The organism is Variovorax sp. 10L421, from assembly GCF_056395365.1.
Window position 1 is genome coordinate 1 of sequence record NZ_JBFTJJ010000027.1, and the last position, 57,671, is coordinate 57,671.

At 67.8% G+C, this 57,671-nt stretch carries 46 protein-coding genes (1 of these 46 running past the window's edge); 7 read left to right on the forward strand and 39 right to left on the reverse strand.

All coding sequences use genetic code 11. The features are described 5' to 3' along the window. On the reverse strand, positions 1-272 hold a 272-nt coding region (locus tag AC1DFC_RS25055; RefSeq protein WP_478180202.1), incomplete at its 3' end, for a TorF family putative porin. Positions 273-486: 214 nt separating this feature from the next. On the opposite strand from AC1DFC_RS25055, the gene AC1DFC_RS25060 reads away from it, so the two are divergent. Further along, the gene (locus AC1DFC_RS25060) at positions 487-2,031 is read left to right on the forward strand and encodes a YifB family Mg chelatase-like AAA ATPase (RefSeq protein ID WP_413314919.1); all 1,545 of its coding nucleotides are present in this window, start codon (positions 487-489) and stop codon (positions 2,029-2,031) included. Between the two features lie 31 nt (positions 2,032-2,062). On the opposite strand, the gene AC1DFC_RS25065 is transcribed toward AC1DFC_RS25060, so the two are convergent. The 6 genes from AC1DFC_RS25065 to tssJ all read right to left on the reverse strand — a co-directional run bounded on the left by AC1DFC_RS25065 (position 2,063) and on the right by tssJ (position 12,116). After that, positions 2,063-4,051, reverse strand: coding sequence for a serine/threonine protein kinase (locus AC1DFC_RS25065; RefSeq protein WP_478180203.1), 1,989 nt, complete (start codon positions 4,049-4,051; stop codon positions 2,063-2,065). A 46-nt stretch (positions 4,052-4,097) separates the two neighbouring features. Further along, positions 4,098-4,811, reverse strand: a complete 714-nt coding sequence (gene tagF, locus AC1DFC_RS25070; RefSeq protein ID WP_478180222.1) for a type VI secretion system-associated protein TagF — start codon at positions 4,809-4,811, stop codon at positions 4,098-4,100. 153 nt (positions 4,812-4,964) lie between these two features. Further along, complete coding sequence (gene tssM, locus AC1DFC_RS25075) at positions 4,965-8,630, reverse strand: type VI secretion system membrane subunit TssM (protein WP_478180204.1); 3,666 nt, start codon at positions 8,628-8,630, stop codon at positions 4,965-4,967. Then, positions 8,630-10,039, reverse strand: a complete 1,410-nt coding sequence (locus tag AC1DFC_RS25080) for a DotU family type VI secretion system protein (RefSeq protein ID WP_413314915.1) — start codon at positions 10,037-10,039, stop codon at positions 8,630-8,632. The genes tssM and AC1DFC_RS25080 overlap by 1 nt, the downstream gene beginning before the upstream one ends. Before the next feature lie 8 nt (positions 10,040-10,047). Then, a complete protein-coding gene (gene tssK, locus AC1DFC_RS25085; RefSeq protein ID WP_237726069.1) occupies positions 10,048-11,343 on the reverse strand; it encodes a type VI secretion system baseplate subunit TssK in 1,296 nt (431 codons plus the stop codon). Between the two features lie 254 nt (positions 11,344-11,597). After that, positions 11,598-12,116, reverse strand: coding sequence for a type VI secretion system lipoprotein TssJ (gene tssJ / locus AC1DFC_RS25090; RefSeq protein WP_042673165.1), 519 nt, complete (start codon positions 12,114-12,116; stop codon positions 11,598-11,600). A gap of 129 nt (positions 12,117-12,245) precedes the next feature. On the opposite strand from tssJ, the gene AC1DFC_RS25095 reads away from it, so the two are divergent. The 3 genes from AC1DFC_RS25095 to AC1DFC_RS25105 all read left to right on the forward strand — a co-directional run bounded on the left by AC1DFC_RS25095 (position 12,246) and on the right by AC1DFC_RS25105 (position 15,454). After that, positions 12,246-12,653, forward strand: coding sequence for a TssQ family T6SS-associated lipoprotein (locus tag AC1DFC_RS25095; protein ID WP_007831825.1), 408 nt, complete (start codon positions 12,246-12,248; stop codon positions 12,651-12,653). Positions 12,654-12,720: 67 nt separating this feature from the next. Next, the gene (tagH, locus tag AC1DFC_RS25100) at positions 12,721-14,658 is read left to right on the forward strand and encodes a type VI secretion system-associated FHA domain protein TagH (protein ID WP_478180205.1); all 1,938 of its coding nucleotides are present in this window, start codon (positions 12,721-12,723) and stop codon (positions 14,656-14,658) included. Then, positions 14,651-15,454 (forward strand): PP2C family protein-serine/threonine phosphatase, encoded by an 804-nt coding sequence (locus AC1DFC_RS25105; RefSeq protein WP_413333077.1) that lies wholly within the window; start codon positions 14,651-14,653, stop codon positions 15,452-15,454. Before tagH ends, AC1DFC_RS25105 begins: the two co-directional genes overlap by 8 nt. A 25-nt stretch (positions 15,455-15,479) precedes the next feature. On the opposite strand, the gene AC1DFC_RS25110 is transcribed toward AC1DFC_RS25105, so the two are convergent. The 28 genes from AC1DFC_RS25110 to AC1DFC_RS25245 form a co-directional block, all read right to left on the reverse strand. Then, the gene (locus tag AC1DFC_RS25110) at positions 15,480-15,860 is read right to left on the reverse strand and encodes a DUF4150 domain-containing protein (protein ID WP_478180206.1); all 381 of its coding nucleotides are present in this window, start codon (positions 15,858-15,860) and stop codon (positions 15,480-15,482) included. 15 nt (positions 15,861-15,875) lie between these two features. Further along, positions 15,876-16,538, reverse strand: a complete 663-nt coding sequence (locus AC1DFC_RS25115; RefSeq protein WP_413314910.1) for a DUF3540 domain-containing protein — start codon at positions 16,536-16,538, stop codon at positions 15,876-15,878. A gap of 46 nt (positions 16,539-16,584) precedes the next feature. Continuing rightward, positions 16,585-17,634, reverse strand: a complete 1,050-nt coding sequence (locus tag AC1DFC_RS25120) for a pentapeptide repeat-containing protein (RefSeq protein ID WP_413314909.1) — start codon at positions 17,632-17,634, stop codon at positions 16,585-16,587. Next, positions 17,631-20,246, reverse strand: a complete 2,616-nt coding sequence (locus AC1DFC_RS25125) for a DUF2169 family type VI secretion system accessory protein (protein ID WP_478180207.1) — start codon at positions 20,244-20,246, stop codon at positions 17,631-17,633. The genes AC1DFC_RS25120 and AC1DFC_RS25125 overlap by 4 nt, the downstream gene beginning before the upstream one ends. A gap of 13 nt (positions 20,247-20,259) precedes the next feature. Beyond that, a complete protein-coding gene (locus tag AC1DFC_RS25130; protein WP_413314907.1) occupies positions 20,260-20,739 on the reverse strand; it encodes a DUF3592 domain-containing protein in 480 nt (159 codons plus the stop codon). Further along, on the reverse strand, positions 20,736-23,114 hold the full coding sequence (locus AC1DFC_RS25135) for a type VI secretion system Vgr family protein (RefSeq protein WP_413333085.1): 2,379 nt from the start codon (positions 23,112-23,114) through the stop codon (positions 20,736-20,738). The genes AC1DFC_RS25130 and AC1DFC_RS25135 overlap by 4 nt, the downstream gene beginning before the upstream one ends. 14 nt (positions 23,115-23,128) lie before the next feature. Continuing rightward, positions 23,129-25,876, reverse strand: a complete 2,748-nt coding sequence (gene tssH / locus AC1DFC_RS25140) for a type VI secretion system ATPase TssH (protein WP_007831836.1) — start codon at positions 25,874-25,876, stop codon at positions 23,129-23,131. Next, a complete protein-coding gene (gene tssG, locus AC1DFC_RS25145) occupies positions 25,873-27,045 on the reverse strand; it encodes a type VI secretion system baseplate subunit TssG (RefSeq protein WP_007831838.1) in 1,173 nt (390 codons plus the stop codon). Before tssG ends, tssH begins: the two co-directional genes overlap by 4 nt. Next, positions 27,042-28,913 (reverse strand): type VI secretion system baseplate subunit TssF, encoded by a 1,872-nt coding sequence (tssF, locus tag AC1DFC_RS25150; RefSeq protein WP_007831843.1) that lies wholly within the window; start codon positions 28,911-28,913, stop codon positions 27,042-27,044. Before tssF ends, tssG begins: the two co-directional genes overlap by 4 nt. Next, on the reverse strand, positions 28,913-29,440 hold the full coding sequence (gene tssE, locus AC1DFC_RS25155; RefSeq protein ID WP_042673168.1) for a type VI secretion system baseplate subunit TssE: 528 nt from the start codon (positions 29,438-29,440) through the stop codon (positions 28,913-28,915). Before tssE ends, tssF begins: the two co-directional genes overlap by 1 nt. Positions 29,441-29,448: 8 nt before the next feature. Continuing rightward, positions 29,449-30,312 (reverse strand): type VI secretion system accessory protein TagJ, encoded by an 864-nt coding sequence (locus AC1DFC_RS25160; RefSeq protein ID WP_007831851.1) that lies wholly within the window; start codon positions 30,310-30,312, stop codon positions 29,449-29,451. A 126-nt stretch (positions 30,313-30,438) separates the two neighbouring features. Further along, on the reverse strand, positions 30,439-30,921 hold the full coding sequence (locus AC1DFC_RS25165; RefSeq protein ID WP_007831853.1) for an Hcp family type VI secretion system effector: 483 nt from the start codon (positions 30,919-30,921) through the stop codon (positions 30,439-30,441). A gap of 47 nt (positions 30,922-30,968) precedes the next feature. After that, complete coding sequence (gene tssC / locus AC1DFC_RS25170) at positions 30,969-32,477, reverse strand: type VI secretion system contractile sheath large subunit (RefSeq protein ID WP_478180208.1); 1,509 nt, start codon at positions 32,475-32,477, stop codon at positions 30,969-30,971. A gap of 24 nt (positions 32,478-32,501) precedes the next feature. Then, positions 32,502-33,071 carry a type VI secretion system contractile sheath small subunit gene (tssB, locus tag AC1DFC_RS25175; protein WP_007831857.1) on the reverse strand — a complete coding sequence of 190 codons (570 nt, stop codon included), beginning with the start codon at positions 33,069-33,071 and terminating at the stop codon, positions 32,502-32,504. A gap of 84 nt (positions 33,072-33,155) precedes the next feature. Then, complete coding sequence (gene tssA, locus AC1DFC_RS25180; RefSeq protein ID WP_413336088.1) at positions 33,156-34,253, reverse strand: type VI secretion system protein TssA; 1,098 nt, start codon at positions 34,251-34,253, stop codon at positions 33,156-33,158. A 140-nt stretch (positions 34,254-34,393) separates the two neighbouring features. After that, positions 34,394-35,587 (reverse strand): fumarylacetoacetate hydrolase family protein, encoded by a 1,194-nt coding sequence (locus tag AC1DFC_RS25185; protein ID WP_478180209.1) that lies wholly within the window; start codon positions 35,585-35,587, stop codon positions 34,394-34,396. An 87-nt stretch (positions 35,588-35,674) separates the two neighbouring features. Next, positions 35,675-39,409, reverse strand: a complete 3,735-nt coding sequence (locus AC1DFC_RS25190; protein WP_478180210.1) for a molybdopterin cofactor-binding domain-containing protein — start codon at positions 39,407-39,409, stop codon at positions 35,675-35,677. 46 nt (positions 39,410-39,455) lie between these two features. Further along, the gene (locus tag AC1DFC_RS25195; protein ID WP_007831865.1) at positions 39,456-39,956 is read right to left on the reverse strand and encodes a (2Fe-2S)-binding protein; all 501 of its coding nucleotides are present in this window, start codon (positions 39,954-39,956) and stop codon (positions 39,456-39,458) included. Beyond that, complete coding sequence (locus AC1DFC_RS25200) at positions 39,934-41,094, reverse strand: ABC transporter substrate-binding protein (protein WP_413314897.1); 1,161 nt, start codon at positions 41,092-41,094, stop codon at positions 39,934-39,936. Before AC1DFC_RS25200 ends, AC1DFC_RS25195 begins: the two co-directional genes overlap by 23 nt. Before the next feature lie 45 nt (positions 41,095-41,139). Beyond that, positions 41,140-41,865: a bifunctional nicotinamidase/pyrazinamidase gene (gene pncA / locus AC1DFC_RS25205; RefSeq protein ID WP_413314896.1), complete on the reverse strand. Its 726-nt coding sequence runs from the start codon at positions 41,863-41,865 to the stop codon at positions 41,140-41,142. A gap of 37 nt (positions 41,866-41,902) precedes the next feature. Beyond that, on the reverse strand, positions 41,903-42,637 hold the full coding sequence (locus AC1DFC_RS25210; RefSeq protein ID WP_007831876.1) for an ABC transporter ATP-binding protein: 735 nt from the start codon (positions 42,635-42,637) through the stop codon (positions 41,903-41,905). Next, positions 42,634-43,440, reverse strand: a complete 807-nt coding sequence (locus tag AC1DFC_RS25215) for an ABC transporter ATP-binding protein (RefSeq protein WP_007831877.1) — start codon at positions 43,438-43,440, stop codon at positions 42,634-42,636. Before AC1DFC_RS25215 ends, AC1DFC_RS25210 begins: the two co-directional genes overlap by 4 nt. Continuing rightward, on the reverse strand, positions 43,437-45,368 hold the full coding sequence (locus tag AC1DFC_RS25220) for an ABC transporter permease (RefSeq protein ID WP_413336094.1): 1,932 nt from the start codon (positions 45,366-45,368) through the stop codon (positions 43,437-43,439). Before AC1DFC_RS25220 ends, AC1DFC_RS25215 begins: the two co-directional genes overlap by 4 nt. A 27-nt stretch (positions 45,369-45,395) precedes the next feature. Next, positions 45,396-46,601 (reverse strand): ABC transporter substrate-binding protein, encoded by a 1,206-nt coding sequence (locus AC1DFC_RS25225; protein ID WP_007831879.1) that lies wholly within the window; start codon positions 46,599-46,601, stop codon positions 45,396-45,398. A 68-nt stretch (positions 46,602-46,669) separates the two neighbouring features. After that, a complete protein-coding gene (locus tag AC1DFC_RS25230; RefSeq protein ID WP_413336096.1) occupies positions 46,670-47,257 on the reverse strand; it encodes an amino acid synthesis family protein in 588 nt (195 codons plus the stop codon). A 155-nt stretch (positions 47,258-47,412) separates the two neighbouring features. Next, the gene (locus AC1DFC_RS25235; protein ID WP_007831883.1) at positions 47,413-48,054 is read right to left on the reverse strand and encodes an amino acid synthesis family protein; all 642 of its coding nucleotides are present in this window, start codon (positions 48,052-48,054) and stop codon (positions 47,413-47,415) included. A 21-nt stretch (positions 48,055-48,075) separates the two neighbouring features. Next, positions 48,076-48,981, reverse strand: coding sequence for a UPF0280 family protein (locus AC1DFC_RS25240; protein ID WP_007831885.1), 906 nt, complete (start codon positions 48,979-48,981; stop codon positions 48,076-48,078). 155 nt (positions 48,982-49,136) lie between these two features. After that, a complete protein-coding gene (locus tag AC1DFC_RS25245) occupies positions 49,137-50,753 on the reverse strand; it encodes a 6-hydroxynicotinate reductase (RefSeq protein ID WP_478180211.1) in 1,617 nt (538 codons plus the stop codon). Between the two features lie 323 nt (positions 50,754-51,076). Between AC1DFC_RS25245 and AC1DFC_RS25250 the strand changes: the two genes are divergently transcribed. The 3 genes from AC1DFC_RS25250 to AC1DFC_RS25260 are packed head-to-tail and all read left to right on the forward strand — an operon-like array spanning position 51,077 to position 53,771. Beyond that, positions 51,077-51,850, forward strand: coding sequence for a ferredoxin--NADP reductase (locus tag AC1DFC_RS25250; RefSeq protein WP_007831891.1), 774 nt, complete (start codon positions 51,077-51,079; stop codon positions 51,848-51,850). 17 nt (positions 51,851-51,867) lie between these two features. After that, on the forward strand, positions 51,868-52,626 hold the full coding sequence (locus AC1DFC_RS25255; protein ID WP_007831892.1) for a TetR/AcrR family transcriptional regulator: 759 nt from the start codon (positions 51,868-51,870) through the stop codon (positions 52,624-52,626). Continuing rightward, positions 52,572-53,771 (forward strand): amidohydrolase family protein, encoded by a 1,200-nt coding sequence (locus tag AC1DFC_RS25260; RefSeq protein WP_007831894.1) that lies wholly within the window; start codon positions 52,572-52,574, stop codon positions 53,769-53,771. Before AC1DFC_RS25255 ends, AC1DFC_RS25260 begins: the two co-directional genes overlap by 55 nt. A gap of 19 nt (positions 53,772-53,790) precedes the next feature. On the opposite strand, the gene AC1DFC_RS25265 is transcribed toward AC1DFC_RS25260, so the two are convergent. The 4 genes in view from AC1DFC_RS25265 to metH are tightly spaced (at most 52 nt apart) and all read right to left on the reverse strand, a layout consistent with a single transcriptional unit that may run on beyond the window. Beyond that, positions 53,791-54,192, reverse strand: coding sequence for a GtrA family protein (locus AC1DFC_RS25265; RefSeq protein WP_007831902.1), 402 nt, complete (start codon positions 54,190-54,192; stop codon positions 53,791-53,793). After that, the gene (locus AC1DFC_RS25270) at positions 54,189-55,184 is read right to left on the reverse strand and encodes a glycosyltransferase family 2 protein (protein ID WP_478180212.1); all 996 of its coding nucleotides are present in this window, start codon (positions 55,182-55,184) and stop codon (positions 54,189-54,191) included. Before AC1DFC_RS25270 ends, AC1DFC_RS25265 begins: the two co-directional genes overlap by 4 nt. Continuing rightward, positions 55,181-56,992 (reverse strand): ArnT family glycosyltransferase, encoded by a 1,812-nt coding sequence (locus AC1DFC_RS25275; protein ID WP_007831904.1) that lies wholly within the window; start codon positions 56,990-56,992, stop codon positions 55,181-55,183. The genes AC1DFC_RS25270 and AC1DFC_RS25275 overlap by 4 nt, the downstream gene beginning before the upstream one ends. Before the next feature lie 52 nt (positions 56,993-57,044). Beyond that, positions 57,045-57,671, reverse strand: the 3' end of a protein-coding gene (metH, locus tag AC1DFC_RS25280; protein ID WP_478180213.1) for a methionine synthase. Its footprint extends 2,088 nt past the window's final position; 627 of the gene's 2,715 nt are visible here — the last part of the coding sequence; its start codon lies off the right edge, out of view; it ends in the stop codon at positions 57,045-57,047.

Below are 57,671 nucleotides of genomic sequence, written 5' to 3' on the forward strand. Positions count from 1 at the left end.
TAGAAGCCGCTGTCGCCGAAGGCGTAGTCCAGGCCGCCCTGGATGGCGGGCTTGAAGCCCTTGGTCTTGGCGTAGTCGTTCTTGCCGATCATGTCCTGGTCCTGGCCACGGAACTTGTAGTTCGTGGTGATGGACACGTTGCCCGTGAGGTTCGGGGCGGGCGCTGCCGCAGGTGCCGCGGCGTCCGTGGTGGCCTGCGCAAGGGCTGCGCCCGACGCGGTCAATGCAGTGGCCAGAACGATCAGCGCCTGGACGGCGGTACGGTGCGTCATCGGGAAACTCCTCGCAAGTGTGTTGTGAACCTGGAGGCTCAAAGCAGGGAGCGTGCCAAAGTGCACGAATACCGGTCCTCGCGCCACCGGACACCGCCTCGACTGAGAGCCAAATCGTTACAACGTCTGTTGCGGGGTGGTTGCAGTTATCCGGTGCGTTGCACCACCGCGGGTCCGGGAAGAATCACGCACCATACTGGGGAGGGGGAGAAGAATGGGACTGTCTTTGGTGCAAAGCCGCGCTTTGCTGGGGCTGGAGGCGGCCAGTGTCACTGTCGAGGTGCATTTGGCGAACGGCTTGCCGAGCTTCACGCTGGTCGGACTGGCGGAAACCGAGGTCAAGGAGGCGCGCGAGCGGGTGCGCTCGGCCATCCAGAACGCGGGGCTGGAGTACCCCAACAACAAGAAGATCGTCGTCAACCTCGCGCCGGCCGACCTGCCGAAGGATTCGGGGCGCTTCGATCTGCCGATCGCGCTGGGCATCCTCGCGGCCAGCGGGCAGATCGACAACGCCCGGTTGGCCGGGCACGAGTTCGCGGGAGAGCTGTCCCTGTCGGGCGAGCTGCGGCCCGTGCGCGGCGCCCTGGCGATGGCGCTGGCCCTGCACACGCGCGGCGTGGCCACGCGGCTGGTGCTGCCCCTGGACAGTGCGCAGGAGGCCGCGCTGGTGCCCGACGGCGAGGTCTATGGCGCCCGGCACCTGCTGGACGTGGTGCGCCAGTTCGTCGCCGACAGCGAGGCCGCCTCCCAGTGGCCCGACCCGCCGGCCGACGGCTGGGCGCGGGTCCGTGCGACACCCGGCGCAGGCGTGCCGCACTATGCCGACCTGGCCGACGTCAAGGGACACGCGAGCGCCAAGCGCGCACTGGAGATCGCGGCGGCCGGCGGCCACAGCCTGCTGATGATGGGCGAACCCGGCTCGGGCAAGTCCATGCTCGCCCAGCGCTTCGCCGGGCTGCTGCCCGCGATGAGCATCGACGAGGCCTTGGAGAGCGCCGCCGTGGCCAGCCTGGGCGGGCGCTTCGCGACGCAGCGCTGGATGACACGACCTACGTCTTCGCCCCATCACACATCCAGTGCGGTGGCGCTGGTGGGCGGCGGCTCTCCGCCAAGGCCCGGCGAGATTTCGAGAGCGCACCACGGCGTTCTCTTCCTCGATGAATTCCCCGAATTCGCACGCTCCGCACTGGAGGCGCTGCGCGAGCCGCTGGAGACCGGCACGATCACCATCTCACGGGCCGCGCGCAGCGCCGAATTCCCGGCGCGCTTTCAATTGATCGCCGCGATGAACCCCTGCCCTTGCGGCTACCTGGGCTCCGCATCGAAGGCCTGCCGCTGCACGCCCGACCAGGTCTCGCGCTACCAGGGCAAGCTCAGCGGCCCGCTGCTGGACCGCATCGACCTGCACATCGAGGTACCGGCGGTGTCGGCGCAGCTGCTGCTCGACGCGCCGGCAGGGGAATCGACGGAAAGCATCCGCGGCCGGGTGATCGGGGCGCGCGAGCGCGCGATGCAGCGGCAGGGGTACGCGAACCAGTCGCTGCAGGGCGCGGCGATCGACCGGCACGCCGGGCTCGACGACGCGGCCCGCCGGTTCATGTTCAACGCGGCGTCCAAGCTCGGATGGTCGGCGCGCAGCACGCACCGCGCGCTGAAGGTGGCGCGGACGATTGCGGACCTGGGCTCGTCGGAGGCCGTGCAGGTCGAGCATCTTGCGGAGGCGGTGCAGTACCGCAGGGCGCTGCACAGCCGCACATGAATGCGGCCCCGCCGCCAGCGCCGGCGTACTGCTATTTGAATTCGTGCGCCACCACGGGCGCCGACTTGCTGTCCTGCACCGTCACCCGCTGCCGGTAGACCTCGAGGTCGCCATTGCGCACTTCGATGTTGTAGATGCCCGGGCGCAGCGACAGCGACTTGAGCGGCGGGCTCACGCCGCGGTCCGCGCCGTCGACGAACACCTGCCCCCACGGGCGGACGTTGAACAGCACGCGTCCCAGGCCTGGCGCCGCCGCGGGTGCGGGTGCAGGGGTGGCGGCAGCGCCCGTCGTGCCGGGTGTCGCACCCGCCACGGTCGTCGTGGTGCCCGGCGGCTGCGTGCCCGGCACGAGGGGCACGGACGGCGGCGAGAGCCGGTTGATCTCGGCGAGGGCGTTGCGCGCCTCGCGCGCATGCACACCGCGGCGGTAGCGGCGCAGGTAGGCCTCGTAGCCTTCGCGCGTGTTCTCGGTCTGCGCGAGATTCCAGTCTTCGGCCTCGGCGATGGCCAGCGCGGATTCGGGCGGCGCGGCCGGCGGGACGACCGGCACGGTCTCCAGCGGCGCCAGCGGACCCGCCGCAGCAGCAGGCGCGCTGGCCGGCGTGGCGGGCGGCGGTGCGGTGGGTGCGCCGGCCACGGTTGGCGGCACGCCATCGGTGGCGGGCGGCGGCATCGCCACCGGCGGCGCGGTGTTGCTCGACATCGGCGCGGCGGGTGGCGGCGGCGCCGGCACCATCGCGGTCTTGGCGTCCTGCGGCTGCATGCCCGAGGTCAGGCGCAGGCCGATCCAGCTGCCCACGGCCACGAGCGCGATCACGAGCCCGCCCACCAGGCCCCACCGCGGGAATGCGGGTTTCTTCTTCTGCGCGGGCGCCGCGGCCTTGCGGCCAGGCGCCTTGCTGCGACTGTCCTGTGGCGCAGGCGCCTTCGGCAGCTCGGGCGCTGCCGTCGGCACCGGCACCGGTTCCAGCGGTGCCGGTGCCGACACCGGGGAGAACTGCTGCGGCTCCAGCGGCGGAGGCGGCGGCGTTGCCGGCACGGGCGATGCGGGAACGATCACCGTCGGCGCGCCCATGCCACTCACGTAGATGTCGCCGAGCTTCACCAGCCCCAGTTCGGCCGCGAAGGCGGCCACGGTCTGCGTGCGGTCCTTGCTGTGCACGGCCAGCGTGTGGTCGACCGCGGCGCAGAAGGCCGGGCTCAGGTCGGCGCGGTCCATCGAGGACAGCGGCACGTAGGCATCCTGCACGCTGCGCACCACGGCCGAAGGCGGCGGATGGCCGGTGACCGCACGGTACAGCACGGCGCCCAGGGCATACAGGTCGGTCCACGCGCCCTGCAGCAGGGTGTTGTCGTCGGCGTACTGCTCGATGGGCGAGTAGCCCGACTTCACCATCACCGCCACCTCGTCGACGAGGTCGGCAATGGACTTGCGCGCCGCGCCGAAGTCGAGCAGCACCGGCAGGTCGTCCTGCTGGATGAAGATGTTGTCGGGCGCGATGTCGCGATGGAAGCACTGGCTGCGGTGCAGCGTCTCGAGGGCGCCCAGCAGCGGCCCGAGCATGCCGACCAGCCAGGGCTCGGTGATCTTGCCCGGCTCGTCCTCGGCCAGGCGACGCAGCGTGCGGCCCTTGTAGAGCTGGATCGCCATGTAGGCGGTGGAGTTGGCCTCCCAGAAGCGATGCACCCGCACCAGCGCCGGGTGGCTGAACTGCGCGAGCGTGCGCGCCTCGTTGATGAAGCTGCGCAGGCCCGCCTGGAAGGTGGCCGTGACCCGCTCGGAACGCACGTGCACGCTGTTGTCGCCCACGCGGCGCGCGAGCATCGAAGGCATGTATTCCTTGATCGCTACTTCGCGCTGCAGCGAGTGGTCGTAGGCCCGGTAGACGATGCCGAAGCCGCCTTCGCCGATCACCTCCAGCAGCTCGAATTCGTCAAGCCGGTGGTTCACGCCCAGTGGATGCGGCCGTTCCTCCTGCGTGTCGGCCGGCGGGCTTGCGGTGCCGTGCGTCGTGGTCATGCTTCTTCTCCTGCGGGGCGGTGGCTCTCATGGCTCATCTGGTGCTTCATGCCCATGGCACGTGTCCCTGCGAAAACAACTTGGAAAACAATGGTGTGTTGAGGCCGCCGCCGTGGGCGGCGGTGCGCAGCGGCGATCCATCGGCCTGGTTGGTCCACCAGTAGCTGGTGCTGCCGAAGGGGTCGAAACACAGTGGAAGCTCGGGCCAGCCCAGGCGCTGCTGCGCACCCGCGCCGCCTGCCGTCGGCCCGAGGATCGAGAGGATGTCGTCCGAACCGCCGCTGGCGGTCTGGAAGCCGGCGCGGCCCGCGGCCAGCACCTGGCTGTCGAACTGGTCGGGCGCCACGCCGTGGCGGATGGCCTGCAGCAGCGCGCTGCCGCACTGCCAATACCACTCGGCCGAGCCTTCGAGCACCGACGGGCGATAGTTGCGCGCGGCCACCTGCAGCGTGATGCAGACGGGGTAGTAGCGGCCCACGCGGTCGCAGCTCGGCGCGATGCAGCCGAACTGCACGGCGTCGACGCCCTGCGTGGCGGGAATGGCGAAGTTCCACACCGGAGCCACCGCGTAGTGCTGCGTCATCGCATCGGGCCAGCGCTTGAAGCTGCCCAGGCCGTTCTGCATCCAGCGGTCCCACCAGGCCTGCAGCTCGCGCGGCATGCGGCGGTAGAGAAAGTCGCCGGCAGCGGGCAGCTTGCCGTACCAGCCGATCTGTTCGTCGACGGGCACCCAGGCGTGCGGAGGAATGCCGCTGTTCATGCCGGCCACCTGCCTTGCTCCTTCCCCCTCTGGGGAAAGGCTGGGATGGGGGCAGGCAGGGCGCCCCATGGAAACGCCGCGTGCCCCCACCCCTGCCCTCCCCCAGAGGGGGAGGGAGAGAGAGCAGACGCCGCGCACAAGGTGTTGTTCATCCTAGGATTTCCCCGGGCACGAGAAGCTGTTCATCTGCGACAACCGCAGCGGGTTGTAGACGCTGTTCGCCGTCACCGCGAGCACCACCTTCTTGCCCTGCAGGTCGAAGCTCGCATTGAACGATTCGGGCGAGCTGCCCGCGGAGATCGAGGCCTTGTCGAACAGCCGGTGCAGCGCCCACGGCCCTTCGGTCACGATGCCACCGGCCGGCGTGCCGTTGGCGGTGGTGACCTGGAGGCGCACCTGGTTGCTGTTGCGCGGGCCGGGCCACTTGACGGTGCTCGGCGCCTGCGGGCCATGCGCGTAGCGCACCGTCTGCCCGTCGATGTCGAGCGTGAACTGCGTGAGCGACGCATCCATGTCCTCGGGCCGGATATCGATGGTGAACGAGGGCGTGCGCCCGCCCGCCATGCCCGAGAAGAACACGTCGCGGATGGCCTGCGCCTTCTGGAACGAATCGAGGTAGGCCGAACGGCCGGTGGCGCTGCCGTCCACGCCGCGCTTGAAGGTCCACGGGTTGACCGAGGTGTCGACCTGCGTGACGAGGTTCTTCTGGAAGAAGTCGTCCATCATCCCGCCCGGCGCGAACAGCTGCGCGAAGTCGCCCGAGGCCACGTCGCGGTTCGACCCACGCGTGAACGGATAGCGCCCCGCGATCGCCTGGTTGCAGAACGAGCCGATGCTCGCCGCCGCGCTCTGTCCGATGTTCTGCCGCGTCACCGCCGCCGCCTTCGACGACGCCGTGGCCGACAGATCATTCAGCATCCCCTGGAACGGCACCGGCAGGCGCCCGGCCTCGGCCTGCACCTTGGTGACCGAATCGCTGGTCGGCGGGATGTTGCCGCTGCGCAGCGCGGTGTCGGTGGCAGTGAGGAAGTTGTAGAGCTCGTTGATGAGCGCGGCCGTCGCGTCGATGGGCGCCTGGCCGCCCTGCTTGGGCGCGGTCACCATGCGGCGCAGCGGCTCGAAGTGGTTGTCCACCAGCGATTCGGGCCGGTCCACGCGCGTATTGCGGCGCTGGCTGCCGTCGGGCTGGCCGATGAGCTGCTCGATGCGCTCGCGCGTGCTCTGCACGCGGTTCTGCGCCTGGTCGAGCAGGCTGCGCGCGGCCTCGTCGTGGTTGCGCAGCAGGTCGGTCTCTCGTGCGGCGCCGCGGATCAGCCGCGACATCGGCGACTCGGCTGTGGAGAGCACGCGCGTCATCTGGATGCTCTGCAGCAGCGAGCGGCTGTCGGCCAGGCGGATGTCGACGAGGTAGTCGTCCCACACCTTGATGTAGTCGGTGAGGTAGAGCCGCCGCACTTCGCGCAGCAGCAGCTCGCGCGAGGTGATGTCGGTGATGCCGGGCGCGCGGATCTGCAGCACCCAGCGGTCTTCCTGCTCGAGCGACAGCGTGGTCTCGGCGATGCGCTTGTCGAAGATGTCCCAGTAGCCGCGGTAGGTGAACAGCGTGGGAATGCCATCGGTCAGCGGCTTGCCGCTGGCACGGCGGATGACCAGTGCCGACTCGGCCCCGCCCGCCTCGGCGATGGTGAAGGCATTGGGCGGGCTGGTCTGCAGCAGGATGCGGCGCAGCCGCGCATAAGAGCGCTGCGCCAGCGGCACGCCGGCCAGGCGCTCGCGGGTCTGCGTGATGAGCCTGTCGTCCTTGGCGAAGGGCGAGGTCACCACGCGTCCCGAGAACAGCGCTTTCAGGTGCGATTCGAGGTTGGCGCGCTGCTCGCGCGTGAGCGAGGCGCCGATCTTGCGGTCCACGTCGGTGAGCAGCCAGGCCTGCAGGAAGTCGGCGTCGTAGCGCTCGGGGTCGTACAGCATGAGGTACGCCTTGAGCGCTTCATAGCTGTACTCGGCGTCGATCTTCGCGGCCTCGCGCAGCGACTGCTCCACGCGCTGCGCGGCCTGCGGCAGCAGCACTGTCTCCAGCGCGCGCTGGTACACGCCGTCGGTCGCGGCCTGCAGCTTCTCGCCCTGGTAGAGGCCGAAGCGGTAGGACGTGGGCGGATCGCCGATGTCGAAGTGGCTGGACTTCGGCAGATCGCGCAGCTTGTCGAGGACGAGCAGCGAGCTCGCGATGTCGCCGCTCGAGTCGACCACCGTCGGCAGCTCGCCGCGCGCGGCCGCCTTGTTGAAGGCCTTGGCGTTGGTGTCGACCTCGGCCACGTAGTCCTTGTTGTTGCGCCAGCTGTTCACGCAGGCCCCCAGGAACAGTACCAGCAGCACGCCGATGGCGCAGTAGCCCGCGATGTCGATGGCCCGCTTGCGCCGGTACCAGCTCAGGTTGGTGCCGGCCACGCCCGCGTCGCGGAAGATCACCTGCTGCAGCAGCTCCTTCAGGAAGTAGCTCTTGCCCGGGCCCGGCGGCGGCGCCGGCGGCGCGTTGACCTGCAGGTAGCGCTTGATGGCGCCCATCACGCGGTCGAAGGCCGTGCCCTCCTGCGTGCCGCTGGTGAAGTACACGCCGCGCAGCATCGACGCGGCCTCGAACTTCGACGGGTTGAACACGTCCGCCAGGAATGTGCCGAGGATGTCCTCGAAGCTCGCGAACTGCTGCGGCAGCAGGTAGGCCTGCGCGCGGCGCATCGGGTCGGACTCGGCCGCCAGCAGTTCGGGCAGGCGTTCGTCCAGGCGCTGGTGCAGCAGCTTGTATTCCTGGTGGAAGCGCTCGCGCAGGTCACCGCTCACCGGGGCCGCGCCCTTGCCCTTGACGGCCTTCGCGTTCGCCGGGTTGCCCTGGATGGGGAAGGTAAAGCCCCACACCTGCTGCCGCTCGGCGCGGCCCAGCGAGCCGAAGTATTCGTTGAAGCCGGCCAGCAGGTCGGTCTTGGTGACCAGCACGTACACCGGGAAGTCGATGCCCAGGTCATTGCGCAGCTCCAGCAGCCGCTTGCGCAGCGCCATGGCGTGGCGCGCGCGCTGCGCGTCGTCGGCCAGCGGAAGGTCGGCGATGCTGATGGTGAGGATCGCGCCGTTGATCGGCTGGCGCGGGCGGAACTTCTTGAGCAGCTCGATGAAGCCCTTCCACTCGCCCTCGTCGGTCTCGCGGTTGCTCTCGTGCGTGGTGTAGCGGCCCGCGGTGTCGATCAGCACCGCCTCGTTGGTGAACCACCAGTCGCAGTTGCGCGTGCCGCCGATGCCGCGCACGGCCGCCTTGCCGAGCTGGTCGGCCAGCGGAAAGTCGAGGTCGGAATTGACCAGCGCGGTGGTCTTGCCCGAGCCCGGCGCGCCGATGAAGATGTACCAGGGCAGCTGGTACAGGTACTGCCGGTCGAACAGCGAGAAGCGGCTCGCAGGCTTGCCGTCGGCATCCTGGCCGAAGCGCATGTTCTTCAGGATGGCCGTGGCGTCGGTGAAGCCGCTCTGCAGCTCCTTGATCTCGGGCGCGTCCTCGGGTTTGGCCTCCTTCTCCTTCTTGGAAGGCGTGCGCAGCTGGTTGAGCAGCTGCGCATTGAGGCGGCGTTCGCGCCACTTGCGGTAGATGACGCGCACGAGCCAGATCGCGAACATCAGCACGATAACCGCGATGCGCACGATCTCGTCCTCGAGCGGACGATAGCGGCCCACCGCGATGGCCGGGCCGATGATCCAGATCAGGAAGGCGAGTGCGACCAGGCCCAGGAAGACCCACAGGTCGCGGCTGATGAGAAAACGGAAGATGGCGCGCAGCATCAGCGAGAGCCTCCGGGCTGCGGAGCGGGAGTGGGCGCCACAAGCGGCGCGGAGGTTGCTGGCACACCGGCAACGGGCGCCACCAGCAGCGTCACCTCGACGCGCCGGTTGCGCGCGCGGTTGGCAGCGGAATCATTGGGCACGATCGGGTCGGCATCGCCGCGGCCTTCGGCGCGCAGGCGCTGGGGCCGCGCGAGGCGGGTGGCGATCATCTTCTGCACCGCGTCGGCGCGGGCCTGCGAGAGCTGCCAGTTGGAGGGAAAGCGCACGCTGCGGATCGGCTGGTCGTCGCTGAAGCCGCTGACCAGCACGTTGCCTTCCACGGCATTGAGCGCATCGGCCACGCGCGCGAGCACCGGCACATAGCGGTCGAGCACGCGGTCGGAGCCCGAGGCGAACAGGCCGTCGCCGCGCAGCACCACCACGCTGCGATCGGCCTCGTCGCGCACGGTCAGCAGGCCGTCGCGGATCTCGGGCTCGAGAAAGCGCTGCAGCCGCGGCGTCGGCGCCGGCAAGACGACGGCACGCTCCGTCTGCGGCAGGCGCACTGCGTTGACGGCCGCGAAGGCGCCGTCGGAATGGCCCGCCAGGTTGAAGGTAAGCAGCGCGAACACGAGCACCAGCAGCACCGCTGCCACCGCGCCCACCGCCCACACCGGCAGCCAGTTGCGCGCGCGCCGCACGGGCGCACTCGCGTCCTGCCAGTGCGGCGACAGCGGCACGGCGATTTCGCCGCGCGTCTGCCGGATGATCTGCAGCAGCCGCTGCTTGAGCGTCTCGAGCTGCGTGCGGCCGTTGTCGATGACGCGAAAGCGCCCCTCGAAGCCCATCGCCAGGCAGAAGTAGATGAGCTCGATCAGGTGCAGGTGCTGCTGCGGGTTCTGCACCAGGCGCGACAGCAGCTGGAAGAACTTCTCGCCGCCCCAGGTCTCGTTGTGGAACATCACGAGCAGGCTCTGCGACGACCAGATGCTGCCGCCCCACGGCGTGAGCGCGGCGGCCTCGTCGACCGCCGTGCACAGGCAGTAGCGCGCGCCGATGATCACTTCGGGAGAAATGCCCGCCTGCTGCGCGCGCGTCTCGAAGCGGCGCACCTCATCGACGAGGTGTTCGCGCAGCTGCGAGGGCGCGGCATGGTGGCCGGTGGCACGGATCTGCGGGATCAGGTCGAGCAGCGGATTGGCCGCGGCCACGAGCGGGTTGTTGCCCGCGAGCGCCGTGTCGCCCGCATGCGGGCGCCGCGAGTCGTGCCACGCGGTGAAGGACTCCGGCTGGGCGCCGAGGCCACCGATACCGCCGGCACGCGAGGCGGACGGCATGCCGCCTGCATCGCCGCTGGCGTTGCCGCCGCCGGGGTTCGGCGGCACGAAGCCGCCCGGGCCGACGGCCATGTCGTTGACACCGTTCATAGACTCCCTCACGGACGGATGGCCCAGAACTCCATGGCCAGGCCGGGAAAGTCACCGGCCAGGTGCATCGCCACGCCGCCGGACTTTTCGAGCTGTCGCCACATGTCGCCGCTCTTGTCGAGTTCGAAATAGTGGTAGCCCGCGTTGTACGGAATCTGCCGCGGCGCCACCGGCAGCGGCCGTACCACCACGCCCGGCAGCTGCAGTTGCACGAGGTCGCGGATGCGCTCGACCGAGCCGATCTTCACCTGCGTGGGGAAGCGCTGCTGGATGGCATCGGCCGGCAGGTCGGCATGCACCGCGAGCACGAAGCCCGCGTTGCGCACCAGCACCGGATCGGGCATGCGGCCCACGCGCACGCCGTGGCTGCGCTCTTCGAGTTCGATGGCGATCGCGCTCTGCTCGAGCACCGCCGACAGCGAACGCCGCAGCTCTTCCAGCAAGGGGCGGATGCAATCGTTGAGGTTGTCGTGGTCGTACACCGGCCACAGCACCGGACGGCGCGTGGGCGAGGTGTGCGTGGCCAGGTGGCAAGCGAGCTTGAGCCAGTCGACGAACAGCTCCTCGGGATGCACCTGCACCGCCTGCTGCGCGTGCCACGTGAGTGCAAGGTAGCGATTGACCAGTTCGAGCAGCAGGAAGTCGGAGACCTCGCTCACGCCGCCGCGCCCCGGCTGCGACAGCCGCGAGGCCAGTGCCTCGGAGCGCTGCGTGAGCAGCCCGTGCAGCTCCGCGATCATGCTGCGCAGCATCCCGTGCGCCGAGGCATCGAGCACCGGCGGAATGTAGTTGGCATCGACCACCAGCTTGTGGTCGGTGCGCCGCTCGATCACGCGCACCGCACCGATGGCCTGCCACTCCGCGGTGAGCGAAGAAGCGCGCGCCAGGCGCAGGCGCGGCGAAGCGAGCTGCAGCACGGCAGGACCGAGCGCAACGGCATTGCCGTCGTTCACCTCGCGCTCGATCACCCCGAAGCGCGCGGCCGAGCCTTCATCTTCCGAGAAGATGACCTCCTCGCTGCCCGGCCTGCGCAGCGGCAGCGCGAGCACGATGAGTTCGTCGGTGAGGTCGTTCGGTACTTCGTAAGGCAGGGGCGCGTCTTCGGCGCCGAACGAAAACGGCGTGCCATCCGGCATCACGCCCGCACCGCCGAGCAGCGACACGCGGCCCAGTGCGTACGCGTCGCGGTCGATCTCGAGATGCAGCCAACCCCAATAGGCGCCTTGCAGGCCTGCGGTACGCCGGGTCACGTACTGCTCGACATAGCGTTCCATTTGCTGGAAATGCTGCGGCCGAAGGTACATCCCTTCGGACCACACCACGCGATTCGCCAACGCCTGCGGAAGGGCGCCGTTCTTTGCGGCGCCCGGATTGCGAACTGTCACCAAAAGACCTCCTGGGGAGTGCTCACGTCGAAGCGGAAGATGCGCTGAGGAGCGGCCTCCCGGTCCACTTGTTTTGCTCTTGATGCTACACGGCGCGTCTTACGTTTTGCACCGCAATTCGCTAGCTAATTTTTCGCACTTTCGTACTAGTGAATCAAATTTTTGAGAAGAAATTAACGACTTGGTAGCAACTCGATGCCCGTCTTGCGGATGGCGACATGCACGGCCTGCTCGCTCGGCGAGAACTGCCACACCTTGTACAGGTTGGTCTGCTTCGGTTCCTTCAATGGCAGCACGATGCGCCAGCGCGCGGCTTCCAGCTTGCGGTAGCCCGCGATGATGCCGATGGCGCGCGAGTCGAGTCCCGCCTCGCGCTTGAACACGCGCTCTTCGCCGCTGCGCATGATGGCCTGGTCGGCGTTCACGAGCTCGGTCATGAGCGTCTCGCGGTCACGGTCCTGTAGTGCAAAGTAGTCTGCCGTCTCGAAGTTGCCGGAAGATTTCAGTTCGAAGACTTTGACGAGGATCGGCGCGGCCTGGCCGCGTCCGTCGGGGTTGACGCCATCGTCGATCTTCACGGTGATGGCATAGGGCGTGGGCATGGACTTGGCCGTCGATGCGCATCCACTGATGAGGCCCGCAAACAACGGTGTGGTTGCAAGTGCGCCTTGTAGCAAGCTTCGTCGATGCATTGAATTCTCCCCGGGGGTTCGCGGCCTATATTATCGAAGTCGTGCGCCCTTACGATGGCGCGTCGCGTGCATGTCGCAACACAGCGGCACACTACTCAAGGATTGCCTTTTGCAAGGTAGGAGAGAAGATTGAAGTCATGTCTGCCTGCTCTGGCGCTCGCTCTTTTGGTGATCGCGGGTTGCACGACCACACCACCGCCCGATCCCGCACCGCAACCCGAACGGCTGAGCCAGCAGGTGGCACGCACCACGCTCGAACGCGCGCAGCAGGCTTATGACGACGGCGACTATGCCAAGGCCGTCAACACGCTCAAGAGCGGCGGCGTGTCGGTGTTCGACGCCGCCGAGCCCGCTACGCGGCTCGATGCGATGAAGCTCGAAGCCTTCAGCTACTGTGTGGCAAACCAGGTGCCCGAATGCCGCACGCAGTTCCGCAAGATCCTCGATGCGTTCCCGAGCTTCGAGCTCAACGTGGCGGAGCGCAAGCATCCGGTGTGGGGGCCTGCGTTCGAGGCCGCCAAGCGAATGAAGCGCTGATGAAGAACACCGCGGCCCTGCAGCCGCCGCTGTTGCCGAAGCGCGGGAAGACGAACACGGAGAAGCCATGCTCTGGACAGTGATCGAACATGCGGGCAGGCCGGTGGCCGCGGGGCCCTCGGCATTGCTCGCGGCACCCGGCGGAACGATCGGACGCAGCCCCGACAACCACCTCGTGCTGCCCGATGAACAGCGCCAGATCTCACGCCTGCAGGCCACAGTGCGCTTCGACGACGACGGCGTTGCGGTGCTGCGCAACATGAGTGCCGTGCTGCCGATCAGCGTGAACGGGCGCTCGCTTGCGCATGAGCAGGAAGCGCGCGTGGCCGATGGCGACCGCGTGGCGATCGGCAGCTATGTGCTGGAGGCCGCGAGCCCGCTGCGTGCGCCGCCAGTTGCGCCGCCCGTGACGGCGGCAGCACCGGTACAGCCGCCGGCTTCTCCAGTGCAGCCGTTGCAGCCGCTTTCGATGGCAGCACCGATGATGGCCGCGCCCGTGTCGGCGGGCCCCATCGATGCGCTGCTGCCGTCCTCCGGCGCATCCGACGTGTTCGCCGATCTGTTCGGCGAAGGCGCGCTGCCCATCGGCGATACGCAGCCCACGGTGGCGATGCCAACGCCGCCGCGGCAGGCCCCCCCTCCGGCTCCAGCACCCGTGGCGGCGCCGGCGCCCAGCGAATCCTTCGCGGCGCCCCTGCAGCCATCGGCACCGCCGTCACCGCCACCCCCGCCAAAGACAGGCCCGAGCCTTGCCCCGGCGCAGATTCCTTCCGCCGCGGACTGGGACGCCATCCTCGCCAACGCGCCGCGCCGCATCGACAGCACGCCCGCGCCGATGCCCGACCCGATGGCGCACGAACCCTTCGAGCTGCCGTCGCAGGCGCGCCGCAACCCGGTCGATCCGCTCGCGGAACTGAACCCGGACGCGGCCAACGACATGTCGGACATGGCGCTCAAGCGCGGCGTCGATCCGCTCTCTTTCTTCGCGGCCGACGAAAGCGCGCACTCGCCGCTGACCGACCCGCGCCCCACCGCGCTGGCGCACACCGATCCGCTGCTGCCGGGCGACACGCACCCCGCGCTCGACCTGCTGCAGAACAACAGGCCTGCCGTGCAGGGGTACAGCCAGTCGAACCATGCGCGCGAAGTGGCGGCGCAGTTTCGTCCGCCGAATCCGGTGGCATCGCCAGTGCCCGCCCCTGCGCCTGCGCCCGCCGTCGAACCGGCGAGGGTGGAAGCACCTCCTCCGCCGCCGCCTCCCGCACCGGCGCCCGTGGTGCAAGAAAGCCCGCCCGCAGCGCCGCCTGTCGTGGCCGCCCCCGTGACCGTCGAGCCGGCGCTTGCGCCCGTCACCGCTACGCGGCCCGCAGCGCCTGCACCTGCTGCACTGCCGTCGTCCACATCGGAAGCCCTCTTCAAGGCTTTCCTCGAAGGCGCCGGCGTGCCCGAGGTCGCCGGCCAGCAGCCGCTCGACATCGAGGCCATGCAGCGGCTGGGCCGCATCATGCGGGCCTTCACCGACGGCACCATCGACCTGCTGTCCTCGCGCGCCATGCTCAAGCGCGAGGTGCGCGCCGAGATCACGATGATCGTGGACGAGGAGAACAACCCGTTCAAGATCCTGCCCAACGGCCGCGCCGTGCTGATGCAGATGTTCGGCGCGCGCATGCCCGGCTTCCTGCCGCCCGAAGCGGCCGTGCACGATGCGCTCGGCGACCTGCAGTCGCACCAGCTCGGCATGGTTGCCGGCATGCGCGCCGCGCTGCTCACGCTGTTGAAGCGCTTCGATCCCGCGGCACTGAACAGCGCCACGCCGCACGACGGAGGCCTGGGCGAGAAGCTGCTGCCCGGTGGCCGCGAGGCGCGCCTGTGGCGCGAACTGCAGCAGCTGCACACCGAGACCACCGCGGCCGTCGAGGACGACTTCCAGGCCGTCTTCGGCCGGGCCTTCCAGCAGGCCTACGACAAGGAAATGGAAAGATTGAAGGAGGCGCGCCGTGCTTGAACTCACCCGCGCTTTCGCGGTGCCGATATCGACCTCGCAGTTCTCCTGTGTCGGCGAGCGCAGCGGCAACCAGGACGCCATCGGCTACCACCTCGACGAATACAACGCCTGCTTCGTCGTCAGCGACGGCGTCGGCGGCAACGCGGGCGGCGAACTGGCCGCACGCATTGCGGTCGACACCGCGCTCAACACCTTCGTGCGCAACCCGTCGGTGGAGCAAGAGGACATCCAGCACGCCGTGAAGGCCGCCAACGACGCCATCCTTGCCAAACAGCGGGAACTCGCCGACCAGAGCAGGATGAGCGCGACCATCGTCTCGCTGTTCGTCGACCGCACCAGCGGCCAGGCCTGCTGGGCTCACGTGGGCGACAGCCGTCTCTACTGGTTCCGCCGCGGCGCGCTGATGCAGCGCACCGAAGACCACAGCCTGTCGGAGCGCTCGGGCGAAGCGGCACTGGGCAACGGTACCAATGGCGGAGAACGCCTGGTCAAGACCAACCTGCTGTACCGCGCGCTCGGCGCCAGGGCCGCGGTGGAAACCACCGTGTCGACGCCGCAGCGCCTGGCCGATGGCGATGCGTTTTTGCTGTGCACCGACGGCTTGTGGCAGCTCATTTCGCAGCAGGTGATGGAGCGTTCATTGCAGCTGGCCGACAGCGCTGAAGAGTGGCTCGCGCTGCTGCGCCGCGCGGCCGAGGCCAAGGCCGACGAGTCGCGCGACAACTACTCGGCGCTGGCGGTGTGGGTGGGGTTTCCGCAGCAGGTGACGCTGGCGGGGACGGCCAGGCCCGTCTGACGATCGCGGGAAGCGGCGCGCTTTCTCAGGGCGCCAGCATCAGCACCTTGAACTGGCTCGGCACGATGCGCATGCCGACCATGTTGCAGCGGTTCTGCATCGTGATGCTGGTCACGCGGGTGGCCGGCGTGCCCTTGAGCAGTACCGTGAACGCGCCGGTAAGGTGACGCGATTGCTGCATGAAGGTCTGCGACACAACGCCGCCCAGCGCCCCGGGCTGATCGCCCAGGGTGATTGGCGTGGTCGTAGCCATGTTGTGTGCCGGCATCGCCATGAAGAGGATGTTCCAGGCGTTCGGTACGGCCATCGGCCCGAGGGCCATGTTCGGGAACGGAATGGGCACYGGCGTGCGGCAAACGTCCGGGAAGGCGAGGTCCACCCCCATCAATTGGCAGTTGGCAAACATCGTTGAAGCTCCTTGTCAGCCCATGTGGATCTGCGAGGCGTCGACCTTCACCAGTTCCTTGCCGGTCACCATCGTGTGCTGGCCGTGGATGCGCACCGTCTGCGTGGCCTTGCAGTCCAGATGACCGACGCGGGACTGGTCGACTTCCTCCACCATGCGCAGGGCGTTGCGCGCCATCTGCACGATGCGTTCGGCGACGGTCTCGAGCACCTTGCCGACGAGCCGCGTCCGACCCACCGTCGCATCGACCGACTGCGCTGTGACATGCAACTGGTCCACGCGGCAATCGCCCTCGTCGGCCTGCAGGGTCCATTGCGCGCCTTTCATTTCCAGCGTCGCTCCGCTTCGCAGGCTGAGATTGCCCGCGCTCTCGATCGACACCATTCCCACAGCCCCACCGAGCGTGATGTCGCCGGGGGCGTCGATGCGGCTCGTCGCGGGGTCTGCCTGTTCGATCACCGCGATCAGGTAGACCCGGTAGCGGTCCGGCCCGGACAACAGCACCGTGTCGCCCTGCTCTGGTTTGAGCAGGCAGCTCGCTGCCCGCCGGCACATCCACACGACGCCTTCGTCGTCTTCGACCCCCAGCTGCCCGTCGGGCATGAAGGCTGTCAGCCGTCCGATGAAATGGACCGGCGTCGATTCGGCTGGAGTCGAGCGGAGCGGAACGACATTCATGATGATTCCCTTCTTGGCGTTGATCGATGGCGCATGGCTTTGCCGTTCACGGGGAGTCGGACCAGGCCTGCGCCTTGTGCAGCTCGGGGTCGTTTTCAATGATGCCACCGCGTGCGGAAATCCGGGCCCCTTGCTGGATGGCTCGATGAAAGCGCGTACGAAAAAAGTGCGCTCCGCTCATGTCGGCACCACTGAGATCTGCGTATGAAAAGTCGGCGTCTTGCAGTTCGGCGCGGCGGAAGACCGCCCCGTTCGCACGCGCGCGATGGAACACGCTCAGCGGCAGAAAGGCATCGTCAAACGCCGTGCCCTGCAGCTTCGCGTCGACCCAGATCGACTGCTCGAAGCGGCCGCCCCTGCAGTTCGCCTCGCCCAGATCGGCTTCGGCAAAGATCGTCTGTGCTGCGGCGGCACCGGAGAAGTCCGCGTTGAGCAGCGACGCGCCCTTGAAATTGCTCTGCGTCAACGTGGCGTTGCGGAAGTCCGCCCCGTCCATCCTGCTGTCGGTGAATTGACACCGCTGCAGCGTCAGGCCCGCAAAGACCTGGCGCGTCAGGTCGCACTCCAGGAATATCACGCTGTCGGCCTGCATGCCAGCGAAGATCGCCGTCGAGAGGTCGAGCTTGTACATGGTCACGAAGCTCAGCACGGCACCGGTGAAATCGGTCTGCGCGAGCTTCGACTCGGCCACGGTGGCCCGGTCCATTCGCAGCATGGCGAGCCGGGTTTGCGTGAGGTCCGAGCGGAAGAAGGTCGCACGGTCCAGATTGGCGCCGGACAGATCGGCCTGCTGAACGTGCGATTCGACGAACGATGCCTCTTCGAGCGTGGCCTGCGAGAAATCGGCGCGCTCCAGTCGGCACCGGTAGAACTGCGCCTTGCCTGCGATGCCGCCGGAGAAGTCGCATTCACCCATCCGGCAATGCGAGATCACGCTGCCTGCCAGGTGCGCGCCCTGGAAGTTGGCGCCCGTGAAATCGACGTTGTCCCAGAGGGCGCCCGACAGATCGAGGCCGCGAAGGTCCCAGCCTCGGCATTCGACGCTCCGCACTTGGACGCCGTGCCGCACATGGTCGAGAAGTTCGTCGCGCGTCATGGTGCTGGTGCGTCCGCAGGGCGCGCAGGCCATACCTTGGCGTGCCGGGTGTAGGCGCCATCCAGCAGCGTGGTGCCGTCGACGAGGGCCTGCGAGACATCGGCGCGGAAGAGATTCGCACCGCGCAGATCGCAATGGGTGAGCACGGCTTTCGACAGGTTCGCATCGATCAGGATGGCCGCGCGCAGGGAGGCGCGGGTGAAATCGGCGCGTACGAACAGGCTCTCGCCGGCGGACAGGCCATCCATCTTCGCGTCGCTGAAGTTGCATTCGGAAAAATCGCAGGCATCGAGGTGCGCCGCGCTCAGGTCCGCTGCAGCCAATGGCATGCCGCGCATGCCGCATTGCTTGAGCTTCGCGCCATTCAGCCGCACGCCAGACAGCGAGCTGCGCAGCGCCACGCTGCAAGCGTCCAGCGTCGCATCGGAAAAGTTCACCGAGCTGTCGAGCGTTGTCGTCACGAATCCGCAACGCGTCAGCTTTGCACCGGTAAATGACACGCGGCGCAGCTGGCATTCGATCCAGACCACCTGCAGCATCTCGGACTGATCGAGATTCAGGTCTTCGAGCGCCATTCGCAGCAGGGCCACCTGGTGCCAGCGCGAACCGCGGAGGTCGCAGCGCGCGAACGACGCCTCGTGCAACTGCACCTGGTCCATGCGGACTCCCGCCATGCGGCAGCCAACGAACTGCGCTGCGTCGGCATGCGCCTCCCGCAGGCTTGCGCCTTCGAGATTGGTGCGATCGAAGCGCGCACCGCCGATGTTTGCCTCGTCCAGCCACGCTCGGGCAAGGCTCGCATCCGTGAAGTTGGCGCGCGCCAGAACTGCCTGCGAAAAGTTGCAGTCGTCGAGCTGCGCGCCCGTCAGGTCCGCATCCGCCAGCATGGCGTGCGAGAAATCGGCTCCGCGAAGGTCCATGCCGGACAAATCGGCGCCGATCAGGTTCATGTGCGCGAACGCGCGCTGCCCGGGTTCGGCCACCGAGAGCCGACGGCGAAGCTTGGCGCTTCGGAAGCTTGGCATTGCGGGCGCCGATCCTCCGAGATGCGCGGAGTGCAGGTATCCGAGACGCATCAGGGGATCGGCAGGCACGGTCGGGACGTCCGGCTCCTCGACGCCATTGGTCCCGGCATCCCCGGTGCCCGGTTTTGCCTGGTCGTAGCGGTCGCCCTTTGCCATCTCCTGCTGGAGCTGCTGCGGATCGGGCACCACTGGCTGTGCGCGCGCCGCCGATCCGGCAGCGCTTTCGACTGGGAGGGAATCCCGCTCGGCCTCGATCCGCTCGCCCTCCTTCCGCAGCCGGTCCCGCGCCTCCATGGCCGAGGCTTCCGCTCGCTCGAGGTATTCGGGCAAGTCGTCGAAGTCCGGAGTCGCTTCGGGCTCCCAGGGGGCCGTCAGGTACTGGTCGGGGTCGAGTCCCCGCGCGAGCAGATCCGCACGGCGTGCCTCGTGGTCGCGCAGCAGGCCGGCGCGGATGTTTCGCGGCAGCGGCTCGGCCATCGGGTTGGACAACTGCATCTGCCGCCAGTCACCAAGGATCGACTGGGGAACGAGGTCTCTGTCGCGCAGTACATGCACCGCGCCTTTTTCTGGATCGATCCGCTTGAGAAGAACCTCGCGGTAATGCGCCGGCGGCCGCGGCGCGTCCCGCAGTTCAAGCACTGGCATGATGTGCTTGACGTCGGCGGCATCGTCCTCGCGCACCACCGTCGAGCCGTGCCAAATCAGGATCACGCGTTCGCGGTCGGGGAAGAACCATGCGGTGCTCAGGTGCAGCGGCACCGCCCTCAGCATGTCGGCGTCGTCCGAGAAGCTGACGTGGCAGACCGCGTTCCAGTCGGGCAGGTGCCCCTTCATGACGGGAATCCGCGGATGCATGTTCCACAGTTCGTACGCTGCGCCCGGCGGCAGCGAACTGCGGCCGGGCCAGCGCTGATCCTCCGGCGCCGCGTTGAAGAAGCGCCAGTCCATGTCGTCGGCGAAACCGGGGTAGCCGTTTTCCAGCCACGCGTTGTCGTACTGGCGGCCCATGTGCGCCATGCGCTGCGGCCAGTCCGGCAGGTAGGCACAGAGCGCCGCCGGGGTGCCACGCTGCTCGCGGCCGGCGAGGCGACGGGAAGCCTGTTCGATGTGGGGGAGCCGACGCGTGTGCACTCCGTTGACAACCTCATCCTGCGCACCGATGCCCAGCGGGTTCTGTGCGAACCCGGGCCCGCCGTAGGTGTGGCGCCAATCCAGAGGCATCTGCTCGAAGGGCAAGGGAGCCGTCGATCGCCCGTCGAGCCAGTAGCGGTCACCGGACACCAGAAGCGTTTTCTCGAGCGTGTCCACGCGCAGGCGCACTGCGCACTGCGACTTCTCGGTCTGATGGCAGGTGTAGGCGAAGCCGCTGGCCAACACCTCGGCCTCGGCCTTGGGCACGCTGAGGTCCAGCACGCTCCCGGGGTCGAGCACTTCGCTCACCATCTGCCAGAGCTCCTGCTCCGGCTGCAACTGCGGGTCTGCGTTCAGGCTCGCCAGGGCGATCGAGGCAATGCCCAGGTGGTTGCTGCCCTTCCACCGGTACGGACGGGTCAGCAGGCTGAGACGGAACGGCTTGACGATTTTCAACGGCGAGGGTCGCTCAGGAAGAGGAAGAAGAGGGCGAACGGGAGGTGGTCGCCGGAAAGATCAAGGCGCTCTGTGCCGGATGGTCCGGCGCATAGCGGACCTCGACCGCGCAACCGATGCCGTACAGGGTCAGCTCGTTAAGTGGAATGACCTTCTGCAAGCTCACGCTGTGCCGGACGCCAGCCGCGTCCCGGAACGCCACGGTGAACGTGATCAGGGGGCTGAGATCGCTATAGCTTCCACCCATCTCGCTCGCCACGATCACGCCGTCCGCACGTCCGTCGAGCGTCTCGCTCGCCGCCTCGCGGCGCGAGACCTGAAAGAGATCCCATCCACCGCACAGCAGGAAGGACCCCAACAGCATCAGGCCGATGCACGCACCCATCTGGCCCAGGCCCAGGCCGCCGGCGAGCACCACCATCGGAACGGCGCCCACCGCGAGCAGGACCGCACCCAGCCACTTCATTCGCAGGGACGGCGATGCGCCGGTCATGTGCACACGAACAGGCCCTTGAGCATGACCTTGAACGCCCCGACCTTGATCTTGGCACCGTTGTCGAAGTTGAGTGCCCGGTTCGACAGCCTGTACACCTTGAAGTCGAAACTGGCGCCCCCGATGTTGGTGCTGACGGCATTGATGGTTTCGGACAGCGAGGCGTAGGTGAAGGAATTCGCGTAGGCGATGGAAAACGAGAAGGGCGTCTTCGAGGTGATCGAAATCTCGGCCTCCGTCGTGATCGTGCTGCCTGCGTGTGTGTGCAGCGAGTTCGTGTAGCTCACGTCCTTGTGGTCCGAATGCAGGTTGATGACGTTGGCATTCACCTTGAACTCGGTCGGGGTGGTGATCTCCACATCGGCGTCGGTGCTGCGCATGGTCAGCTTGCCCTTGGAGTTGATCGTCGTCGTGCCGGTGACGTCGATCAGCTCCGTGCCGCCAATGGTGCGTTTGCTGTCCGATGTGACGTGGTAAGTCTCGAGGCCGGTCACGGTGACGTCCTTGCCCTTGGACTTCTCCGTGTACTTGCCGTCGACGGTGGTGCCCTGCGGGCCGTTGATCTGTTCCGTCAACGACACGCCGATGGTCTTGGTCTCGCCCTTGTCGACCGTGTCTGTGCGCGTGCCGGTGACATGGATGGTCTGATTCCCGATGACATCGACCTGCTGGTTGCCCCCATCCACCTTGATGAACTGGTCGCCGCCGTTGACGGTGATCTTCTGCGGCCCGCCCTTGTTGACCGTCAGCGTGTGCGGCCCGTTGATCGTCTCGTCCAGGGAGGTGTTGGTGGTGTAGTTGTCCGCGCCTTCGATGGTCGTGGTTCTCTTGCCTGCGACCGTATCGGTTTCATCGGCCTCCACATCGATCTCGAAATTCTTCTCGGCGTGAATCCGCACCAGCTCGGAGCCCGGCGCATCGTCCAGGATGAACTCGTTGGCATTTGCCGGCGTCCCGTCCTGGCTGCGGCTCACGAAGCCGCTCACCGTGACCTTCGCAGGCAACTCGAGCGGCGGCATCTGGTCCGAGTTGTAGACGCGGCCAATGATGATCGGCCGGTCGGGGTGCCCGCCGATGAAATCGACGATCACTTCCTGGCCCTTGCGCGGATGATTCACCGCGCCGTAGTTCGAACCGGCCCAGGCGCTGGAAACGCGCACCCAGCAGGAGCTGTTCTCGTCGCTCTTGCCGTAGCGGTCCCAGCGGAACTGCACCTTCACGCGGCCGTATTGGTCGACCCAATACTCCTGCCCCGCCTTACCCACCACGGTGGCGGTCTGCGGTCCGTTGGTGCGGGGCATCGGCGTCACGCGCGGCGCGCGGAACGCATACGAGGTCGGCTGCACCGCGAAATCGAAGCTGTACGAGCTGTCGGCCGCACCGGTGTCGTAGCCGCCTTCGCGCAGCGCATATGACACCGACACGATCAGGTATTCCCGGTTGTCGTCCTGCCGCGGACAGTTCTGCATGGTGAAGCGGTAGCCCGGCGCCATGCCGCGCACGCTGGCGTGGCCCACGTCGCGCTCGGCCTGCGATTGCGCCTCCTCGAGCCGGATGCGCGAGTAGCGCTCGCCCTGCTCGGCCTCGCTGAAACCCCCGAGCCACTCGTAGATCTCGTAGGTGTCGTGTGCGTTTCCGCGCGGCTGGCTGCGCATGCTCAGCAGATCGGCCCTCGACTTCTTGAAGTCGTAGTCGTCCACCACGTAGGTGCCGGGGCGGATTTCCTCGGTGACCTGCCATTGGTCGATCACCTCCTGCAGCGGGTCCGCGTCGCGGTCGGCCGCGAGGTAGCTGATCTTCGGATAGGCCGGCAGGGTCTCGTGCGCGCCCATGTCATCGGCCAGCACCAGCGTGTGCTGATTCTTTTCGTGCTTGAAGTAGTAGTAGATGCCTTCATGTTCCATCAGCCGGCTCACGAAGGCGAAGTCGGTCTCCTGGTACTGCACGCAGTATTCCCACTGGCGGTAGGTTCCGCTGAGCTTCTTCTCGAACGCGAAGTTGTAGTCGGCGAAAACTTCCTCGAGGATGTCGACGACCGATTTGTTCTGGAATATCTTGCAGTCGCTGGTGCGCGTCAGGTACCAGAGCCAGGGTCGCACGGTGGCGCGGTACACCACATAGCGCGAACCGCCGCCCTCCTTGCCGATCATCGTGAACCGGACGATCTGTCCATTCAGAAAACGAGGCTGGCCTGCCGTCAGTATTTCGAGCGTGAGCGGCTTGCCCAGTACCGACTTCATGTCGAGCGACACGGTCGGGCTCAGCAGATCGACCTCGAATTCGAACAGCTGCGAGAGGCCCTCGGTCCCGTGCATCGAGCGGAACAGCAACTGGTCCTCCGCGAGCGGTGTGTGGGCTTTGACGACTCTGGCCATGGAGCTCTCCCTTTCTACGCTTGGTGCTCAGAAAATTCGTAGTGGAAATCGTCGCCCGCCGCGCTCAACTGCACGCCGGCGAGCTTGCGCGCACTGACCGTGGCGCCGATGACTTCCTCGCTCAATCGCGGAAGGATCGTGTGCGTGAGGATCGCGTCGATCATCCGTCCACCCGACTCTATGGCCGTACAGCGGCGCACCACGAGTTCGACGGCGCTGTCGTCGTAAGCCAATGCAATGCCGTGGTTCGCCTGCAGGCGCGCCGCGATGCGATCGAGCTGGAGGCGGATGATGCGATGCAATGCCTCGGCGTGCAACGGGTAATAAGGCACTACAACGAGACGGCCGAGCAGCGCCGGCGCGAACACCTTGAGCAGCGGCTCGCGCAGCGCGGTGGCCAGCGGCTCGGGGTCGGGGCGCAGGGTCGGGTCTTCGCACAGCTGCATGACCAGGTCGGTGCCGACGTTGGAGGTCATGATGATCACGGTGTTGCGGAAGTCGATGTGGCGGCCTTCGCCGTCTTCCATCCAGCCCTTGTCGAACACCTGGAAGAAGATCTCGTGCACGTCGGTGTGGGCCTTCTCGATCTCGTCGAGCAGCACCACGCTGTAAGGCCGGCGGCGCACGGCCTCGGTGAGCACGCCGCCTTCGCCATAGCCCACGTAGCCGGGCGGGGCGCCCTTGAGCGTGGAGACGGTGTGCGACTCCTGGAACTCGCTCATGTTGATGGTGACGAGGTTCTGCTCGCCGCCGTACAGCGCCTCCGACAGCGCCAGCGCGGTCTCGGTCTTGCCCACGCCCGAGGGGCCGCACAGCAGGAACACGCCGACCGGCTTGTTGGGGTTGTCGAGCCGTGCGCGCGCGGTGCGGATGCGGCGCGAGATGGTCTCCAGCGCGTCGGGCTGCGCGACCACGCGGGCCGAGAGGATCTCGCCGAGCCTGAGCACCGACTGCGCGTCGTCGCGCACCATGCGGCCGATGGGGATGCCGGTCCAGTCGGCCACCACGGTGGCGATGGCCTGCGCATCGACGGCCGCGAGGATCAGCGGCGATTCGCCCTGCAGCTGCACGAGCTTGTCCTGTGCTTCGTTGAGTTCGGCGCGAATCTCCTGGGTCGTGCGCTGGGGTTCGGCGGGTGGCGCGTCGGGGTCCGCATCGACGTTCGCAGCTTCCACTTCCTGCGCGTCCGATGCCTCGGCCCGCGCCTGCGGCACCGCGGCCGGCGAGAGCTGCTTGCGCAAGGCCACGATGCGCTCGACCAGCGCGCTTTCTTCCACGCGCCGTTTCTCCAGCACCTCGAGTTCGGCCTGCGCCTGCGCGACCTGCGCCGCGATGTCTTCCACGCGGTGGTGCTCGCCCACGCCGATGGCGGCCTCGCGCCCCGCGATGCCCGACTCGATGCCCAGCACCTCGATGCGGCGCTGCAGGTCTTCGATGGCGGCGGGCAGCGCATGCTGGCTCAGCGCCACGCGCGCGCAGGCCGTGTCGAGCAGGCTCACGGCCTTGTCGGGCAATTGCCGCGCGGGAATGTAGCGGTGCGACAGGCTCACGGCCGCCTCGAGCGCGGCGTCGAGGATGAGCACCCCGTGGTGCTTCTCCAGTTCGGCCGAGATGCCGCGCAGCATGATCACCGCCTTGGGCTCGGTGGGCTCGTGCACCTGGATGGTCTGGAAACGCCGCGTGAGCGCCGGATCTTTCTCGATGTACTTCTTGTACTCCGACCAGGTGGTCGCGCCGATGGTGCGCAGCCGGCCGCGCGCGAGCGCCGGCTTGAGCAGGTTGGCCGCGTCGCCGGTGCCGGCCGTGCCACCGGCGCCGACCAGTGTGTGCACCTCGTCGACGAACAGCACGATGGGCTTGGGGCTCTTCTCGACCTCGTCGATCACCTGGCGCAGCCGCTGCTCGAACTCGCCCTTCACGCCCGCGCCGGCCTGCAGCAGCGTGGGGTCCAGCACCCACAGCGACACGTCCTTGAGCGAAGGCGGCACATCGCCCGCGGCGAGGCGCGAGGCCAGGCCTTCGACCACGGCCGTCTTGCCGACGCCGGCCTCGCCGGTGAGCAACGGATTGTTCTGCCGGCGGCGCATCAGGATGTCGATGATCTGGCGGATCTCGTCGTCGCGGCCGTAGACCGGATCGAGCTCACCCGCGCGTGCCTTGGCGGTGAGGTCGCTCGCATACTTGGCGAGTGCAGAGCCGCCTGCCGCGGGGCCATCGCCCTGGTGGTGCGCCACCGCGGGTGCGCCGCCTGCCGCGCCTGCGCTCGGTGCGGCGTCGAAGTCGTCTTCGGGCGACCCCTCGGTCCACGCAGCGAGCTGCGCCACCAGCACGTCGGGCACGATCTTGTCGAACTCGCGCGAGATGCCCGAAAGCACCTGCCGCAGCCCCGGCGTCTTGATGATGCCCGCGAGCAGGTACGCACCCCGGATGGAGGTGGCCTCGAAGCGCAGGCTCGCATAGACCCATGCGCGCTCGACGGCGTTGTCGACGTGTTCGGAGATGTCGCTGATCGACGTGGCGCCATGCGGCAGCCGGTCGAGCGCGCGCACCAGGTCTTGTTCGATCGCATCGAGGTTCAGCCCCGCGCGCTTGACGATGCGCAACATGTCGCTGTCCTGCAGCTGCAGGATCTGGTGCAGCCAGTGCACGAGTTCGACGTAGGCGTTGCCGCGCAGCTTGGCGAAGGCGGTGGCGGTCTCCAATGCCTTGTAGAGCATCGGGTTGAGCTTGGAGAAAAGAGAGACGCGGCGGATGTCGGTCATAAACCCATGGAAGAAGGAGCGGAACGGGAAAACAATGCTTCGGGCTGGAACACCATGTCGCCCGCGTCGGTGTCCGACATGCGCGTGCCGAGCCAGCTGCCCCAGCCGAGACGCTGGCTGCTGTTGAGCCGCATGCCGTGCGCGTCCTGCTTCTTCAGGACGAGCCGCAGATCCCACGCGAACTCGATGCCGACGTACTGTCGCACCCAGTCGACCACCTGCTGCAGCCGCTTGCTGCCCGGCAGGAACTCGCGGAACTCTTCCTGCGAGAGCGGCCCGAGTTCGAGGCGGAACTTGGCTTGAGCATCGCGCACGGCCAGGCCGATGGTGGCGCCGCCGCCGAGCCGCTGGTTGCGGCCGGAAAGGCCGATCCGGCTGACCTGGTGCTCGTCGAGCATCACCCAGTCGCTCACGAATTCCTCGACGTGCACGGGCACGTCGAAGTAGAGCTTGAGGATCTGGATCAGGCCCTCGGGGTTGCGCGTCTGGCGCACGAGGTGCCCCGCCATGAAGGTGCGCGCATGGTCGGCGATGCGGTCGCGCTCCTTCAGGCCGGGCTGCCCCATGTTCATGAGGCTGGACACATAGTCGACGAAGCGATGGCCGTCGGGACGGTCCAGGCTGTTGACCGACTGCGCGTCGGCCCAGGCCCGGTAGAACAGCAGGATCAGCCGGTGATGGAACAGGTCGGCGAACGCGCTGAGGGTGTCGTCGGCGTGATGCCGCTTGCGCTCGCGCGCGTACTCGGTCAGGTGCAGCGGCAGCGGGCCGTTGGGACCGAACAGGCCGAAGCCGTAGATCGAAATGCGCGGAGGTCCATCGCTGTCGACATCGACGCCCGACACGTTCGACGGCGCGAACGCCATCGAGGGCTCCTGCCCGAGGCGCAGCGGCTCGTCGAGCGGACGCGGTGCCCGGCCCAGCAGCGGATGGTCGCCCTGCGCGTCGAGGCGGCGCAGCAGCATGAACAGGTCGTGCTCGAAGGGCTGCTCCAACAGCCTGGCCCAGAGCACCGGATCGACCTCGGGCACGCCGCGCCGTGGCGCCGTGCCGGGCACGGGCGGCGCGACGTCGTGTTGTCGAATCTCGTCCGTATCGAGCACCACCTCGCCTTCACTGGCGGCCGGCGCGTCCTGCTGCATTCCTTCAGTGAAGCCGGTTTCGCTCATACGGCAGGCCGACGTCCCACGCGCGGCGTCCAGCGCGCGATCTCGCCGCGCTGCAGGCTGGACAGCGCGAACTCGGTGAAGGCATTGAGCGACACGTGCCGGCTGAAGAACTGCTCCAGCACGGCGCCGAAGAGATAAGGGCTCGCGCCGGAGAAGGCGACCTCGTCGATCTTGAGTGCCACCTCCACGCCGCGCCCGAACACGATCGGGCCCGGCTCCGGCAGGCGGCGGAACACCGGCGCCAGCGCCATCGAGCGCACGCCCTGGATCTGGCGGCGCACAGAGGGGTCGGCGAGGTTGCCGTACAGGTCGAGCATCTCGCGCAGCGCGGCTGCGCCCTGCGCCGCATCCACGTCGGTGAGGCTCAGGTAGTTGAGCCCCAGGTGGCTGATGAGGCGCCAGGTCAGCGCGCCCTCGGCCAATGCGGGGTACGGGCGCGAGGGCCCGCGCAGGATGCGGATGGCGCGCACCGGCGCCGACACACGCAGCGTGAAGTCCGATTCGAGTCCGGTCGGCAGCAGCAGCGGGAGGTCGCGGTTGGTGCACAGCGCGTCGAGCGTGATGTGGCGCAGGCTGTGCGGAAAGGGCGCGTCGTGCTGGTCGACGAGCGACACGTAGACCTCGCTGCCGGTGTAGCTGGTGCGCGTGCCCTGCGCGCGTGCGCGGTCGGACACCAGGCGCGGTTCGCGGCGCAGCGAGAAGTAGGCGCCGAAGTCGCCGTCGTCGGCCGCGAACGAGCCGAGGAAGGGGCGGAACTCGCGCTCTTCGGAGCCGTTGGCCATGTGGCCGGTGACACGTTCGACGGTGAATATCTCGAAGTCGCGCGGGCGCGTGCGGTCGATCACCGCATGGTGCTCATGCTGGCCCGGCCCCACCGGAATGCGGTCGCTGCGACGCGGCACGAGGTTGATGATGGGCGTGCAGAACAGCGAGAAGTGCTTGGCGTCGACCAACCGTTCGAGGTCGGCGTCGGCGCGATCGAGCAGGATCACGATCTCCATCGTGGTGCCGCCCATGGCCGCGGCCGCCGCGCGCAGCTTGTTCACGCTGAAGAACAGGTAGCGGTCGGGAAACGCGAAGTACTCGTGCAGCAGCCGGTAGCCCTGGAACGAGCGCGCGTCGTAGGGCAGCAGCGCCTGGTCGGGGTCGAAGCCCTCGTGCCTGACGGCCTCGTCGCCGAGCGGCACGATGCGCGCGGTGCTGCCCGGCCCGCTGCGGCAAACCACGCCAACGCTGTGGTGCGCCACGAGTTCGAGCACGCGCAGCGCATGCAGCTCCGCGCCCGAGAGAAAGAATTCGAGCCGATCCAGCGGCATGTCGGCAAAGCGTGCGCCGCCCACGGCTTCGAGCTTGATGGTGATCGCGCTCTTCGCCTGCCGCGCGACCATCGGCATGGCATGCGCGATCTCCGCCGGCACGGGGCCGATGCCGGCCTCGGCGATCTTGATGGGCCACAGCGTGACGGCATGGCCGGTGCGGAACTCGCAGGCCGTCTGTTCGCCCTTGATCATGCGTCCGCGCAGGATGGTGTGGCGCGGCAGCTCGTAGCCGGCCTTCAGCGAACCTTCGTTGAGGTTGCCGTCGATCTGCACCACGGCCATCGCGGGCAGCGGCGCAAGGAAGTTGGGGTACACCACTTCGAGCAGCCGCTGCGAGAAGCGCGGAAATTCCGCGTCCATCTTGAGCTGGATGCGCGCCGTGAGGAAGCTGAAGCCTTCGAGCAGGCGCTCCACGTACGGGTCGCTGACCTCGATGCCGCGCATGCCGAGACGGCCCGCGATCTTCGGGTAGCGCTGCGCGAACTCGGCCCCGAGCTCGTGCATGTAGGTGAGTTCGCGGTTGTAGTAGTCAAGCAGCCTGGCATCCATCAGAGGCCTCCGGTGGGCCGCAGCACCATGTGCCCGCTTTCAAGGTCGAGCTCCGAACGCAGGATGAACTCGATCGGGTACGGCACCGACCACAGCGTGCCGCGAATCTCCAGCGCGAGCAGGTTGTGGTGTTCGAGGTCGGTGGCATCGGTCACGCAGCGCACGTCGATGCTGTCCTTCATGATGCGCGGCTCGAAGTCGATGATGGCCGATCGAATGGCCGCTTCGACGTCGGCGAAGTCGACCTCCGACATGCGCCCGCCAGCCCAGCCGCGCACGCCGAAGTTCAGCACCGAGCGGCGCGCGCGGGGCATGGTGTTGATGTTGTGGTCCGCGCCGAAGTTGGTGGTGTTGAGCAGCCACTGCAGGTCGCGCAGCACCGAGTCGCGCAGCAGCCTGCCGCTCATGAGGAAGGCGCCCGCGCGCTCCTGCCGGGTCTGCGGCGTCTTGTCGGTGAGGCGGTCGAGCAGCACCGGCTGCAGGCGGTCGCGTGCAACGCTTTCCTGCTGGTCGCCGTCGGTGTCCATCATGGCGCTCATGCGTCGGTGGCCTCCCGTGCGAACTCGATGAGCCGCAGGTCGAGCAGCGAATGGTCGCCGGCTTCGCTGATCAGCGTGCGCTGCCCCAGCCCCGCGTACTGATCTTCGCCGGCCAGCGGCAGCCAGTCGGTGCGGCGGCCCAGCGTGGTCTCGTCGTCGAGCCCTTCGAGCGAGCCCGGGTAGCGCACCGGCACCAGGCCGTTGATCGCGCGGCCGTCGTGCAGCTCGAGCTCGGCGGGGGCCCACAGCAGGTCGACCAGGTGCTGCGGGCGCGAGAACTTGATGCGGCGCACCTCGGGCAGGGGCAGCCATGCATAGCCCGAAGGCGTGAGCAACTCCAGCACCGGGCCGATGCGCACGTCGCCGTCGCACAGCCAGGCGAAGTCGCTGCGCTCCACCGGTTCGCCGTCGAACGCTTGGGTAGCGCGCGAATCGGAACGGTCGACGCTGGTGAGCGCGCCGTGCAATGCGGGTGCGGCCTGCCGCGCGGTTTCGCGCAGAGCAGCGGCTTCATCGGCGCGGTCGGCCGGCAATGCGGCGGCGGCGATCAGCTGTTCGACCCAGTCCGCATTGCCGCAGACGATGGCCGGTGCGCGCCCGCCGGACCAGAAGTCGCTGCGGTGGCGCTCACCCGCGAGCGCCATCGAACACGTGACGCTGGCAGGCGTGAAAGTGGGATCGAGCTTGGTGGCGAGCTTGAGCTGGTCTTCGGCCCGTTGCCAGTCGCCGCGCAGGGCGAGAAAGTGGCACAGGGCAAGACGCAGGCTGGCATTCTGGGGACTGGCGCGGATCTGCCGCTGTACCCATTCGGTGTGCTCGGCCACGGAGCGTTCGCCCAGCACTGCAAACCCATCGCCCATGAAGCTTCCTCGCTGACTGACTGGCACACGGCGCGAAAGGCCAGTGTGTAAAAGACGGCCGCGAAGGCCGTCGGGAAAACGTCGCGGCCGGCCCGCCGGGCCGGCCGCACATCGGGAAAAGGGAAATCAGGATTCCCTGTTTTCCTTGATGTTCCAGCCCAGGACCGTCTCGGCGCCCTTGCCGCCCTTGTCGGTCTGTTCCCAGTACTGCTGCTTCACCTTCGCGGCCTGGAAGGCGTACTGCACGAACACGGCGTCGGAGCCTTGCTCTGCCGTGTACTGCACCGAGGTGACCAGCACTTCCTCGAGCGTGACGCGTGTGTATTCGATCTGCGAGCCCCCCGCCTTGCACACCGAAACCTCGACCTTGCTCAGGTGCTTGCCGCTGGCGCAGTTCTTCAGGACGGACGGTGCCGCCTTGTCGATGCGCGCGAGCACCTGCAGGTCATTGAAGCTGGCCTTGCCAACGCCACCGCCACCGCCGCTGACCATGTTTCCAGGCTGCGTCGCTCCCCAGGCAAACGACTTGATGTCCGTCCACTCCTTGTGGTTCGAGTCCTTCGATTCGCCGTTTGCGCCTTCGACGCGCATGAACATGTCTACTGCCATGATTAACCCCCAAAGTTATATGTGCCCGATTACGGGACACCGTTGAATTAGCTGCTGTCCTTCTTGTTGGATGGCAGCTTCGAAACCAGCCGCAACGACACCGTCAGCCCTTCGAGCTGATAGTGCGGCCGGAGAAAAAACTTGGCGGCGTAGTAGCCCGGGTTGTCCTCGATGGCTTCCACCTGGACTTCTGCCGCCGCCAGCGGCTTCATTGCCTTCGTGTCCTGCGACGAGGTGCCGGGGCTGCCGTCGACGTAGTTCATGATCCAGTCGTTGAGCCAGCGCTCCATGTCCTCGCGCTCGCGGAACGAACCGATCTTGTCGCGCACGATGCACTTCAGGTAGTGCGCGAAGCGGCAGCAGGCGAACAGGTAGGGCAGGCGCGCCGCGAGGTTCGCGTTGGCCGTGGCATCGGCGTCGTAGTACTCGGCCGGCAGCTGCAGCGACTGCGCGCCGATGAAGGCTGCGAAGTCGGAGTTCTTGCGGTGCACCAGCGGCATGAAGCCGTTCTTGGCGAGCTCGGCCTCGCGCCGGTCGCTGATGGCGATCTCGGTCGGGCACTTCATGTCCACGCCGCCGTCATCGGTCGGGAAGGTGTGGGTGGGCAGGTTCTCCACCGCGCCACCCGACTCCACGCCGCGAATGGACGTGCACCAGCCGTACTGCTTGAACGAGCGGTTGATGTTCACGCCCATCGCATACGCCGAGTTGGCCCAGGTGTAGCGGTTATGCGCGGCCGAGTCGGTCTCTTCCTCGAACTCGAACTCGTCGACCGGGTTGGTGCGCGCGCCGTACGGCAGGCGCGCCAGGAAGCGCGGCATGGCCAGGCCGATGTAGCGCGCGTCTTCCGAGTCGCGCAGCGAGCGCCATGCGGCGTGCTCGGTGTTCTGGAAGATCTTGGTCAGGTCGCGCGGGTTCGACAGCTCCTGCCACGAGTCCATCTGCATCACCGTGGGCGAGGCGCCCGCGATGAACGGGCAATGCGCGGCGGCCGCGATCTTGGCCATTTCGCTGAGCATCTCGACGTCGGGCGGGCTGTGGTCGAAGTGGAAGTCGCCGATCAGCGCGCCGAAGGGCTCGCCGCCGAACTGGCCGTACTCGGCCTCGTAGATCTTCTTGAACAGCGGGCTCTGGTCCCAGCCGATACCCTTGTGGCGCTTGAGCGAGCGCGCCACTTCGCGCTTGGACGCGCACATCACGCGGATCTTGAGCTGCTCGTCGGTCTCGGTGTTGTTCACGAGGTAGTGCAGCCCGCGCCATGCGCCTTCGAGCTGCTGGAACTCCTCGTGGTGCAGGATCTGGTTGATCTGCTCGGAGAGCTTGCGATCGATTTCGGTGATGATGGCCTGCACCGTGCGGTAGGCATCGTTGGAGACGGTGACGGTGCTTTCCAGCGCCTGCACGGCCAGCGTCTTGACGGCGTTCTCCACCGCCTCGCGGGCCTGGTCGGTCTTGGGCTTGAACTCACGCTGCAGCAGGTCGGCGAACTCGTTCGGCTCGAGCGCTTCGACGGTGGCGGGTGCGCGCGTGGCGCTCTGATTGGATGCGGTGCTCATGATGGCGGTCCTTGCTGCTCGCGCTTACTCTGAAGATGTGCCGGGGGCGCCGGCCTTTTCGTTCGCGGCTTCGACCGCCTTCGCCACGGCCGGGTTCGGCGCCGATGCCAGCGACTTGAGGAGCCCGGGGTTCTGCAGCGCCTGCGCGATCAGCTGCTCCGCGCCGTTCTTGCCGTCCATGTACGAGAGCAGGTTCGACAGCTCGGTGCGCGCTTCGAGCAGCTGCTGCAGCGCACCGACCTGGCGGGCGATGCGCGCGGGCGAGAAGTCGTCCATGCTGTCGAAGGTGATGTCGACGTTCATCTGGCCATCGCCGGTGAGCGTGTTGGGCACCTGGAAGGCAACGCGCGGCTTGATGGACTTCATGCGTTCGTCGAAGTTGTCGATGTCCACCGCCATGAACTCGCGCTCGCCGAGGTCGGGCATCGGGTCGATCTGCTTGCCCGCGAGATCGGCGATGACGCCCATCACGAAGGGCAGCTGGATCTTGCGTTCGCTGCCGTAGATCTCGACGTCGTATTCGATCTGCACACGCGGCGCGCGGTTGCGCGCGATGAACTTCTGACCACTGTTTCTGACACGGTTGTCTGCCATAAGCTTCCTCTTGAATCTGTAATGCGTGTGGGTGCGATCCCGGTGGCCTGCCGGCCGGCGGAGCTCCCGATGGCTTTCGCCTTGCTATTCCGTGCTGCCCCCAGCGTTCAGCGGACGTCCTGCAAGGCTCTCTATCTTTTGCAATCCCTCGGGCACGAGCTCTTCGATGATCTGGAAGAAGTTCAGGTCCATCAGCCGCTGCGCTCTTCGTATCAGCATGGGCGCCGGATGACTGGGCTCCATGCGCTCCAGGTACTGGCAGGCCTTCTCCAACACCACCTGCACATCATCACGAGTCGATATTTCAATATCTTTAACCAGCACCGTGCGCGGGCCGGTGCCGCCATTGGCGGTGGCCGCGGCGGCCCCGTTCGCCATCGGCACCGCAGCACCCGCCCCTTGCGCATCGGCGCCGTCGCGCGCTTCGCCGGCCACGGCTGCCGCGTCCTGCGCCTGTTCGGGCAACAGCTGGACCACGGTGCGCAGCGAGCGCTCGAGCCGCGAAAAGTCCGGCGCCCAGCTCTGGCCGAGCGCGCGCTCGCAGGTCTCGCGAATGCGCCGCAGCAGGTCGAGCGCCGCGCGCAACGCCACTACCGGAGGCGCCGCCTTCTCGTGCGCGCGCCGCGCCGCGTCCCGCAGCCGGCCAATGCCGCCCGGGTAATCGATCTGATGGTCGGTCTTGCTCGAATCAAGCAAGGCTTCGACCTGTCGCAGGCTCATCGATGCGCCGCCGTCCTCGAGCAGCCGGGCATCGCGCACGCTGCGCCCGAGTCCCTCGGCTTCGGCCAGCGCGGCCAGTGCATTCATGCGCGGCAGCGGATCTTCGAAGTCGCCATCGACGACGCGCGGATGCACGTCGTTCCAGAATTTCTGCAGCACGGCATCGACGAGTTGCAGCCCATCGACGTAGCCCGGCAATCCACGGTTTTCGGTCCAGGCCAGCGTGAGGGGCACCAGCACGCGCAGGTCGCGCGTGCGTGTGCACAGCTGCTTCGCGATGCGCTCCACGCGTGCCCAGTCGGGCGGCTCCGCGGGGATGATCGTCGAGCCGAATTGCTGCTCGCGCTTACCTGTTGTTGCTTGGTGCAACGCCATGAAATCGGGGTCGTATTCCAGGTCTTCCCCGCATGAAAGCGGGCCTTCCACAGGCAACTGCAATAGATCGATCTCGCTCGTCGACAACCTCTTCTCCCTTGTTCAACCGTTTCTCAACAGCAGCGATCTTGAGGGGAACAAGAGGCGCGGTCAACAGCAACAGACTGCAACGCGAACCATATGAATCACAAAGGAGTACAACTCCTTTTAAAATTCAAACAGAACGTCTACATGTTCACACTCAGCAGTCCGCGTTCACCCAAGTTGCGCATCAACGCGCTGATGCCAAAAGTCCACATCGGCGCCTGATCGGCGTGCACCACGCGATTGACGAGGGCGCCGAGTTCGGGCGCGGCAATGCGCACGCGGTCACCCACGACATGGGTGAATCCTTGCCCAGGCCCGTGACGGTCCTGTGTCGGCGCGAACATCGTGCCCAGAAACAACATGAAGCCATCAGGGTAGGCGTGGTGCTTGCCCACGGTCTGCGCCACGAGATCGAGCGGATCGCGGCTGATCTTCGACAGCGAACTCGAACCCTCGAGCGTGAAACCCTCGGGGCCGGTGACTTCCAGCACGACGGTGATGCGGCGCACGTCCTCGATGCCGAAGTGCGCATCGAACAAGCGGATGAAGGGGCCGATCGCACACGAGGCGTTGTTGTCCTTGGCCTTGCCGAGCAGCAGCGCGCTGCGGCCTTCGAAGTCACGCAGGTTGACGTCGTTGCCGAGCGCGGCGCCGAGTGTCTCGCCGCGGCTGTTGACGGCGAGCACGACCTCCGGCTCGGGGTTGTTCCACACTGAACCCGAATGGATGCCGACATCGGCACCCGTGCCCACGGCGGCGAGCACCGGGGCCTTGGTGAAGATCTCGGCGTCGGGGCCGATGCCGACTTCGAGGTACTGCGACCACACGCCTTGCGCGATCAGCACGTCCTTGACCTTCATGGCCTCGGGCGATCCCGGCACGATGTCGGCGAGGTTGTCGCCGAGCACGCCGCCGATGGCCGCGCGCGTGGCCTCGGCCTTCGAGGCGTCGCCGCGCGCCTGCTCCTCGATCACGCGTTCGAGCAGGCTCGCGACGAAGGTGACGCCGCTGGCCTTGATGGCCTGCAGGTCGCAGGGCGCGAGCAGCCAGGGCTTGCCGGCGTCGCGTGCGCTCTCGTCGCTGTTGGCGATGGCCTCGTCGAGCGAGGCGATGCGCGGTGCGCTGCGCAATGCACGGCGAACGGCTTCGGCGGGCGCCTCCTTGCCTTCGAGCAGGTCGCTCATGGTCGGCGCGAGCCTCGACAGGTCGTACAGGCCGCCTTCGTGCACGGCCACCAGCACGGGGCCCACGCCGGGTTGCCAGAGGCGGCCGACGAGGGTGGCGCGTTCGGCGTCGCGGGGCAGGCTGGAAGAAGTTGAAAGATCGAGCGGCATGGCGTGGTGTCTCCGTGAGGTTGTGTGCGCTACGTTGCATCGTAGCGGCGCAGCGGGGAGGCGACGCGGCCGGCCGCTCCTTTTGTGTCAGTGCCGCGCGGCTCGCACGCGCGCCACTTCGGCGGGCAGGTTGGCCCACGCGGGCTCCTGCGGTGCGAAGCGCGCGCGCATGTAGCCGGCGAGTTCGGCGATCTGCCGGTCGTCGAGCGCCTCGCGGAACGCAGGCATGAAGCCGATGTCGCGGCTTGCGGGCTCGCGCACGCCGTCGAGGATGGTGCGCAGCAGGTTGTCGGGCCGCGCGCTCGTGAGGCTGCTGTTGAGGGCCAGCGGCGTGTTCACGCCGAGCAGCGTGGGGCCGTCGCCGTCGTGGTGGCATGAGGCACAGGCGCTGTCGAACATGCGCTGCGCGGGGCCGAGAAGCTGGCCCTGGGTGCGCGCCGCGTTGTCGATGGCCTGTTGCGCAAGCGCTTGCGGCTCCGCCACCGGTGCGGGATTGAGCGAGCCGAGGTACACGGCCATCGCGTGCACATCATCGTCGGGCACCTGCGCGAGTTCGCGCACCACCTCGGCCATCGGCCCGCCCGCGATGCCGTGGCGCGGCGAATGACCGTTACGCAGGTAGCGGTACAGCGCGTCGGTGTCCCACGGCACGGCGGCCTTCGACAACTGCGTGAGTGCGGGCGCCTCCCAGCCGTCGACCATCGCGCCCGAGAGGAACGCGCTGCCGCCCTGCTCCGCGCCGAGCGCGTTGCGCGGCGTGTGGCATGCGCCGCAATGACCCAGGCCGTTGACGAGGTACGCGCCGCGGTTCCACTCGGCGCTTTGCGTGGCCACGGGCCGCACCGGCGTGGGGTCGTGGAAGAGCGCGTTCCAGCCGGCCATCAACGGGCGCATGCTGAACGGGAACCTGAGTTCGGACTTCGGCGTTTCCGCACGCACCGCAGGCATCGACATGAAGTACGCATAGAGCGCCTGCAGGTCGTCGTCGCTGGTCTTCGCAAACGCGGTGTAGGGGAACGCGGGGTACAGGTAGTGGCCGTCGCGCGAGACGCCTTCGCGCATCGCGCGCTGGAAGGCGCTGAAAGACCAGCGGCCGAGGCCCGTGTCCGCATCGGGCGTGAGGTTGGTGGTGTAGAGCGTGCCGAAGGGCGTCTCCATCGCGCGGCCGCCTGCGTTCGGTGTGCCGCCGGGCGCGGTGTGGCACACGGCGCAGTCGCCGGCGGCGGCGAGCACGCGGCCGCGGTCGATGGTGGACTGGCTGTAGACGGGTGCGGTGAGCGATACGGGCGCGATGGCGGAGCGCCAGCCGAGCTGGCCGGCGATGATGCCGAGGCCGCCGATGAAGAGTGCGGCACCAGTGGCCCACAGGCCCTTCCTCTTGGGCCAGATGGCTCCCGCATTGCTCCTTCCCCCTCTGGGGGAAGGTTGTGATGGGGGCACGGCAGCGTCACCATTCGTACGCCGCTCGCCCCCGCCCTCCCCCAAAGGGGGTGGGAGAAATTCCCGATTCAACTCCGCCAACACCGTCTCCGGCGTGAACGGCGGCGATCTGAACCGCACCCCCGTCGCATCGAAGATCGCATTCGCGATCGCCGCCGTCCCCGGCACCGACGACGATTCGCCCGCGCCCAGCGAAGGCTCGCCGGGCCGGGGCATGTGCATCACCTCGATCACCGGCACTTCGCGGAAATTGATGATCGGGTAGCTGCCCCACTCACGGCTCGCGACCACACCGGAAGGCAACACCCCAGGCAGTTGTGCGCCGCCAGACCCACCCTGCGGCGCGAACTGCACTTGCTCCTTCAGCGCCCGGCTCGTGGTCTGGATCACGTTGCCGTGCACTTGGTGTTCGACACCCGCTGGGTTGACCAGCAAGCCCGCGTCGTGCCCCACCACGACGCGGCGCACGTGCACCTCGCCGGTCTTGCGGTTGACCTCCACATCGGCCACCCACGCGGCCCACGCTGCGCCGAAGCCCGGCCACTTGCTGTGGATGTAGCGCGCATACGCGAAGCCCTGCCCGAAGAGGATGTCGCCGCCCTCCCCGAGCCCGCCGTCGGCGTTTTCCTGCGGTCCGGTGCGCATGCGCCAGCCGGCCTTCTGCGCGGTCGCCTGCACGAGCTCGAACGCGCGCGGATCGTCCAGGTGCAGCAGCCGGAATTGCACCGGATCGACACCCGCCGCCGTGGCGAGCTCGTCGATGTACGACTCGTGCGCGAACGAACTCGGCAGCGCCGACACGCCGCGCAGCCACGAGGCGCGCACGATCGGCGCCATGTCGTTGACCTTCACGCGCAGGTTGTCGTAGCTGTAAGGCGGGCGCGCAGTGCGGTCGCCCATCTCGTAGGCCTGCGCCACCGGCTCGATGGTGCGCGTGAGCAGCAGCGCGAGCGTAGGCGCGCCGTTGGACGGGTACGAGGTTTCGAAGTCGTAGGCGGCCACGCGGCCATCGGCCATCAGGCCGCCGTCGATCTCCATGAGCTGCGCGGCGCCCTTGGGCTCCCAGGCGTGCTCCTGCTCGCGCGTGAGCTGCACGCGCACCGGCGCGCCGACGGCGCGCGCGAGCAAGGCGGCATCGGCGGCCACGTCGTCGGCGCCGTTTCGGCCGTAGCAGCCTGCCGCTTCCATGCGGATGACGTCGACCTGCACGTCTTCCACGCCCATGAGCTTCGCCAGATCGGCGCGCAGCACATGCGGGTTCTGCGAGCCGGCCCAGCAGCGAAGGACGATGCCGCCGCCATCGGTCGGCTGCCACTCGGCCAGCGCGCACGAGGGCCCGATGGACGCGTGCATCTGGTACGGCCACACATACGTGCGGTGCATCGGCTGCGCGGCCGCGGCGATGGCGCCATCCACATCGCCTTCATCGACCAGCAGGCGCTGCGTCGAGGGGTTGTCGCGCAGCGCCCGTGCAAGGTCGCCGAGGTCGGGCATGCCGGGCCACGGTTTCCACGCGACGCGCAGTTCGCGCAGCGCCTGCTCGGCGTGCTCCTCGCGCTCGGCCACGATGCCGATGAAATCGCGGATGACGACCACCGCGCGGATGCCGGGAATGTGCGCGATGGACGATTCGTCCACCGACTCGAGCGTGTTGCCGATGAACTCGCCATGGTCCGCGCCCGCATACGGCGGGCGCACCACGCGGCCATGCAGCATGCCGGGCACGCGCATGTCGTGCACGAACACGAGGTCGCCCGCGAGCTTGGCCGGAATGTCGACGCGCGCCTGGCGCGTGCCGACGACGCGGTAGTCCGCCGGGTCCTTGGGCTGCGCCTGGGAATCGAGCCGCAGCACGGTGCGCTGGCCGGCCACGAGCTCGGCGTAGCCGACGTGGCGATCCGGCGCCTCGGTAACGCGCACCACGCCGTTGCGCACCTGCAGCGCATCGACGTCCATGCCGAGCCGCTCGGCCGCGCGTGCGACCAGCCACGCGCGCGCCTGCGCGGCGGCCAGGCGCAGCGGCTGCGCATGGATCTGGATCGACGCGCTCGCGATGGTCGCGCCCTGGTTGGGCGCGCGCGCGGTGTCGCCGAGCATCACGCGCACGCAGGGCATGCCGAGGTCGAGCTCCTCGGCCACGATCTGTCCGAGCGCGGTCTGGATGCCAGTGCCAAGGTCGACGTGACCGTTGAGCGCGCAGGCGCTGCCGTCGTCCCACACGGCGAGCAGGATCTCGTCGCCCTCGATGGGGTTGCCGGCGATGAAGGCTGGCTGGCCATTGGCGGTCGGCGGCGCGGGCGGGGTCTCGCGCACCACCAGCAGAACGCCGTCGGAAGCGAGGAATTCGGCGCGCGTGCGCGGCAGATCGGCGCGGCGTGTCATGGCTGTTGCCCCCTCTCCCACCGGGAGAGGGAAAAAGGCCACCGGCTCATGGAGCCACCTTCGCGCGCATGCGGAAAGCCGCGCGCTGCACCGCATCGAGTATTTCGATGTGCGTGCCGCAACGGCACAAATTGCCCGACAGCTCGCTGCGGATGCGCGCCTCGCTCGCATCCGGATCGCGCGCGAGCAAGGCGGCCGCCTGCATCACCATGCCGTTGAGGCAGTAGCCGCACTGCGCGGCCTGCGCATCTTCGAACGCGGCCTGCACCGGATGCCAATCGCCGCGCGCGCCCAGCCCTTCGAGCGTGGTGATCGCACGCCCCGCCACGCCGTGCGCGGGAATCACGCACGAGCGCGCCGCCACGCCGTCGACGTGCACCGTGCACGCGCCGCACTGCCCCAGTCCGCAGCCGTACTTGGGGCCGTTCAGCCCCAGGTCGTTGCGCAGCAGGTGCAGCAGCGTCGCCTCGCGCGGCACGCCCTCGATCGATTGCGCCCGGCCGTTGACCAGCAGGTGCAGCGGCTCAGCGCCGCAACTGTCCGTCACGGGTGTACATCTCCAGGTCCACGAAGGTCGAGCCGTTGTGGTTCTTCGCGCTGTACTCGATGGGAAAGTCGCCGAAGCGCGTGCTGCCGATGCTCTCCAGCCCGGCGATGAAGCTGTCGCGCGTGAGCGTCTTGCCCGCCCGGCGCAGGCCCTCGGCCATCACGCGCGCGACGATGTAGCCCTCCAGCGCGGTGTAGCTGTCGATCTTCTCGCCGAACTCGGCGCGGTCGCGCTGGTAGTCGGCCACGATGGGCACGCGCTGCGCCGTCGGCGGCGGCACGATGCTGGCCGTGACCAGCCCCGCGAGCTTGCCGTCGAGCCGCTTGGCCGAGCCGGCCGCGTCGGTGATGCCGACCGACAGCGTGTACAGCGGCGAGCCCACGCCGTTCGCGCGGTAGTCGCGCATGAACACCTCGACCATGCGGCCCGCCATGATCATCACGACCGCGCCGGGCTTGGCTTCGGCGAGGCTGGTGGCGACCTGCTTCGCGTCTTCCGCCGTGATCGCGAGCGGCAGCGTTTTCACGACCTGCACCTTGTAGTCGGCCGCCAGTTCCTCGCAGGTGGCGAGGTTCGACTTGCCGAAGGGGCTGTCCTGGTACACCACGGCGATCGACGAAATGCCGATGGTCGAGAGGTGGCTGATGATCTTGCGCAGCTCCAGGTCGTAGCCCGCGCGCACGTGGAACAGGTAGCGGTTGACCTTGGCGCGGAACGAGCTGGTGCCCACCAGCGGCGCGAACATCGGCACGCCGGCCTTCTCAGCGAGCGGCATCGCGGCCGCGAGGTTGCCGGTGGCCACGTAGCCGGTGAGCGCGAAGACCTTGTCCTCATCGATCAGCTTCGCGGTGTTGGCGGCCGTCTTCGCCGGGTCGTAGGCATCGTCGTAAGTGACGAGTTCGATCTTGCGGCCATTGACGCCGCCCGACTTGTTGACGCGGTCGAAGTACAGCTTGATGCCCGCGCGGTAGTCGATGCCGAAGTCTTTCGCCGGCCCGCTGAGCACGGCCGACTGGCCGATGCGGATGGTGGTGTCGGACACGCCGTTTTCAGCGCGTGCCGATCGAAGAAATCCGGGGCCGAGCGCCAGCATTGCGCCGCCCGCCACCATGGCGCGCCTTGATATCGAAAGCTTCATGCGTCTTTTTCTCAGGTTGTCGTCGTCGGGGAACGATTCGTTCGTTCAGGTGGCCTGTACATCGGCGGACTGGATGCGCTTGACGCCCTTGGCCGCCATCTGTTTCCAGGCCGCGGCGAGCGAGCCGTTGAGGTCGATGCCGCGCGTGGCGTCCTCGATTACATAGGCCTCGAAGCCGGCCTTGCGCGCGTCCATCGCGGTCCATGCCACGCAGAAGTCGGTGGCCAGCCCGGTGACGAACACGGTCTTGATGCCGCGCGCCTTCAGGTAGCCGGCCAGGCCGGTGGCCGTCTTATGGTCGGCCTCCTCGAAGGCCGAGTAGCTGTCCATGTCCTTGTGGAAGCCCTTGCGGATGACGAGTTGCGCGGTCGGCACCTTCAGGTCCTTGCCGAGCGCCGCGTCGTCCGTGCCCTGCACGCAATGGTCGGGCCACAGCACCTGCGTGCCGTAGCTGAGCTTGGTGGTCTCGAAGGGCTTCTTGCCGCTGTAGGTGCTTGCGAACGAGGCATGGCCCGCCGTGTGCCAGTCCTGCGTCACGACGATGTTCTCGAACGCCGGTGCGAGTGCGTTGATGACCGGAATCACCTCGTTGCCGCCCTTGACCGCGAGCGTGCCGCCGTCGAGAAAGCAGTTCTGCACGTCGACCACGATCAACGCAGCCTTGGCGCCCGGCTTGATCTTGCCGGCCGCGAAAGCGTTGAAGCCGAAACTGCCGAGGCCGCCGGCCATCCCGAGGGCGGCGGCGGATTTCACGAGGGTTCTGCGATGCATGGCGTGGACTCCGGTGGGTTGATGAAGAACGAAAGACTCAGACGCTCAGATAAGCACGGCGCACTTCGTCGTTGGCCGCGAGCTCGGCCATCGTCGCGTGATAGCGGATCTGCCCCTTCTCGAGCACATAGGCGCGGTCGGACACCAGCTCGGCGAAGTGCATGTTCTGCTCCGACAGCAGGATGCTCACGCCCTGCGCCTTCAATTCGAGAATCATGTTGGCCATCTGCTCGACGATCACCGGGGCCACGCCTTCGGACGGCTCGTCGAGCAGCACCAGGTAGGGGTTGCCCATGAGCGTGCGCGCGACCGTGAGCATCTGCTGCTCGCCGCCGCTCATGCGCCCACCCGGTCGGCTGGGCATCTCGCCGAGGTTGGGAAACAGCTTGAACAGCCGCTCGGGCGTCCACAGCGGCGCGTCGGTGCCGTCGGCCCAGCGGCGCGCGGGCTGCTTGCCGACCTCGAGGTTCTCCATCACCGTGAGGTCGGTGAATACGCGGCGGTCTTCGGGCACGAAGCCCAGGCCCAGTCGCGCGGCGTGGTGCGGCTCGCTCTTCGAGATGTCGTGGCCCAGGAAACGCACGGCGCCTCGGCGCTTGGCGAGCATGCCGATCAGCGCCTTGAGCGTGGTCGACTTGCCCGCGCCGTTGCGGCCCATGAGCGCAACCACTTCGCCGCGGCGCACGTCGAGGTCGACGTCATAGAGGATCTGCGCGGCGCCGTACCAGGCGCACAGGGCCTTGGCCTGCAGAAGAGGTTCGTGTGTGCTCATGCTGCGACTCCAAGGGCTGCGGCTTTCTCTGCAATCTTCTCGAATGTCTTGCCGCTGCCGAAGTACACCTCCTGCACCTTCGGGTGGTCTCGGATTTCGAGCGGTTTGCCCTGCGCGATGAGGCGCCCGCGCGCGAGCACGATCATGCGGTCGGCATAGGCGAACACCACGTCCATGCTGTGCTCGGTGAACAGCACGGCCATGCCGCGCTGGATGACGAGGTCCTTGGTCAGCGCCATGAGCGAGTTGCGCTCCTTGGGCGCCATGCCGGCGGTGGGCTCGTCCATCAGCAGCAGCTTGGGAGAGTTGGCCATCGCGATGGCGAGTTCGACGCGCTTCACGTCGCCATAGGCCAGCACGCTGCAGGGCCGGTCGGCCTGCGATTTCATGCCGACCTGGTCGAGCAGCGCCAGTGCTTCGTCGCGCTTGTGGTCGGCCGCGCGGCGCCACATCGAGAACAGCTTGCCGTCGTGCGACAGCAGCGCCATCTGCACGTTCTCGACCACGGTGAGCGAGGCAAAAGTCTCGGCAATCTGGAAGGTGCGGCCCACGCCGCGGCGCCAGATGTCGCGCGGCTTGCGGCCCACGAGCTCGTGGCCGTCGAACAGGATCGAACCCTGGTCGGCCTTCAGCTGACCGTTCACCATGTTGAAGGTGGTGGACTTGCCAGCGCCGTTCGGGCCGATCAGCGCGAGCAGTTCGCCGGCGTGCAGCTCGAAGCTGATGCCATCGACGGCCTTCACGCCGCCGAAGGACTTGCCGAGGTTCTCGACCTTGAGAAGGGGTGCACTGGAGGTGGTCATGCCTTGGCCTCCTTCACCTCGGCCGCTGTCGGTGAATCGGGCTTGGCCCGGCGCAGCACGCGGTCGGTCAGCTGCTTTGCGAAACCCGCGATGCCCTGCGGGAACAGCAGCACGAGGAGCAGGATGATGGCGCCCAGCGTCGCGCGCCAGTAGTCGGTGTTGCGCGCCACGGTGTCGTGCAGCCAGCTGAAGGTGACGGCGCCCACCACCGGCCCCGCCAGCGTCTGGATGCCGCCCAGCAGCACCATCACCAGCCCGTCGACCGACTTGTCGACGCTGAGGCTTTCGGGCGAGATGCTGCCCTTGGAGAAGGCATACAGCGAACCCGCGAGGCCAGCCGCTGCACCGGCGATGACGAAGGCCGTCCACTGCATGCGCTTGACGTCGATGCCGATGGCATCGGCGCGCAGCAGCGAGTCGCGGCCCGCGCGCAGCGCGTAGCCGAAGGGCGAGAACAGCACGCGGCGCAGCATCAGGATGCCTGCGGCCGCGAGCACCAGCGTGAGCCAGTAGTAGGTGCGCTTGTCCGACAGCCACTCCGAGGGCCACACGCCCGTGAGGCCGTTGCTGCCGCCGGTGAACGAGTCCCACTGGTAGACGATGGCCCAGGTGATCTGCGCGAAGGCCAGCGTGAGCATCGCGAGGTACACACCCGACAGCCGCACCGCGAACCAGCCGTAGACGAAAGCGCCGATGGCCGCGACCAGCGGCGCCACGACCAGCGCCGCTTCCATCGGCAGGCCGCTCGCGCGCACCAGCAGTGCGGCACCGTAGGCCCCGAGCCCGAAGTAGGCGGCATGCCCGAACGAGTGCATGCCGGCCGGGCCCATGATGAAGTGCAGGCTCGCGGCGAACAGCGCGGCGATCAGCAGGTCGATCAGCAGCACCGTGGTGTAGGGAGAGTCGGCCGTGAGCAGCGGCATCGCCATCAACACCACGCCCAGCGCGGCGACCAGCCACAGGTAGCCCTTGCTCGCGCGGCGCAGCGGCTCCTCGGCCATGCCCACGTAGCGGCTCGGCGCCTGCGGCCGGCCGAACAGGCCCCACGGGCGCCACACCAGCACCACGGCCATCACGACGAAGTCGACCACCAGCGTGAGCTTGGAGAACGACACGCTGTAGCCGAAGATTTCCACCACGCCGATCCAGATGCAGACCGCCTTGATCTCCGAGATCAGCAGCGCCGCCGCATAGGCGCCCGGAATGGAGCCCATGCCGCCCACCACCACGACCACGAAGGCCGCGCCGATGGTGTTGAGGTCCAGCGCGAGCGTGGCCGGCTCGCGCGGCAGCTGCAGCGCGCCGCCCAGGCCCGCGAGCATCGCGCCGAGCCCGAACACCGCGGTGAACAGCCAGGCCTGGTTCACGCCCAGCGCGCTGACCATCTCGCGATCCTGCGTGGCGGCGCGCACCAGCGTGCCCCAGCGGGTGCGCGTGAGCAGCAGCCACATGAGCCCGAGCACGACCGGGCCGACGACGATCAGGAACAGGTCATACGTGGGGAACTGCCGGCCCAGGATCTCGACCGAGCCCGACAGGCCCGGTGCGCGCGGACCGAGCAGTTCGTCGGGGCCCCAGACATAGAGCACCGCGTCCTTGATGACCAGCACGAGTGCGAAGGTCGCCAGCAGCTGGAACAGCTCGGGCGACTTGTAGATGCGGCGCAGCAGCACCATCTCGATCAGCGCACCGAGGATGCCGACCGCGACGGCGGACAGCACCACGGCCGGCCAGAAGGCCATGCCGCCGCCGAGCTTCTCGACCAGCGTGTAGGCGAGGTAGATGCCGACCATGAAGAAGGAGCCGTGCGCAAAGTTGACGATGCGCGTGACACCGAAGATCAGCGAAAGGCCGGCCCCCACAAGGAACAGCGACGAAGCCGACGACAGCCCGGTGAGGAACTGAAGCAGCAGGGACGAGAGGCTCATGGGTGCAAGCGTTCCGGGAAGAAAAGGTCAGTCGGCGGCGCGGGACTTCTTGACGTCGGCGGCGCTCGGCTGGAACTTGGCGCCGTCGAAATACGTGTAGTCGACCATCACGCCCTTGCCGTTCTCGTTCTTCGTCTTGCCGACGAAGGCGCCCATGGTGGACTGGTGGTCCTCGGCGCGGTAGCTGATCTTGCCGAACGGCGTGTCGACCTGCAGGCCCTTGAACGCGGCGACGAGCTTCGGCGTCTCGGTGCTCTTGGCCTTCTCGATGCCGGCCGCGACCGACTTGATCATGCTGTAGCCGACCACCGAACCCAGGCGCGGATAGTCCTTGTACTTGCCGTGGTAGGCGAGGAAGAAGGCCTTGTGCTCGGGCGTCTGGATGCCGTACCAGGGGTAGCCGGTCACGATCCAGCCGTTGGGCGTTTCGTCCTTGAGGGGGTCGAGGTATTCGGGCTCGCCGGTCAGCACGCTGACGACCGCGCGGTCCTTGAACAGGCCGCGCGTGTTGCCTTCGCGCACGAACTTCGACAGGTCGGCGCCGAACAGCACGTTGAAGATCGCGTCGGGCTTGGCATCGGCCAGCGCCTGCGCGACCGCGCCCGCATCGACCTTGCCGAGCGGCGGCGCCTGCTCGGCGACGAACTCGACGTCGGGCTGCGCGGCCTTCAGCAGCGTCTTGAACGCGGCCACGGCCGACTGGCCGTATTCGTAGTTGGGGTACACGACCGCCCAGCGCTTCTTCTTGAGCTTGACGGCCTCGGGCACGAGCATCGCGGCCTGCATGTAGGTGCCGGGGCGCAGGCGGTAGGTGTATTCGTTGCCGCCCTGCCAGGTCATCTTGTCGGTCAGCGGTTCGCCGGCCAGGAAGAAGATCTTCTTCTGCTTGGCGAAGTCGGCCACGGCCAGGCCGGTGTTCGACAGGAAGGTGCCGGTGAGCACGTCAATCTTCTCGCGCGCCACCAGCTCCTCGGCCACGCGCACGGCGTCGCCGGGGTTGGCGTTGTCGTCGCGCGTGATGAGTTCGACCTTGCGGCCGTTGACGCCGCCCTTGGCGTTGATTTCTTCGACGGCCAGTTCCATCCCCTTCTTGTAGGGCTCGAGGAAGGCGGGCTGGGCCTTGTAGCTGTTGACCTCGCCGATCTTGATCACGCCCTGCGCATGCGCGGGAACGAGAGCAGTGGTCAGCGCGGCGAGGGCCGCGGCGCTGAAGACGTGACGCAATGGGTTCATGAGGAAAACTCCTTGGGATCGAAAGAGAAGAAAACGGCGTGAGTGGATGCGGGGCGGGCGGGACGGCGTTAGCGCAGACCGTCTTCGCCCTTGATTTCGCTGACCTGCAGGCCGCCAATGCGCGGCAGCGGACGGCCGCTGCCGGTGACTGCGACCGCCACCACGATCTCGTTGGCACGCGGCGCATCGCTCACGCGGGCTTCGATGGCGTCGAAGTGGCTGCGAACGAAGGCCGCGTCCTTATGGCCGAGCGGCACGTCGATGGCAGTGCCCAGCGTGCCCAGCTTCTTGGCCGAAGGCACGAGCGCCGCGCCCTTCTCGACCGCCGCGCGCAGCGGCGCGCCGAGCTTGGGATGCAGGATGGCAGCAGCGTGTTCGAGCTCGCCGCGCTCGCCGACGATGGCGGCCTTGCCGTAGCTCTGCGCCTGGCCGGGCTCGATGCCGAGCGCCTTCACGGCCTTCTGGCCCAGCAGCGCGCCGAGTTCTTCGCCGATGGCGATGAGTTCGTCGAGGTTCTCGCTGTAGCGCCCCGCGTAGGGGTTCTCGATGACGGCGATGGCGACGGCGCGGCGCGTGGGCGGCGTGACGTCCTGGCCCATCTCCTTGCGGGTTTCGTCGACCTGAACGACGAGCTTGCGGATGTTGGCGGTAGTCATTGGCACACCCCCAGGCTGCGCGCACTGCGTGTCGCTGCGCCAACCCCCTTGCAGGGGGCAACACCTGCGGCCCGGCAAAGCCGGTTCCGCGGTGTCCTTGAATCGAAGAGGCTCAGGTTGGTTTGCGAGGTTTTGGTCATGGTCATAGTCCTTCTTCAGCGCAGGCCGTCCCATTTGCTGATGTCTTTGGCAAGCAGGCCGCCGACGCGGGCGTGCACGCGGTAGCCGGTGCTCATGGCGAGGATGAAGACGATCTCGTCGGCCGCAGGCGCGCCGGGCACGCGCACTTCGATGGCGTCGAACTGGCCGCGCACGTAGCTCGCGTTGATGTTGGTCAGCGGCACGTCGAGTGCGGCACCGGGCGGCCCGACCTTCTTGGTCGAGGGCACGATGGACAGCGCATTGCCTGGCTGGCCGGTTTTCTCTTCGGCCTTGCCCGCGGTGTAGGCCGCGCGGCTGCCCTTCCAGCCGAGCAGTTCGCGCATCGCGTAGCCGCCGGGCACATGCCACAGTGCGCCGTGCTCCAGCTCGCCATCGGCGCCGACGATGGCGCCCTTGCCGTAGGTGGCGATCTGCTCAAGCGGCACGTCCATGGCGGCGTGCAGCCTGTGCGCCATGTCGACGCCCACGGGGTCGAGCAGCGCCATCATCGGAAGGATGTCGGGCTCGTAGCGGCCGGCGAAAGGATTGGTCAGCACCGCGCCGATGGCACCGCGCACCAACGGGGTGTCGGCACGCGGTCCGAACTCGTGGTGGATGTGCTCGACATGGGTGAAGACGCGGCGTATATCGATCATGAAAAAGGACCTTGCTTTTCGTTAAGCAAATACTGAACCAACTGCTTTCGGCAGCACTGTCTGCAGCGACTTCGAGCATAAGGGCTCGACAAGTCGAAACTGCCCCTGGCAAACGAGTAGAACGGCCCAGGCGAGCCCCCCTTTTTGCAGGACCTTGGCGCAGATCGCGCCCGTATCGAGTGCGCTTTTGACCTGCGACGGTGCGAGCGTCGGCACGTCGACGGTGACGAGCATGTCGCCGAGGTCGCTGTCGTCCTTGCATTCGTTCGCGGGGCGGCGCGCGATGGCGTCGTCGTCGACATCGACGGCGTTGGCGATCACTGTCGCGGCGGCGTCGGCCTGCGCTGCGGTGGCGGCCAGGACCGTCACGCTGTCGGCGATGCCCAGCGAAAAGCTGCGCCCGCGCCAGCCGCTGGTGGCGACGCCGCGCACGGGCTGGTCCGCGTGCAGTTCGAACTGGCCGTCTGTGGTGAGGGCGCCGCCGTGGTCGCGCCAGTCGAAGCGCGCGAGGTCGGCGAACACACCCACGCGCGCCGACTGGCCGGGCGCGAGGTGCAGTGCGATGTCGCCGCCGTTGTTGATCCACGCGCGCTCGATGCCGGGACGGTCGTAGAACGCGATCAGCTCCTGCGCGACCGAGCCCGCGACTGCCGCCATGGGCGTGATGAACATCGGCGAGAACGCGGCGCAGGCGTCCCACATGCGCCTGGCGACCACGCCTCGCGGACGCATGTCGTCGCTCACGGGCAGGCGCAGCAGCGGCAGCTCGCGCACGAGCTCGTCGAGCACATGGACGAAGCGCGCCCACGCAGCGTCGTGCGCGGCCGCCACGGCGTAGGGGTCGCCGTGCGCCTCGGCCACGATGTCGATCGGGCCGTGGTTGAAGTGCCAGCGGCCGCTGTCGAGGGCACTGCGTTGGGCGCTCATGGCTGCGCGCTCCCGTCTTTCTCCCTCCCCTCCCGGGGGAGGGTCGGGGTGGGGGCACGCGGCGTATCCATCGGGCGCTCTGCCCGCCCCCATCCCAGCCTTCCCCCAGAGGGGGAAGGAGCCACAGCCATGGCGCACGTCGACGCGAGCATTTATCAACCCAGCATGGGTGCGTGGCCGAGCGGCCACGGGTTGGCATCGTCCATCGCGAGCCATTGGCGTGCGAGCGGTGCGCCGTCTTCCTGCCATGCACCGCGCGCGAGCGCCTGCTCGAGCGAAAAGATGTGCTCCATGTGGCCGCCGAGCGCGGCGTAGTCGTCGCGCCGCATGCTGAACTCGATGGGCGCGACGATGGCCGGCGTGGGCACGGTGCCGAAGCTGTTGTCGGGCATGCGCATGACATCGGCCATCACGGTGATGCCGCCGCCGGGCCACACGTAGGCCGGCGCGCCGCCGCAGGTGACGTTGACCAGCGCGCGCTTGATGGCCCGCGTGAGCAGCACCGGGTTTTCGGTGACGCCCGCGCGCAGGCTGCCACCGGCGCCGCCGAGGAACAGCACGGTGCACAGCGAAGGCTCGCAGTTCTCGCCGATGCGATCGACGATGCGCTTCACTTCGGGCGGCATCGGCTGTTCGACGGGCTTGAGCGCATCGTCGAGCACGTACCACTGCGCGTGCTCGCCGGTGGTCGAGGTCATCAGCAGGCGCAGGCCGGGCCGCGCCACGCCCTCTTCCCAGCCCTCGATGATCGCCAGCGGATCGGCGATGTCGGTGCCGCCCCAGCCGTTGCCCGGATTCGCCACCTGGAAGTAGCGCCCCGGCGTCGACTTGCGCCCCAGCATCTGGATGCCCGAGGGCGCCATGTCGAGGCAGCGGCCGGCCTGGTGCTCGGTGAGCACGCCGGTGATGTGGTCGTCGACCACCACCACCTCGTCGGCCACGCCCGCGAACTGGCGCGCGAAGATGCCGACCGCCGCCGAGCCGCAGCCCACGCGCATGCGCTGCTCTTCCACGCCGTTGACGATGGGCGCCCTACCGGCCTGAATGACAAGGGTGGAGCCGCCGTCGATGGTGCACTCCACGGCCTTCTTGTTGCCCAGCAGCTGCATCAGCTCGGCCGTCATGCGGCCTTCTTTCTTGCTGCCGCCGGTGAGGTGGTGCACGCCGCCCAGCGAGAGCATCTGCGAGCCGTACTCGGCCGTGGTGACGTGGCCCACGACCTCGCCGCGGTAGCGCACGTTGGCCTGCTCGGAGCCGAGGAAGCGGTCGGTGTCGATCTTCACCTTGAAGCTGCAGTAGCTGAAGATGCCTTCGGTGACGACGGTGACCATGTCGACGCCCTGGGCTTTGGAAGCCACGATGAAGGGCGCGGGCTTGTAGTCGGGGTAGGTGGTGGACGAGCCCACGCCGGTGACGAAGACTTCGTCGGCGTGCAGCAGGTCGCCGTTCCAGTCGGGGGCCTGCGCCGTGGCGGGCTCGGCGCCCGGGCGATCAAAAGGCACCAGCGCCGGCGCCTCGCTCTCGATCGTCCGGCGCAGCAGCACCACCGGATCGACGCGCACCAGCACGCCGTCGCGATTGGCGTAGCGGTCGCAGGCGCCGGTGCGGCCGTCGGAGATCTGGCACAGCACCGGGCAGGCGTTGCACTCGACCTTGGCAGTGCTCATGCGCTCGTTGCGCGGCGGCGCCTTGCCGAAGGCGCCGCCGCCGGCTTCGGCCACCACGGGCATGTCCATGCCGGGGAGGCCATCTGTCTTGGTGTGTTCTGTCATCGGGGCGATCTCGTGGGCGTTTCGGTGATGTGCGGGGGCAAATCCTGGCTGCCGGGGTTTGCAACAAACGTGCCGTCAGCCCGCTTGTGCACCGACTTCCGTTTGTGTAGCATTCCCTACACTTTCATGTTGCGTTCACTACATTCGCAGTCAATGTAGCAAACGGGCCCGATGCTTGCAATGGTGTTTTCTCGCGCTGTCCGTCGGGGTTTTTCCGACCAACGACAATGGAGGGTTCGCAGCCGGCCGGCGGCCGCATGCCCCAAGGGCGTGCATCCCGGCCCAGCCACCTTCCACTGTTCCAACCAACTCTTGAGTTCCGTATGAGTGCATTCAGCGAAGAACGCGTCCTGAGCGTCCACCACTGGACCGACCGCCTGTTCACCTTCACCACCACGCGCGACCCGGCGCTGCGCTTCTCGAACGGTCATTTCACAATGATCGGCCTGAAGGTCAACAACAAGCCCCTGCTGCGCGCCTACAGCATCGTGAGCCCGAACTACGAGGAGCATCTCGAGTTCCTGAGCATCAAGGTGGAAGAAGGCCCGCTCACCTCGAAGCTGCAGCACATCCAGGTGGGCGACACCGTCATCGTGGGCCGCAAGCCCACCGGCACGCTGCTGATCGACTACACGCTGCCGGCCAAGCGCCTGTACCTGTTCGGCACCGGCACCGGCCTGGCACCGTTCATGAGCATCATCCGCGACCCCGACACCTACGAGAAGTTCGAGCAGGTCATTCTGGTGCACGGCGTGCGCCAGGTCGACGAGCTGGCCTACCACGACCTCGTGATCGACCACCTGCCCAAGCACGAGTTCCTGGGCGAGATGGTTGCCAAGCAGCTGCTCTACTACCCGACGGTCACGCGCGAGGAGTTCCGCAACCAAGGCCGCATCACCGACCTCATCGAGAGCAACAAGCTCACCGACGACCTCGGCCTGCCCCCGCTCAACGTCGAGGAAGACCGCGTCATGCTGTGCGGCAGCCCCGGCCTGCTGGTCGACCTGAAGCACATCCTCGAAAAGCGCGGCTTCAAGGAAGGCAACACCTCGACGCCCGGCGACTTCGTCGTAGAGCGCGCGTTCGCCGAAAAATAAGCAGGGCGCCGCGCGCAATGGCCGACAACCGCACCGCCGCCAAGCCCCAGCGCCGCACCGGCGTGCGCGAGGCCGCGGCGCAGGCCACGCGCGACAGCATCCTGAAATCGGCGACCAAGGTGTTCGCCCGATACGGCTACGACGGCGGCAGCGTGGAGAAGATCTCCAAGGCCGCGAAGTCGTATGACCGGATGATCTACTACTACTTCGGCAGCAAGGAAGGCCTGTTCATCGCGGTGCTCGAGGGCATCTACCAGCGCATGGACGATGCCGAGGCCGCCATTGCGCTCGACGCCTCGCGGCCGGTGGAGGCGTTCACCGAAGTGATCCGCTTCGTGCTGGGCTACTACCGCAAGAACCCCGAGTTCGTCACGCTGCTGAACACCGAGAACCTGCACAAGGGGCGGCACATCTCGAAGTCGCTGCGCGCGCGCGAGTATTCGTCGCGGGCGGTGGCGATCATTGCGGAGATCCTCGCCAGTGGGGCGGCGCAGGGCCTGTTCCGCAAGGACCTGGTGGCGCGCGACATCTACCTGCTGATAGCGTCCACCGGCTATTTCTACACCTCCAACCGGCACACGCTCACCGCCTTCCTCGGCGAGCCGATGGAGTCGCCGGAGGCCGTCGCGCACTGGGAAGACTTCGTGATCGAGACGCTGCTGCGCACGGTGCGCGCGGACGAGCCGCAAGACAACACATCACCCCACGAGGACACATCGAAATGGCAGAAATCGCAGCCGGCGGCAAGTCGGGCAAGGTCGTCATCAAGAACATAGGGCTGCTGCTCTCGGGCGACATCGACAAGCCCATCCTCGACGCCGACACCATTGTGGTGAACGACGGCCTGATCGTGGCGGTCGGCAAAGAGAAAGACTGCGACCTCGAAGGCGCGCAGACCGTGATCGACGCACGCAAGACCTGCGTGGCACCCGGCCTGATCGACAGCCACGTGCATCCGGTGTTCGGCGACTGGACGCCGCGCCAGGGCCAGATCGGCTGGATCGACTCGACCATGCACGGCGGCGTGACGACGATGATTTCCGCCGGCGAAGTGCACCTGCCCGGCCGCCCCAAGGACATCGTCGGACTGAAGGCGCTGGCCATCACCGCGCAACGCGCCTTCGACAACTTCCGCCCCGGCGGCGTGAAGGTGCTCGCCGGTGCACCCGTCATCGAGAAGGGCATGGTCGAGAGCGACTTCAAGGAACTCGCCGAGGCAGGCGTGGGCCTGCTGGGCGAAGTGGGACTGGGCTCGGTCAAGGCCGGCTACGAGGCCAAGGAAATGGTGGCCTGGGCGCGCAAGTACGGCATCCAGAGCACGATCCACACGGGCGGCCCGTCGATCCCGGGCTCGGGCCTGATCGACAAGGACGTGGTGCTCGAAGCCGACGCCGACATCATCGGCCACATCAACGGCGGCCACACCTCGCTGCCCGAGGCGCATGTGTGCGAGCTGTGCGAGAAGAGCTCGCGCGCGATCGAGATCGTGCACAACGGCAACGAGAAGGTGGCCATCGCGGCGGCCAGGGCGGCGCTGGAGCTGAAGTGCCCGCACCGCGTGATCCTCGGCACCGACGGGCCGGCCGGCTCGGGCGTGCAGCCGCTGGGCATCCTGCGCATGGTGGCGATGCTGTCGTCCATCGCGAACATCCCGGCCGAGCTGGTGTTCTGCTTCGCGACCGGCAACACGGCGAAGATCCGCAAGCTCAACTGCGGGCTGATCGAAGTGGGCCGCGATGCCGACTTCGTGTTCATGGACCGCGCGCAGCATTCGCCCGCACCGGGCCTGCTCGAAAGCGTCCAGCTCGGCGACATTCCGGGCGTGGGCATGGTGATGATCGACGGCATCGTGCGCTGCGGCCGCAGCCGCAACACGCCGCCCGCGACCGAAATTCCGGTCGTCGTTTCCGGCGCGCACTGAGCGCGCCGTGCCGGCGGCTTCAGCCGCCGCGGTGCGAGCGAAAGACCAGGTAGCGCGCCGACAGGAAGTTGGCGCTCATGCCGGCGAGGCTGCCCAGCGCCACGCCCAGGGCCGCGGCCCAGCGCCCGTCGACCCAGTGCAGCGTCAGCACGTAGGCGCCATAGTTCAGCACTGCGCCGGCGGCCATGGTCGCCAGGTAGCCCAGATATTCGCGCCAGAGGGAACGGCCGGCCGCTGCGCTGGCCGCGAAGGTGTAGCGGCGGTTGAAGGCCCAGGTGGTGGTCGCCGCCGCAAGGAACGACACCACGCGCGCCGCATACCAGCCCAGCAGCGGCGCCAGCAGGTACAGCACGACCACGTCGACCACGAGCCCGATCACGCCGACGGCGGCGAACGAGAGGAACTCGCGTGCGATCTTCATCGCGAGGTGCGTGAAGCGCGGGTCGCCTGCTCGCGCACGCCCGGAATCGCGAGATAGCGCAGCCGCTTGGCCTCCCGCCGCCCCAGCGTGATGGCCTGCATGACGACGCCGCACACGAAGGACAGCATGGCCGCCAGCATCGCGCCCGTGGCCAGCACCGCCGTGGGGAGCCGGGGCACCAGGCCGGTGTGCATGTAGGTCATGACGAGCGGCAGGACCAGTGCGATCGACATCAGCACGAGCAGCCCCCCGATGATCGAGAAGAACTGCAGCGGCCGCTCGCTCACGAACAGCTTGCAGATGGTCTTCAGGATGCGCCAGCCGTCGCGGTAGGTCGAGAGCTTGCTGACGGAGCCTTCGGGGCGCGTGCTGTAGGCGGTGCCTTCCTCTGCATAGGGCATGCGCAGTTCGAGCGCGTGCACGGTGAGCTCGGTCTCGGTCTCGAAGCCCCGCGACAGCGCCGGGAACGACTTGGCATAGCGCCGCGAGAACACGCGGTAGCCCGAGAGCATGTCACTGAGGCCACCTCCGAACAGCTGCGCCACGGCGCCCGTGAGCATGCGGTTGCCGAGGCGGTGGCCGGTGCGGTAGGTGTGCGCGTCCTGGCCGTCGTCCACACGGCTGCCGACCACCATGTCGAGGTTGTCGTTCACCAGCCGGTCGATGAGCCGGCGCGCGGCGCCGGCGTCGTAGGTGGCATCGCCGTCGACCATCACGTACACGTCGGCCTCGACGTCGGCGAACATGCGCCGCACCACGTTGCCCTTGCCGCGCAGGGCCACGTGCGTGACGATGGCGCCGGCCGCGCGCGCCACGGCGGCCGTGTCGTCGCTGGAGTTGTTGTCGAAGACGTGGATCTCGGCCTCGGGCAGCGCGGCGCGAAAGCCCGCGACCACCTGGGCGATGGCCAGCGCCTCGTTGTAGCAGGGGATGACCGCGGCAATGCGCAGGCCGGTGTTGCCTGGAACGGCGAGGGAATCGGTGTCGGTCATGGTGCGGCGGGAAGGATACGGTAGACCCGGCTGCCGTCTTTCTCGTACTCCACGGCGAAGTACTTGTCGAAATCGATGCGCGCGCTGAACACGGGCACCACGGAGTCCGGCAGGACCACCGCGGTGAAGCCCATGTCGCCGAGCTTGCGCGCGAGATCGCCGCCAGACAGGCGCCCGAAGTCGGTGTAGCGCCACGGCCCGAGCGTGTCGCCCCAGATGGGGTTGGGGCCGTAGTAGATCGCCTCGTTCAGCGCGATCTGGTAGACGCGGCCGGTGGCGTTGCGGCGCAGGTAGTCCATCACAGCGTAGCCCGGCACGTGCCGGCGCAGCACGGCCTCGCGAGCCTCGGGCGTGATCGAAACCATCGCGACCTTGGCGGCGGTCTGGCGCACCGAGACGGCGGCCAGCACGGCCAGCAGCAGCACGGCCACCCAGTCGCCTACGCGGGCCGGCGTGCGCCGCGTGACGGCAGCAGGCGGCGCGTCCTGCGCCGTGTTCCTGGCGCCGAACATGCGGCGAACGCCCGAGACGATCCAGCCGAACAGCACCTGCCAGCCGATCGCCGCGATCGCGGCCAGCAGCGGGAACGAGGCCGTCAGGTAGCGCGGATAGCGCGAGGTCACGACCCAGACGGCCACCGAATACAGGCAGAACCAGCCGGCTGCACGCACCGCCGCCGAACGCTTCCACCACACGCTGAACGGCGCGAAGAACACGGACCAGATCAGCGCGTTGGGCAGCTCGGCGTGCACGCGCACGTCGGCCACCTGCTGCACGTAGTCGGCCGGTGTCCACTCGGTGAAGCCGAACACGCGCGCGCCGATGGGGTTGAACGGGTCGCCCGTCATGATGGCGTTGCGCGCATACCAGTACACGCACGGAACCAGGAAGCAGGCGAACACCAGCGCCCAGGCCCGGGGCCGGCGCTCGTGCCGGATGACGAACACCGCCACCAGCGGCAGGAAGATCAACGCCTGGTACTTCGAGCCAGCGGCCACGCCGAGGCAGAACGCGGCCACGCCGAGCCAGCGCATGCCGCCGTGCACGGACTTGCCGGGCTCCGATTCGCGCCACCACCACAGCGCCACGCAGGCCGACAGCACGAACAGCGCCACGCCCATGTCGATCAGCGCGTTGGAGTAATCGCCGAGCCCCAGCCAGATGGCCGCGCCGATGCAGGCGGTGAGCCGGTTGGCGTGCAGGATGCCCAGGCGATAGACCATCACCACCGACAACGCACCCGCCAGCGCATTGAGGAAGTGCGGCAGCACGTCGTCGCCGAACTGCAGCGCGGCGGCGTAGAGCAGGTTGTAGTTGTACGGGAACCAGGGATAGCGCAGCCAGTCGTGGATGCCCAGCGAGCCCTGCTGTGCGACCTGGCGCGCGTACGGCAGGTGGTACATCAGTTCGTCGAAGGCAATCGGCGGCACGAGCGGCGCCACCAGCGCGGGCAGCGCGACCAGGGCCAGCGCAATCAGCGCGATGCGCTCGACGTAGGTCCACGGCGCGGCGGGTTCGTTCGCGCGCAAGGCGCGCCGCTCGCGCAGCCACGACGGAAGCTGGAGCGCAGCGGCCACCACGCCTGCCACCACGAGCGCCACGGTCGCGCCGGCCTTGAAAGCACCGAAGATGGCCAGCGCCTGGAAGGCACAGATGTACAGGCCGACCCCGAGCGCGACGGCCATGGCCGCTTCGAGCCCCGCATCGCGGCGCGGCGGCGGGGCCAGGCGGCCCAGCAGCGCGCGGCCGAAGCCCCAGCAGCCGATCACGAAGATCGACAAGGCCGCGTAATGCGCGGCTGCAAACATCAGCTTCTGAATAACAACTCCCGGCGCCGGGCGGCCGCGCCGGCCGGCAGGTTCAAAGATTGGGCGCCAGCAGACGCTCGAGATAGGACTCGCTCTCCTTGCGCCGCGCGGCCTGGTCCTGCAGCTGGTCGTGACCGATCTTGCCGACGTTGAAGTACGTCGAATCGGGGTGACTCAGGTAGAAACCACTCACGCTGGCGGCGGGCATCATAGCGAGGCTTTCCGTCAGGGTCATGCCAATGTCCGCGCAACCCAGAAGGTCGAACATCGGGCCCTTCACGCTGTGGTCCGGGCAGGCCGGGTAGCCGGGCGCGGGGCGGATGCCGCGGTATTTCTCCGCGATCATGTCGTCGTTGCTCAGGCTCTCGTCGCTCGCGTAGCCCCAGAGGTCGGTGCGCACCCGGTGGTGCAGCGACTCGGCGAAGGCCTCGGCCAATCGGTCGGCCAAAGCCTTGAGCATGATGGCGGAGTAGTCGTCGAGATCATCGACGAAGTACTTCTCTTTTTTCTCGACGCCCAGGCCGGCCGTGACGGCGAACATGCCGACGTAGTCCTTCACGCCGCTGTCCTTCGGCGCCACGAAGTCGGCGAGGCAGCGGCTCGGGCGCATCACGCCGTCGATCACCTGCTTCTCGGTCTGCTGGCGCATGCCGTACCAGGTGAGCGCGACTTCGCTGCG

Excerpts from the sequence above, each read along its gene's own strand:
- AC1DFC_RS25060 (WP_413314919.1), top strand. The coding sequence starts at position 487 with ATGGGACTGTCTTTGGTGCAAAGCCGCGCTTTGCTGGGGCTGGAGGCG.
- AC1DFC_RS25065 (WP_478180203.1), bottom strand. The coding sequence starts at position 4,051 with ATGACCACGACGCACGGCACCGCAAGCCCGCCGGCCGACACGCAGGAG.
- tagF (WP_478180222.1), bottom strand. The coding sequence starts at position 4,811 with ATGAACAGCGGCATTCCTCCGCACGCCTGGGTGCCCGTCGACGAACAG.
- tssM (WP_478180204.1), bottom strand. The coding sequence starts at position 8,630 with ATGCTGCGCGCCATCTTCCGTTTTCTCATCAGCCGCGACCTGTGGGTC.
- AC1DFC_RS25080 (WP_413314915.1), bottom strand. The coding sequence starts at position 10,039 with ATGAACGGTGTCAACGACATGGCCGTCGGCCCGGGCGGCTTCGTGCCG.
- tssK (WP_237726069.1), bottom strand. The coding sequence starts at position 11,343 with ATGTACCTTCGGCCGCAGCATTTCCAGCAAATGGAACGCTATGTCGAG.
- tssJ (WP_042673165.1), bottom strand. The coding sequence starts at position 12,116 with ATGCATCGACGAAGCTTGCTACAAGGCGCACTTGCAACCACACCGTTG.
- tagH (WP_478180205.1), top strand. The coding sequence starts at position 12,721 with ATGCTCTGGACAGTGATCGAACATGCGGGCAGGCCGGTGGCCGCGGGG.
- AC1DFC_RS25115 (WP_413314910.1), bottom strand. The coding sequence starts at position 16,538 with ATGAATGTCGTTCCGCTCCGCTCGACTCCAGCCGAATCGACGCCGGTC.
- AC1DFC_RS25120 (WP_413314909.1), bottom strand. The coding sequence starts at position 17,634 with ATGACGCGCGACGAACTTCTCGACCATGTGCGGCACGGCGTCCAAGTG.
- AC1DFC_RS25130 (WP_413314907.1), bottom strand. The coding sequence starts at position 20,739 with ATGACCGGCGCATCGCCGTCCCTGCGAATGAAGTGGCTGGGTGCGGTC.
- AC1DFC_RS25135 (WP_413333085.1), bottom strand. The coding sequence starts at position 23,114 with ATGGCCAGAGTCGTCAAAGCCCACACACCGCTCGCGGAGGACCAGTTG.
- tssH (WP_007831836.1), bottom strand. The coding sequence starts at position 25,876 with ATGACCGACATCCGCCGCGTCTCTCTTTTCTCCAAGCTCAACCCGATG.
- tssG (WP_007831838.1), bottom strand. The coding sequence starts at position 27,045 with ATGAGCGAAACCGGCTTCACTGAAGGAATGCAGCAGGACGCGCCGGCC.
- tssF (WP_007831843.1), bottom strand. The coding sequence starts at position 28,913 with ATGGATGCCAGGCTGCTTGACTACTACAACCGCGAACTCACCTACATG.
- tssE (WP_042673168.1), bottom strand. The coding sequence starts at position 29,440 with ATGGACACCGACGGCGACCAGCAGGAAAGCGTTGCACGCGACCGCCTG.
- AC1DFC_RS25160 (WP_007831851.1), bottom strand. The coding sequence starts at position 30,312 with ATGGGCGATGGGTTTGCAGTGCTGGGCGAACGCTCCGTGGCCGAGCAC.
- AC1DFC_RS25165 (WP_007831853.1), bottom strand. The coding sequence starts at position 30,921 with ATGGCAGTAGACATGTTCATGCGCGTCGAAGGCGCAAACGGCGAATCG.
- tssC (WP_478180208.1), bottom strand. The coding sequence starts at position 32,477 with ATGAGCACCGCATCCAATCAGAGCGCCACGCGCGCACCCGCCACCGTC.
- tssB (WP_007831857.1), bottom strand. The coding sequence starts at position 33,071 with ATGGCAGACAACCGTGTCAGAAACAGTGGTCAGAAGTTCATCGCGCGC.
- AC1DFC_RS25185 (WP_478180209.1), bottom strand. The coding sequence starts at position 35,587 with ATGCCGCTCGATCTTTCAACTTCTTCCAGCCTGCCCCGCGACGCCGAA.
- AC1DFC_RS25190 (WP_478180210.1), bottom strand. The coding sequence starts at position 39,409 with ATGACACGCCGCGCCGATCTGCCGCGCACGCGCGCCGAATTCCTCGCT.
- AC1DFC_RS25200 (WP_413314897.1), bottom strand. The coding sequence starts at position 41,094 with ATGAAGCTTTCGATATCAAGGCGCGCCATGGTGGCGGGCGGCGCAATG.
- pncA (WP_413314896.1), bottom strand. The coding sequence starts at position 41,865 with ATGCATCGCAGAACCCTCGTGAAATCCGCCGCCGCCCTCGGGATGGCC.
- AC1DFC_RS25210 (WP_007831876.1), bottom strand. The coding sequence starts at position 42,637 with ATGAGCACACACGAACCTCTTCTGCAGGCCAAGGCCCTGTGCGCCTGG.
- AC1DFC_RS25215 (WP_007831877.1), bottom strand. The coding sequence starts at position 43,440 with ATGACCACCTCCAGTGCACCCCTTCTCAAGGTCGAGAACCTCGGCAAG.
- AC1DFC_RS25220 (WP_413336094.1), bottom strand. The coding sequence starts at position 45,368 with ATGAGCCTCTCGTCCCTGCTGCTTCAGTTCCTCACCGGGCTGTCGTCG.
- AC1DFC_RS25225 (WP_007831879.1), bottom strand. The coding sequence starts at position 46,601 with ATGAACCCATTGCGTCACGTCTTCAGCGCCGCGGCCCTCGCCGCGCTG.
- AC1DFC_RS25230 (WP_413336096.1), bottom strand. The coding sequence starts at position 47,257 with ATGACTACCGCCAACATCCGCAAGCTCGTCGTTCAGGTCGACGAAACC.
- AC1DFC_RS25235 (WP_007831883.1), bottom strand. The coding sequence starts at position 48,054 with ATGATCGATATACGCCGCGTCTTCACCCATGTCGAGCACATCCACCAC.
- AC1DFC_RS25240 (WP_007831885.1), bottom strand. The coding sequence starts at position 48,981 with ATGAGCGCCCAACGCAGTGCCCTCGACAGCGGCCGCTGGCACTTCAAC.
- AC1DFC_RS25245 (WP_478180211.1), bottom strand. The coding sequence starts at position 50,753 with ATGACAGAACACACCAAGACAGATGGCCTCCCCGGCATGGACATGCCC.
- AC1DFC_RS25250 (WP_007831891.1), top strand. The coding sequence starts at position 51,077 with ATGAGTGCATTCAGCGAAGAACGCGTCCTGAGCGTCCACCACTGGACC.
- AC1DFC_RS25255 (WP_007831892.1), top strand. The coding sequence starts at position 51,868 with ATGGCCGACAACCGCACCGCCGCCAAGCCCCAGCGCCGCACCGGCGTG.
- AC1DFC_RS25260 (WP_007831894.1), top strand. The coding sequence starts at position 52,572 with ATGGCAGAAATCGCAGCCGGCGGCAAGTCGGGCAAGGTCGTCATCAAG.
- AC1DFC_RS25265 (WP_007831902.1), bottom strand. The coding sequence starts at position 54,192 with ATGAAGATCGCACGCGAGTTCCTCTCGTTCGCCGCCGTCGGCGTGATC.
- AC1DFC_RS25270 (WP_478180212.1), bottom strand. The coding sequence starts at position 55,184 with ATGACCGACACCGATTCCCTCGCCGTTCCAGGCAACACCGGCCTGCGC.
- AC1DFC_RS25275 (WP_007831904.1), bottom strand. The coding sequence starts at position 56,992 with ATGTTTGCAGCCGCGCATTACGCGGCCTTGTCGATCTTCGTGATCGGC.